This window comes from Escherichia sp. MOD1-EC6021 (genome assembly GCF_002965245.1).
GTDB classification, from domain to species: domain Bacteria; phylum Pseudomonadota; class Gammaproteobacteria; order Enterobacterales; family Enterobacteriaceae; genus Escherichia; species Escherichia coli_F.
Genome location: NZ_PTRU01000019.1, coordinates 1 through 57,671, shown reverse-complemented (window position 1 = coordinate 57,671; position 57,671 = coordinate 1). Strand labels below are relative to the sequence as shown.

Annotated in this window: 55 protein-coding genes, 5 tRNA genes and 1 pseudogene (1 of these 61 running past the window's edge); 35 read left to right on the top strand and 26 right to left on the bottom strand. The window is 50.7% G+C overall.

The features are described from left to right. The 5 genes from sucA to sdhC form a co-directional block, all read right to left on the bottom strand. Positions 1-2,344, bottom strand: the 5' portion of a protein-coding gene (gene sucA, locus BEB54_RS19740; RefSeq protein ID WP_001181473.1) for a 2-oxoglutarate dehydrogenase E1 component. Its footprint begins 458 nt before the window's first position; only the first 2,344 of its 2,802 coding nucleotides appear in the window; the start codon lies at positions 2,342-2,344; its stop codon lies off the left edge, out of view. 444 nt (positions 2,345-2,788) lie between these two features. After that, positions 2,789-3,505 carry a succinate dehydrogenase iron-sulfur subunit SdhB gene (sdhB, locus tag BEB54_RS19735; protein WP_001235259.1) on the bottom strand — a complete coding sequence of 239 codons (717 nt, stop codon included), beginning with the start codon at positions 3,503-3,505 and terminating at the stop codon, positions 2,789-2,791. A gap of 15 nt (positions 3,506-3,520) precedes the next feature. Beyond that, positions 3,521-5,287, bottom strand: a complete 1,767-nt coding sequence (sdhA, locus tag BEB54_RS19730; RefSeq protein WP_000775547.1) for a succinate dehydrogenase flavoprotein subunit — start codon at positions 5,285-5,287, stop codon at positions 3,521-3,523. Next, positions 5,287-5,634 carry a succinate dehydrogenase membrane anchor subunit gene (sdhD, locus tag BEB54_RS19725; protein ID WP_000254365.1) on the bottom strand — a complete coding sequence of 116 codons (348 nt, stop codon included), beginning with the start codon at positions 5,632-5,634 and terminating at the stop codon, positions 5,287-5,289. Before sdhD ends, sdhA begins: the two co-directional genes overlap by 1 nt. Beyond that, positions 5,628-6,032: a succinate dehydrogenase cytochrome b556 subunit gene (gene sdhC, locus BEB54_RS19720; RefSeq protein WP_000263355.1), complete on the bottom strand. Its 405-nt coding sequence runs from the start codon at positions 6,030-6,032 to the stop codon at positions 5,628-5,630. Before sdhC ends, sdhD begins: the two co-directional genes overlap by 7 nt. A gap of 380 nt (positions 6,033-6,412) precedes the next feature. Here sdhC and BEB54_RS28655 point away from each other — a divergent pair, with 380 nt between their 5' ends. The 7 genes from BEB54_RS28655 to BEB54_RS19685 all read left to right on the top strand — a co-directional run bounded on the left by BEB54_RS28655 (position 6,413) and on the right by BEB54_RS19685 (position 14,477). Next, a complete protein-coding gene (locus BEB54_RS28655; protein ID WP_123057340.1) occupies positions 6,413-6,520 on the top strand; it encodes a hypothetical protein in 108 nt (35 codons plus the stop codon). 205 nt (positions 6,521-6,725) lie between these two features. Next, on the top strand, positions 6,726-8,009 hold the full coding sequence (gene gltA, locus BEB54_RS19710; RefSeq protein WP_000785834.1) for a citrate synthase: 1,284 nt from the start codon (positions 6,726-6,728) through the stop codon (positions 8,007-8,009). Between the two features lie 391 nt (positions 8,010-8,400). After that, a complete protein-coding gene (locus tag BEB54_RS19705; RefSeq protein ID WP_000472411.1) occupies positions 8,401-8,967 on the top strand; it encodes a fimbrial protein in 567 nt (188 codons plus the stop codon). Between the two features lie 49 nt (positions 8,968-9,016). Next, on the top strand, positions 9,017-11,476 hold the full coding sequence (locus tag BEB54_RS19700) for a fimbria/pilus outer membrane usher protein (RefSeq protein WP_172953784.1): 2,460 nt from the start codon (positions 9,017-9,019) through the stop codon (positions 11,474-11,476). 14 nt (positions 11,477-11,490) lie between these two features. Continuing rightward, positions 11,491-12,222, top strand: coding sequence for a fimbrial biogenesis chaperone (locus tag BEB54_RS19695; RefSeq protein ID WP_000143540.1), 732 nt, complete (start codon positions 11,491-11,493; stop codon positions 12,220-12,222). Continuing rightward, positions 12,219-13,280 (top strand): fimbrial protein, encoded by a 1,062-nt coding sequence (locus BEB54_RS19690; RefSeq protein ID WP_105277499.1) that lies wholly within the window; start codon positions 12,219-12,221, stop codon positions 13,278-13,280. The genes BEB54_RS19695 and BEB54_RS19690 overlap by 4 nt, the downstream gene beginning before the upstream one ends. Positions 13,281-13,430: 150 nt before the next feature. Further along, positions 13,431-14,477, top strand: a complete 1,047-nt coding sequence (locus BEB54_RS19685) for an AbrB family transcriptional regulator (RefSeq protein ID WP_088541578.1) — start codon at positions 13,431-13,433, stop codon at positions 14,475-14,477. Here the strand turns inward: BEB54_RS19685 and nei are convergent. Genes nei through ybgI form a run of 5 tightly spaced genes read right to left on the bottom strand, consistent with a single transcriptional unit; the run spans position 14,474 to position 18,373 of the window. Next, positions 14,474-15,265 (bottom strand): endonuclease VIII, encoded by a 792-nt coding sequence (nei, locus tag BEB54_RS19680; RefSeq protein WP_105277498.1) that lies wholly within the window; start codon positions 15,263-15,265, stop codon positions 14,474-14,476. The genes BEB54_RS19685 and nei overlap by 4 nt on opposite strands. 35 nt (positions 15,266-15,300) lie before the next feature. Then, positions 15,301-16,035: a 5-oxoprolinase subunit PxpA gene (gene pxpA, locus BEB54_RS19675; RefSeq protein ID WP_105277497.1), complete on the bottom strand. Its 735-nt coding sequence runs from the start codon at positions 16,033-16,035 to the stop codon at positions 15,301-15,303. Further along, positions 16,025-16,957: a 5-oxoprolinase subunit PxpC gene (gene pxpC, locus BEB54_RS19670; protein ID WP_000912727.1), complete on the bottom strand. Its 933-nt coding sequence runs from the start codon at positions 16,955-16,957 to the stop codon at positions 16,025-16,027. The genes pxpA and pxpC overlap by 11 nt, the downstream gene beginning before the upstream one ends. Next, a complete protein-coding gene (gene pxpB / locus BEB54_RS19665) occupies positions 16,951-17,607 on the bottom strand; it encodes a 5-oxoprolinase subunit PxpB (RefSeq protein ID WP_001188343.1) in 657 nt (218 codons plus the stop codon). Before pxpB ends, pxpC begins: the two co-directional genes overlap by 7 nt. Positions 17,608-17,629: 22 nt before the next feature. Continuing rightward, the gene (gene ybgI, locus BEB54_RS19660; protein ID WP_024230019.1) at positions 17,630-18,373 is read right to left on the bottom strand and encodes a radiation resistance protein YbgI; all 744 of its coding nucleotides are present in this window, start codon (positions 18,371-18,373) and stop codon (positions 17,630-17,632) included. Positions 18,374-18,643: 270 nt separating this feature from the next. Between ybgI and dtpD the strand changes: the two genes are divergently transcribed. After that, complete coding sequence (gene dtpD / locus BEB54_RS19655) at positions 18,644-20,125, top strand: dipeptide permease DtpD (RefSeq protein WP_105277496.1); 1,482 nt, start codon at positions 18,644-18,646, stop codon at positions 20,123-20,125. Between the two features lie 42 nt (positions 20,126-20,167). Here the strand turns inward: dtpD and phrB are convergent, their stop codons facing one another. The 8 genes from phrB to BEB54_RS19620 all read right to left on the bottom strand — a co-directional run bounded on the left by phrB (position 20,168) and on the right by BEB54_RS19620 (position 24,604). Beyond that, positions 20,168-21,586: a deoxyribodipyrimidine photo-lyase gene (gene phrB, locus BEB54_RS19650; RefSeq protein ID WP_105277495.1), complete on the bottom strand. Its 1,419-nt coding sequence runs from the start codon at positions 21,584-21,586 to the stop codon at positions 20,168-20,170. Further along, a complete protein-coding gene (locus BEB54_RS19645; protein ID WP_105277494.1) occupies positions 21,583-22,092 on the bottom strand; it encodes a YbgA family protein in 510 nt (169 codons plus the stop codon). Before BEB54_RS19645 ends, phrB begins: the two co-directional genes overlap by 4 nt. An 84-nt stretch (positions 22,093-22,176) precedes the next feature. Next, positions 22,177-22,584 carry a contact-dependent growth inhibition system immunity protein gene (locus BEB54_RS19640; RefSeq protein ID WP_039021242.1) on the bottom strand — a complete coding sequence of 136 codons (408 nt, stop codon included), beginning with the start codon at positions 22,582-22,584 and terminating at the stop codon, positions 22,177-22,179. Between the two features lie 41 nt (positions 22,585-22,625). Next, on the bottom strand, positions 22,626-23,093 hold the full coding sequence (locus BEB54_RS19635; protein WP_001188052.1) for a hypothetical protein: 468 nt from the start codon (positions 23,091-23,093) through the stop codon (positions 22,626-22,628). 2 nt (positions 23,094-23,095) lie between these two features. After that, the gene (locus BEB54_RS28850) at positions 23,096-23,236 is read right to left on the bottom strand and encodes a hypothetical protein (protein ID WP_157943798.1); all 141 of its coding nucleotides are present in this window, start codon (positions 23,234-23,236) and stop codon (positions 23,096-23,098) included. 183 nt (positions 23,237-23,419) lie between these two features. After that, a complete protein-coding gene (locus BEB54_RS19630; protein ID WP_002431428.1) occupies positions 23,420-23,677 on the bottom strand; it encodes a hypothetical protein in 258 nt (85 codons plus the stop codon). An 82-nt stretch (positions 23,678-23,759) separates the two neighbouring features. Next, a complete protein-coding gene (locus BEB54_RS19625) occupies positions 23,760-24,113 on the bottom strand; it encodes a hypothetical protein (protein WP_001033417.1) in 354 nt (117 codons plus the stop codon). Positions 24,114-24,397: 284 nt separating this feature from the next. Next, complete coding sequence (locus tag BEB54_RS19620) at positions 24,398-24,604, bottom strand: YbfA family protein (protein ID WP_000424924.1); 207 nt, start codon at positions 24,602-24,604, stop codon at positions 24,398-24,400. A gap of 312 nt (positions 24,605-24,916) precedes the next feature. Here BEB54_RS19620 and kdpF point away from each other — a divergent pair, with 312 nt between their 5' ends. From kdpF to BEB54_RS19565, 12 genes and pseudogenes are all read left to right on the top strand, one after another. Further along, entirely contained in the window at positions 24,917-25,006 is a 90-nt protein-coding gene (kdpF, locus tag BEB54_RS19615) for a K(+)-transporting ATPase subunit F (protein ID WP_001272653.1), read from the top strand. Then, positions 25,006-26,679 carry a potassium-transporting ATPase subunit KdpA gene (kdpA, locus tag BEB54_RS19610; RefSeq protein ID WP_032183673.1) on the top strand — a complete coding sequence of 558 codons (1,674 nt, stop codon included), beginning with the start codon at positions 25,006-25,008 and terminating at the stop codon, positions 26,677-26,679. The genes kdpF and kdpA overlap by 1 nt, the downstream gene beginning before the upstream one ends. 22 nt (positions 26,680-26,701) lie before the next feature. Continuing rightward, a complete protein-coding gene (gene kdpB, locus BEB54_RS19605) occupies positions 26,702-28,750 on the top strand; it encodes a potassium-transporting ATPase subunit KdpB (RefSeq protein ID WP_105277493.1) in 2,049 nt (682 codons plus the stop codon). An 8-nt stretch (positions 28,751-28,758) separates the two neighbouring features. Further along, positions 28,759-29,331, top strand: coding sequence for a K(+)-transporting ATPase subunit C (gene kdpC, locus BEB54_RS19600; RefSeq protein ID WP_088542191.1), 573 nt, complete (start codon positions 28,759-28,761; stop codon positions 29,329-29,331). Next, complete coding sequence (kdpD, locus tag BEB54_RS19595) at positions 29,324-32,008, top strand: two-component system sensor histidine kinase KdpD (protein ID WP_105277492.1); 2,685 nt, start codon at positions 29,324-29,326, stop codon at positions 32,006-32,008. The genes kdpC and kdpD overlap by 8 nt, the downstream gene beginning before the upstream one ends. Beyond that, positions 32,005-32,682 (top strand): two-component system response regulator KdpE, encoded by a 678-nt coding sequence (gene kdpE, locus BEB54_RS19590; RefSeq protein ID WP_000186081.1) that lies wholly within the window; start codon positions 32,005-32,007, stop codon positions 32,680-32,682. Before kdpD ends, kdpE begins: the two co-directional genes overlap by 4 nt. Positions 32,683-32,846: 164 nt before the next feature. After that, a complete protein-coding gene (locus tag BEB54_RS29810) occupies positions 32,847-32,978 on the top strand; it encodes a TonB-dependent receptor (protein ID WP_103253904.1) in 132 nt (43 codons plus the stop codon). Beyond that, on the top strand, positions 32,957-33,061 hold the full coding sequence (gene speFL, locus BEB54_RS28650; protein WP_001312672.1) for a leader peptide SpeFL: 105 nt from the start codon (positions 32,957-32,959) through the stop codon (positions 33,059-33,061). The genes BEB54_RS29810 and speFL overlap by 22 nt, the downstream gene beginning before the upstream one ends. A gap of 310 nt (positions 33,062-33,371) precedes the next feature. Beyond that, complete coding sequence (gene speF, locus BEB54_RS19580; protein ID WP_032183711.1) at positions 33,372-35,570, top strand: ornithine decarboxylase SpeF; 2,199 nt, start codon at positions 33,372-33,374, stop codon at positions 35,568-35,570. Further along, positions 35,567-36,886: a putrescine-ornithine antiporter gene (gene potE, locus BEB54_RS19575; protein WP_105277491.1), complete on the top strand. Its 1,320-nt coding sequence runs from the start codon at positions 35,567-35,569 to the stop codon at positions 36,884-36,886. Before speF ends, potE begins: the two co-directional genes overlap by 4 nt. 91 nt (positions 36,887-36,977) lie before the next feature. Next, positions 36,978-37,111: pseudogene (locus BEB54_RS29395) on the top strand (winged helix-turn-helix domain-containing protein); the annotation flags it as partial. A gap of 123 nt (positions 37,112-37,234) precedes the next feature. After that, complete coding sequence (locus BEB54_RS19565) at positions 37,235-37,885, top strand: DUF2625 domain-containing protein (protein WP_105277490.1); 651 nt, start codon at positions 37,235-37,237, stop codon at positions 37,883-37,885. 40 nt (positions 37,886-37,925) lie between these two features. Here the strand turns inward: BEB54_RS19565 and BEB54_RS19560 are convergent, their stop codons facing one another. The 3 genes from BEB54_RS19560 to seqA all read right to left on the bottom strand — a co-directional run bounded on the left by BEB54_RS19560 (position 37,926) and on the right by seqA (position 40,835). Further along, positions 37,926-38,420: a hypothetical protein gene (locus BEB54_RS19560; RefSeq protein WP_000851056.1), complete on the bottom strand. Its 495-nt coding sequence runs from the start codon at positions 38,418-38,420 to the stop codon at positions 37,926-37,928. A 203-nt stretch (positions 38,421-38,623) separates the two neighbouring features. After that, positions 38,624-40,264, bottom strand: coding sequence for a phosphoglucomutase (alpha-D-glucose-1,6-bisphosphate-dependent) (gene pgm, locus BEB54_RS19555; protein ID WP_001295675.1), 1,641 nt, complete (start codon positions 40,262-40,264; stop codon positions 38,624-38,626). A 25-nt stretch (positions 40,265-40,289) separates the two neighbouring features. After that, complete coding sequence (gene seqA / locus BEB54_RS19550) at positions 40,290-40,835, bottom strand: replication initiation negative regulator SeqA (protein WP_000848387.1); 546 nt, start codon at positions 40,833-40,835, stop codon at positions 40,290-40,292. A 184-nt stretch (positions 40,836-41,019) separates the two neighbouring features. On the opposite strand from seqA, the gene ybfF reads away from it, so the two are divergent. The 5 genes from ybfF to fur all read left to right on the top strand — a co-directional run bounded on the left by ybfF (position 41,020) and on the right by fur (position 43,622). Then, positions 41,020-41,784, top strand: coding sequence for an esterase (gene ybfF / locus BEB54_RS19545; protein WP_105271851.1), 765 nt, complete (start codon positions 41,020-41,022; stop codon positions 41,782-41,784). 139 nt (positions 41,785-41,923) lie between these two features. After that, complete coding sequence (gene ybfE / locus BEB54_RS19540) at positions 41,924-42,217, top strand: LexA regulated protein (RefSeq protein ID WP_001300829.1); 294 nt, start codon at positions 41,924-41,926, stop codon at positions 42,215-42,217. Positions 42,218-42,356: 139 nt separating this feature from the next. Further along, positions 42,357-42,887, top strand: coding sequence for a flavodoxin FldA (gene fldA / locus BEB54_RS19535; protein ID WP_001018618.1), 531 nt, complete (start codon positions 42,357-42,359; stop codon positions 42,885-42,887). 209 nt (positions 42,888-43,096) lie between these two features. Continuing rightward, positions 43,097-43,183 carry a fur leader peptide gene (gene uof / locus BEB54_RS19530; protein WP_001406816.1) on the top strand — a complete coding sequence of 29 codons (87 nt, stop codon included), beginning with the start codon at positions 43,097-43,099 and terminating at the stop codon, positions 43,181-43,183. Continuing rightward, positions 43,176-43,622: a ferric iron uptake transcriptional regulator gene (gene fur, locus BEB54_RS19525; protein ID WP_000131702.1), complete on the top strand. Its 447-nt coding sequence runs from the start codon at positions 43,176-43,178 to the stop codon at positions 43,620-43,622. The genes uof and fur overlap by 8 nt, the downstream gene beginning before the upstream one ends. 83 nt (positions 43,623-43,705) lie before the next feature. On the opposite strand, the gene chiQ is transcribed toward fur, so the two are convergent. From chiQ to nagE, 4 genes are all read right to left on the bottom strand, one after another. Next, positions 43,706-44,032: a ChiQ/YbfN family lipoprotein gene (gene chiQ / locus BEB54_RS19520; protein ID WP_000733584.1), complete on the bottom strand. Its 327-nt coding sequence runs from the start codon at positions 44,030-44,032 to the stop codon at positions 43,706-43,708. Between the two features lie 49 nt (positions 44,033-44,081). Continuing rightward, positions 44,082-45,488, bottom strand: a complete 1,407-nt coding sequence (gene chiP / locus BEB54_RS19515) for a chitoporin ChiP (protein WP_001258860.1) — start codon at positions 45,486-45,488, stop codon at positions 44,082-44,084. Positions 45,489-46,067: 579 nt separating this feature from the next. After that, positions 46,068-47,732 carry a glutamine--tRNA ligase gene (gene glnS, locus BEB54_RS19505; protein WP_001287134.1) on the bottom strand — a complete coding sequence of 555 codons (1,665 nt, stop codon included), beginning with the start codon at positions 47,730-47,732 and terminating at the stop codon, positions 46,068-46,070. A gap of 267 nt (positions 47,733-47,999) precedes the next feature. Then, on the bottom strand, positions 48,000-49,946 hold the full coding sequence (gene nagE / locus BEB54_RS19500) for a PTS N-acetyl glucosamine transporter subunit IIABC (protein ID WP_105277487.1): 1,947 nt from the start codon (positions 49,944-49,946) through the stop codon (positions 48,000-48,002). 332 nt (positions 49,947-50,278) lie between these two features. On the opposite strand from nagE, the gene nagB reads away from it, so the two are divergent. From nagB to asnB, 5 genes are all read left to right on the top strand, one after another. Then, the gene (nagB, locus tag BEB54_RS19495; protein ID WP_001237072.1) at positions 50,279-51,079 is read left to right on the top strand and encodes a glucosamine-6-phosphate deaminase; all 801 of its coding nucleotides are present in this window, start codon (positions 50,279-50,281) and stop codon (positions 51,077-51,079) included. Between the two features lie 60 nt (positions 51,080-51,139). Then, positions 51,140-52,288 carry an N-acetylglucosamine-6-phosphate deacetylase gene (gene nagA, locus BEB54_RS19490; protein ID WP_105277486.1) on the top strand — a complete coding sequence of 383 codons (1,149 nt, stop codon included), beginning with the start codon at positions 51,140-51,142 and terminating at the stop codon, positions 52,286-52,288. 8 nt (positions 52,289-52,296) lie between these two features. Further along, a complete protein-coding gene (gene nagC / locus BEB54_RS19485; RefSeq protein ID WP_000187590.1) occupies positions 52,297-53,517 on the top strand; it encodes a DNA-binding transcriptional regulator NagC in 1,221 nt (406 codons plus the stop codon). 47 nt (positions 53,518-53,564) lie between these two features. Continuing rightward, positions 53,565-54,317: a ribonucleotide monophosphatase NagD gene (gene nagD / locus BEB54_RS19480; RefSeq protein WP_000153129.1), complete on the top strand. Its 753-nt coding sequence runs from the start codon at positions 53,565-53,567 to the stop codon at positions 54,315-54,317. A 396-nt stretch (positions 54,318-54,713) separates the two neighbouring features. Further along, positions 54,714-56,378, top strand: coding sequence for an asparagine synthase B (gene asnB / locus BEB54_RS19470; RefSeq protein ID WP_000337081.1), 1,665 nt, complete (start codon positions 54,714-54,716; stop codon positions 56,376-56,378). A 41-nt stretch (positions 56,379-56,419) separates the two neighbouring features. Here the strand turns inward: asnB and BEB54_RS28645 are convergent, their stop codons facing one another. Continuing rightward, entirely contained in the window at positions 56,420-56,857 is a 438-nt protein-coding gene (locus BEB54_RS28645) for a hypothetical protein (RefSeq protein ID WP_000943486.1), read from the bottom strand. A 331-nt stretch (positions 56,858-57,188) separates the two neighbouring features. Between BEB54_RS28645 and BEB54_RS19455 the strand changes: the two genes are divergently transcribed. From BEB54_RS19455 to BEB54_RS19435, 5 genes are all read left to right on the top strand, one after another. Next, positions 57,189-57,265, top strand: a tRNA-Met gene (locus BEB54_RS19455). Positions 57,266-57,273: 8 nt separating this feature from the next. Then, positions 57,274-57,358, top strand: a tRNA-Leu gene (locus tag BEB54_RS19450). 23 nt (positions 57,359-57,381) lie between these two features. Next, a tRNA-Gln gene (locus BEB54_RS19445) sits at positions 57,382-57,456 on the top strand. A gap of 15 nt (positions 57,457-57,471) precedes the next feature. Then, positions 57,472-57,548 (top strand) — tRNA-Met (locus BEB54_RS19440). A 48-nt stretch (positions 57,549-57,596) separates the two neighbouring features. After that, positions 57,597-57,671 (top strand) — tRNA-Gln (locus BEB54_RS19435).

Genomic DNA, 57,671 nt, shown 5'->3' with positions numbered 1-57,671 from the left:
GCAGGGATTTCGGCGACATCACCACCAGCGGACGACGCATCCCGCGCAGCGCCTGACGACGCAGCATATGGTAAACCTGTGCCGGGGTAGACGGTACGCACACCTGCATGTTTTGTTCAGCACAAAGTTGCAGATAACGTTCCAGACGCGCGGAGGAGTGCTCCGGCCCCTGCCCTTCATACCCGTGCGGCAGCAGCATTACCAGACCACACATCCGGCCCCATTTCTGTTCGCCAGAGGAGATGAACTGGTCGATAACCACCTGCGCACCGTTAGCGAAGTCACCAAACTGCGCTTCCCAGATGGTCAGCGTACGCGGCTCTGCGGTGGCATAACCGTATTCAAACGCCAGCACTGCTTCTTCAGACAGTACGGAGTCCCAGACGCGGAACGCGCCCTGACCATTATGGATATGTTGCAGCGGCGTGTAAGTGGAACCGTTGGACTGGTTGTGGATCACCGCATGGCGATGGAAGAAGGTACCGCGACCGGAGTCTTCACCCGACAGGCGGACCGGAATGCCTTCATCAACCAGCGTGGCGTAAGCGAGGTTTTCCGCGCCGCCCCAGTCGAACAGTTTCTCACCGGCAGCCATTGCCTGGCGATCGCCATAAATCTTGGCAACGCGAGACTGCATTTCAACCGCTTCCGGCACCGTACTGATACGTTTCGCCAGTTCCTGCAGGCGCTTCATCTCAACTTTGTTCGGGTACTCTTCGTCCCATTCGTGGTTGAGGTACGGCGACCAGGTGAAAGAGTGCATGTTCATCGGACGCCACTCTGCTACCACGCAATCGCCAGCATCCAGCGCATCGCGGTACAGGTTAACCATCTCGGTGGCATCTTCCAGCGTCGCGACTTTTTCCTGCTCCAGCTTGTCAGCGTAGATTTTGCGCGGCGTCGGATGTTTTTTGATTTTCTGATACATCAGCGGCTGAGTTGCACTCGGCTCGTCGGCTTCGTTGTGGCCGTGACGGCGGTAGCACACCAGGTCGATGAAGACATCACGTTTAAAGGTGTTACGGAAATCGAGCGCCAGACGGGTCACAAAGGCAACGGCTTCCGGATCATCCGCATTAACGTGGAAAATCGGTGCCTGTACCATCTTGCCGATATCAGTACAGTACGGCGTAGAACGGGCATCCAGCGGGTTAGAGGTAGTGAAACCGACCTGGTTGTTGATAACGATACGTACCGTACCGCCAACTTCATAACCACGCGCTTTCGACATGTTCAGGGTTTCCTGAACCACGCCCTGCCCGGTCACTGCGGCATCACCGTGGATGGTGATTGGCAGCACTTTGTTGCTGCTCGGCTCATCGAGTCTGTCCAGACGGGCGCGAACAGAACCGATAACTACCGGGCTTACAATCTCAAGGTGAGACGGGTTAAACGCCAGCGCCAGGTGAACCAGGCCGCCATCGGTCTGGAAGTCAGACGAGAAGCCCATGTGGTATTTCACGTCGCCCGTGCCGAGGTGTTCTTTATGTTTACCGGCAAATTCGTCGAACAAATCTTGCGGTTTTTTACCCAGCACGTTAACCAGCACGTTCAGACGACCACGGTGCGCCATCCCAAGAACCACTTCACGGGTGCCGCTGTTGCCAGCATGGCGGATCATCTCTTTAAGCATCGGGATTAACGCATCACCGCCTTCCAGCGAGAAGCGTTTTGCGCCAGGGAATTTTGCGCCGAGGTAACGTTCAAGGCCTTCAGCGGCGGTCAGTTCGCTTAAGAAGCGTTTTTTCTCTTCGCTATTGAAAGTCGCGCGACCAGACTCGATACGCTGTTGGATCCAGCGTTTTTCTTCGGTGCTGGTAATGTGCATGTACTCGGCACCAATCGGGCCGCAGTAGGTTTGCTTGAGGGCTTCCAGCAGCTCGCCGAGTTTCATGGTTTCTTTGCCGCTGGCAAATGAACCGACGTTGAAGGTCTCCTGGAAGTCTGCTTCGGTCAGATCGTGGAAAGACGGATCCAGATCGGCCACTTTATCTTGCTGCCACAGTCCCAGCGGATCGAGATTCGCATGCTGGTGACCGCGGAAGCGGTATGCGTTAATGAGCTGCAGGACTTTAACCTGCTTCACATTGGTGTCAGGGTCGGAGATCGTTGAAGAGTAACGTGAAGCGTCTTTCGCCAGGCGGCGGAAATATTCACGCGTTTGAGAGTGGAATTGATCCGGTTTGACTCCCGTACCAGGTAACTGCTGGAACGTCGAACGCCAGTTAGCGTCAACCGAGTCAGGATCGGTTAAGAAGTCTTCATAGAGCTGTTCTATCCAGCTCTGGTTTGCGCCAGAGAGGTAAGAAGAGTCCAACCAGGCTTTCAAAGCGCTGTTCTGCATCGTGATCCCTTAAGCATCTTTTTTATGCTTACTTCGCCGTGGATACTACCACGCACAGTGATGTGCGTGCCGGGGTTCACTTGCGAGCTCTTGTCTACGTAGTGGCTCGCGAAGGAACCTTTAAAAACTGTCTTAGTGTCAGGGGCAGTTTTTAAAGATTTCCTGCATTTCTTTTGTAGGCCGGATAACGCATTCACGCTGCATCCGGCGCTGTTTGCCTGATGCGACGCTTGCGCGTCTTATCAGGCCTACGATTCCTGCATTTCTTTTGTAGGCCGGATAACGCATTCACGCCGCATCCGGCCCTGGTTGCCTGATGCGACGCTTGCGCGTCTTATCAAGCCTACGATTTCTGCATTTCTTTTGTAGGCCGGATAAGGCGTTCACGCCGCATCCGGCACTGGTTGCCTGATGCGACGCTTGTGCGTCTTATCAGGCCTGGGTTTACGCATTACGCTGCAACAACATCGACTTGATATGGCCGATGGCGCGCGTCGGGTTCAGCCCCTTCGGACATACACTGACGCAGTTCATGATGCTGTGACAGCGGAATACGCTGAATGCATCGCTCAAACCGTCGAGGCGGCTGTCAGTCTCGGTATCACGGCTATCGATCAGGAAACGATATGCCGCTAACAAGCCTGCCGGGCCGATAAACTTATCGGGATTCCACCAGAAAGACGGACAAGAGGTTGAACAACATGCGCAGAGAATACATTCATACAGCCCGTCGATTTTTTCGCGCTGCTCTGGCATCTGTAAATGCTCACGAGCTGGCGGATTTTGTCCATTATTCAACAGGTAAGGCTTAATTTTCTCATATTGCGCATAGAATTGTCCCATGTCTACCACCAAATCGCGGATCACCGGTAAACCTGGCAGCGGGCGAATAACAATCTTCTTGCCCGGCTGGTTGAGTGCCGAAATCGGGGTAATACAGGCCAGACCATTCTTACCGTTCATGTTCAGACCGTCGGAACCGCACACACCTTCACGGCAGGAACGACGGAACGACAGGCTGGGATCTTTCTCTTTCAACTGGATAAGCGCATCCAGCAGCATCATGTCGCGACCTTCTTCCGCTTCCAGGGTGTAATCCTGCATACGCGGAGCATCATCAACATCCGGGTTATAGCGATAAATTGAAAACTCGAGTCTCATTTTCCTGTCTCCGCATTAGTAAGTACGAATCTTCGGCGGGAATGCCGGGCGCAGTTTCGGTTCCATGTTGACGCTTCGGCGCGTCATGGATTCCGACTCTGGCAGATACAGGGAGTGGCACAGCCAGTTTTCATCATCACGATCCGGGAAGTCGAAGCGGCTATGCGCGCCACGGCTTTCGGTACGGAAGTTGGCAGAAACAGCCGTTGCATACGCCGTTTCCATCAGGTTATCCAGTTCCAGGCATTCAACGCGCTGGGTGTTGAACTCGCTGGAAGTGTCATCCAGACGGGCATTTTTCAAACGCTCACGGATCACTTTCAACTGCTCAAGCCCTTTTGCCATCGCATCACCTTCACGGAAGACCGAGAAGTTATGCTGCATACATTCTTGCAGTGCTTTACGGATCGCCACCGGATCTTCACCGTTACGGTTGTTGTTCCAGCGATTCAGACGCTCCAGAGACGCTTCTACATCAGACTCGCTGGCATCGCGCAGTGCGCCCTGCTCGGCAATAGACTCTTGCAGATGCAGACCCGCTGCGCGACCAAAGACCACCAGGTCCAGCAGCGAGTTACCGCCCAGACGGTTAGCGCCGTGTACCGATACACAAGCAATTTCACCTACCGCGAACAGCCCCGGAACAACCACATCTTCGCCTTTCTCGTTCACCGTCAGCGCCTGACCGGTCACTTTGGTCGGAATACCGCCCATCATGTAGTGACAGGTTGGGATAACCGGAATCGGCTCTTTCACCGGATCGACGTGTGCGAAGGTACGGGAGAGTTCAAGGATACCCGGCAGACGGGATTCGAGAACTTCTTTACCCAGGTGGTCGAGTTTCAGTTTTGCATGTGGCCCCCACGGACCATCACAGCCGCGACCTTCACGGATTTCGATCATGATGGAACGCGCCACCACGTCACGGCCCGCCAGGTCTTTGGCGTTCGGCGCATAACGCTCCATAAAGCGTTCGCCATGTTTGTTCAGCAGATAACCGCCTTCACCACGGCAACCTTCGGTGACCAGTACGCCCGCACCTGCTATACCGGTCGGGTGGAACTGCCACATTTCCATATCCTGCACAGGTACACCTGCACGGATAGCCATACCGACGCCGTCGCCGGTGTTAATGTGGGCGTTGGTGGTGGACTGATAAATACGCCCTGCCCCGCCGGTTGCCAGCACAGTCGCACGGGCTTTGAAGTAAACCACTTCACCGGTTTCGATGCACAGTGCGGTACAACCAACTACCGCGCCATCCTGGTTCTTCACCAGATCCAGCGCATACCACTCGGAGAAAATGGTGGTGTGGTTTTTCAGGTTTTGCTGATAAAGCGTGTGCAACAGTGCGTGACCGGTACGGTCAGCTGCCGCCGCAGTACGTGCCGCTTGCTCGCCACCGAAGTTTTTCGACTGGCCGCCAAACGGACGTTGATAGATACGACCATCATCAAGACGCGAGAACGGTAGCCCCATGTGTTCCAGTTCCAGAATCGCTTCCGGCCCGGTTTTACACATATATTCAATCGCGTCCTGGTCACCGATATAGTCCGACCCTTTTACGGTGTCGTACATATGCCATTCCCAGTTATCTTCATGGGTATTACCCAGCGCAACGGTAATGCCGCCTTGCGCAGAAACGGTATGGGAACGGGTCGGGAAGACTTTGGAGAGCAGCGCACAGGTTTGGCCGCTCTGGGAAATTTGCAGCGCCGCGCGCATACCTGCGCCACCGGCACCAATCACAACTGCATCAAATTCTCTGACTGGCAATTTCATCACACACCCCACACCACAACGAATCCATAAATCACGTAAACCACCAGTGCAACGACAATCACCAGTTGCAGCATCAGGCGCAAGGCCAGTGGTTTAACGTAGTCGGTCAACACCTGCCACATGCCGATCCAGGCATGGATCAAGATAGAAAACAGCGCCAGCAGGGTGAACACTTTGGTGAACGCAGAGGCGAAGAAACCAATCCAGACTTCATATGTCAGCTCGCCACTGGTAGCGAAAAAACCGACCATATAAATGATGTAAAGCGTCAGGACGATAGCGGTAGCGCGAACGAGGATGAAATCATGTACGCCATTGCGTCCTAATGCGGAGGCGTTGCTTACCATACGAGGACTCCTGCGAGAAGTGAAAGCACGACAGTAATAACAAAGGAGATTTTGGCGGAGCGTTTACCCGCTTCGAATGTTTCTTCCAGATAGCCAAAATCCATCATCATGTGGCGAATACCTACGACGACGTGATATGCCAGAGCGGTAAGAATGCCCCACATGATAAATTTGACGAAGAAGCTGCCCATAATCGCGGAAGCTTGCTCGAAACCTTCAGGGGAAGAGAGGCTGGTACCCAGAAGCCACAGCAGGATGCCCACTGCAACAAAGGTGATCACTCCGGAAACGCGATGGAGAATGGACGCTATCGCCGTGACGGGGAACCGGATGGTCTGTAGGTCCAGATTAACAGGTCTTTGTTTTTTCACATTTCTTATCATGAATAACGCCCACATGCTGTTCTTATTATTCCCTGGGGACTACGGGCACAGAGGTTAACTTTCTGTTACCTGGAGACGTCGGGATTTCCTTCCTCCGGTCTGCTTGCGGGTCAGACAGCGTCCTTTCTATAACTGCGCGTCATGCAAAACACTGCTTCCAGATGCGAAAACGACACGTTACAACGCTGGGTGGCTCGGGATTGCAGGGTGTTCCGGAGACCTGGCGGCAGTATAGGCCGTTCACAAAATCATTACAATTAACCTACATATAGTTTGTCGGGTTTTATCCCGAACAGTGATCTGGGTCACGATAACAACATTTATTTAATTTTTAATCATTTAATTTGACAATCATTCAACAAAGTTGTTACAAACATCACTAGGAAAAGCATATAATGCGTAAAAGTTATGAAGTCAGTATTTCACCTAAGATTAACTTATGTAACAGTGTGGAAGTATTGACCAATTCATTCGGGACAGTTATTAGTGGTAGACAAGTTTAATAATTCGGATTGCTAAGTACTTGATTCGCCATTTATTCGTCATCAATGGATCCTTTACCTGCAAGCGCCCAGAGCTCTGTACCCAGGTTTTCCCCTCTTTCACAGAGCGGCGAGCCAAATAACAAACGGGTAAAGCCAGGTTGATGTGCGAAGGCAAATTTAAGTTCCGGCAGTCTTACGCAATAAGGCGCTAAGGAGACCTTAAATGGCTGATACAAAAGCAAAACTCACCCTCAACGGGGACACAGCTGTTGAACTGGATGTGCTGAAAGGCACGCTGGGTCAAGACGTTATTGATATCCGTACTCTCGGTTCAAAAGGTGTGTTCACCTTTGACCCAGGCTTCACTTCAACCGCATCCTGCGAATCTAAAATTACTTTTATTGATGGTGATGAAGGTATTTTGCTGCACCGCGGTTTCCCGATCGATCAGCTGGCGACCGATTCTAACTACCTGGAAGTTTGTTACATCCTGCTGAATGGTGAAAAACCAACTCAGGAACAGTATGACGAATTTAAAACTACGGTGACCCGTCATACCATGATCCACGAGCAGATTACCCGTCTGTTCCATGCTTTCCGTCGCGACTCGCATCCAATGGCAGTCATGTGTGGTATTACCGGCGCGCTGGCGGCGTTCTATCACGACTCGCTGGATGTTAACAATCCTCGTCATCGTGAAATTGCCGCGTTCCGCCTGCTGTCAAAAATGCCGACCATGGCCGCGATGTGTTACAAGTATTCCATTGGTCAGCCATTCGTTTACCCGCGCAACGATCTCTCCTATGCCGGTAACTTCCTGAATATGATGTTCTCCACGCCGTGCGAACCGTATGAAGTTAATCCGATTCTGGAACGTGCTATGGACCGTATTCTGATCCTGCACGCTGACCATGAACAGAACGCCTCTACCTCCACCGTGCGTACCGCTGGCTCTTCGGGGGCGAACCCGTTTGCCTGTATCGCAGCAGGTATTGCTTCACTGTGGGGACCTGCGCACGGTGGTGCTAACGAAGCAGCGCTGAAAATGCTGGAAGAAATCAGCTCCGTTAAACACATTCCGGAATTTGTTCGTCGTGCGAAAGACAAGAATGACTCTTTCCGTCTGATGGGCTTCGGTCACCGTGTGTACAAAAACTACGACCCACGCGCCACCGTCATGCGTGAAACCTGCCACGAAGTCCTGAAAGAGCTGGGCACGAAGGATGACCTGCTGGAAGTGGCTATGGAGCTGGAAAATATCGCGCTGAACGACCCGTACTTTATCGAGAAGAAACTGTACCCTAACGTCGATTTCTACTCTGGTATCATCCTGAAAGCGATGGGTATTCCGTCTTCCATGTTCACCGTCATATTCGCTATGGCACGTACAGTTGGCTGGATCGCCCACTGGAGCGAAATGCACAGTGACGGCATGAAGATTGCCCGTCCACGTCAGCTGTATACCGGCTATGAAAAACGCGATTTTAAAAGCGACATCAAACGTTAACTGCTGATTCCTAAGCAGTAAATTCTGTTAACCCGCCTTTAAAAGGCGGGTTAATTTTTATCTACCTGAACACAAAAAAATGTAAAAATAAAATTAATTAACCGGCTGACATTAATATTGCAAAATAATAGAATTGTTCATTTTATCGGCAAAATAATAAGTTTTAATTAAGGTATCTGCTTTTAGTTACATTTATAACCTCATGAAAATGAGGTATATCTCTCTCATTCCCCCGATAACATTCATTAAATTATTAATTCATCACATCAATTAGTTAACCTTGCATTTAATATAATTAATAATATTTTTAAGTAAAACTAAAAACATTCGACAATCAAATAAGATATTCTGATATCGCTATACTTTTTCTATTTCTGTAAAGGACTCAGTTATGTTTAAAGGACAAAAAACATTGGCCGCATTGGCCGTATCTCTGTTATTCACTGCACCGGTTTATGCAGCTGATGAAGGTTCTGGTGAAATTCACTTTAAAGGTGAGGTTATAGAAGCACCATGTGAAATACATCATGATGATATTGATAAAGAAATTGAGCTAGGTCAGGTGACCACCAGCCACATTAATCAGTCTCATCACAGCGATGCGGTTGCTGTCGACCTGCGTTTAATCAACTGCGACCTGGAAAACTCTAATAACGGTTCCGGTGGCAAGATTTCTAAAGTCGCGGTCACCTTCGATAGCTCAGCGAAAACCACTGGCGCAGATCCGATACTCAACAATACCAGCACTGGCGAAGCCACCGGTGTCGGCGTGCGTTTAATGAATAAGGATCAAAGCAATATCATTTTAGGTACTGCTTCTCCGGATATCGACCTCGCACCAACGTCCAGTGAACAAACCCTGAACTTCTTTGCCTGGATGGAACAAATTGATCAAGCGACACCAGTAACGGCAGGGGCTGTTACAGCGAATGCAACCTACGTACTGGATTATAAATAAGCGTTATTGGGCGGCATCACTGCCGCCTTTCTTAAAATATTTATCTGGTATGGACACCGTGAATATTTATCGACTCTCTTTTGTATCCTGCCTGGTCATGGCGATGCCTTCCGCCATGGCGGTTGAATTCAACCTGAATGTCCTCGACAAATCGATGCGTGAGCGCATTGATATTTCATTATTAAAGGAAAAAGGTGTCATTGCTCCCGGTGAATATTTTGTCAGCATTGCGGTAAATAATAACCAAATCAGTAATGGGCAAAAAATTAACTGGCAAAAAAAGGGTGACAATACCATTCCGTGCATCAATGATTTATTGGTCGATAAATTTGGCTTAAAACCTGAAGTCCGTCAGTCATTACCCCTGATTAATCATTGCGTCGATTTTAGCTCCCGACCAGAAATGCTCTTCAATTTTGATCAGGCCAGTCAGCAACTGAATATCACCATCCCACAGGCCTGGCTGGCGTGGCACTCAGATAACTGGACTCCACCCTCCACATGGAAAGAAGGTGTCCCCGGTGTCCTGATGGATTACAACTTGTTTGCCAGCAGCTACCGCCCACAGGATGGCAGCAGCAGCACTAATCTTAACGCCTACGGAACAGCCGGAATTAACGCGGGGGCATGGCGCTTACGCAGTGACTATCAGTTGAATCAAAATGATGGCGATGATAACCATGAGCAGTCAGGCGAAATATCACGTACCTATCTTTTTCGCCCGCTACCGCAATTAGGTTCAAAATTAACCCTCGGCGAAACGGATTTTAGTTCCAATATTTTCGACGGTTTTTCTTATACCGGCGCGGCACTGGCGAGTGACGACCGGATGTTACCGTGGGAACTGCGCGGCTACGCTCCACAAATTAGCGGTATTGCACAAACCAATGCCACCGTCACCGTGAGTCACTCAGGGCGAGTTATTTACCAGAAAAAAGTCCCGCCAGGCCCGTTTATCATTGATGATCTGAATCAGTCCGTCCAGGGGACACTGGATGTCAAAGTGACGGAAGAAGATGGTCGGGTGAACAATTTCCAGGTTTCGGCAGCATCGACGCCTTTCCTTACGCGCCAGGGGCAGGTTCGCTATAAACTTGCTGCCGGTCAGCCGCGAACATCTATGTCTCATCAAACTGAAAATGAAACCTTTTTTAGCAATGAAGTTTCCTGGGGGATGCTGTCAAATACCTCGCTGTACGGCGGCCTGCTGATTTCGGGTGACGACTACCATTCTGCCGCAATGGGTATCGGGCAAAATATGCTCTGGCTTGGTGCATTGTCGTTTGATGTCACCTGGGCCAGTAGTCAGTTTGATACTCAGCAGGACGAGCGGGGCTTAAGTTACCGCTTTAATTACAGCAAACAAGTGGATGCCACTAACAGCACGATTTCGCTCGCCGCTTATCGCTTCTCAGATCGTCATTTTCACAGCTACGCCAACTATCTGGATCACAAATACAACGACAACGATGCGCAGGACGAAAAACAGACGATCAGCTTATCCGTGGGGCAACCGATTACCCCACTGAACCTCAATCTGTACGCCAACCTGCTGCATCAAACCTGGTGGAATGCAGACGCCTCCACGACCGCCAACATCACGGCGGGTTTTAATGTTGATATTGGTAACTGGAGAGATATCTCGATCTCGACGTCATTCAATACAACCCATTACGAAGATAAAGATCGCGACAACCAGATTTACCTGTCGATTTCGCTTCCCTTCGGTAACGGTGGTCGGGTCGGTTATGACATGCAAAACAGTAGCCACAGCACCACACACCGCATGTCGTGGAACGATACGCTGGATGAACGAAATAGCTGGGGGATGTCTGCTGGACTACAATCCGACCGTCCGGACAATGGAGTCCAGGTGAGCGGTAACTATCAGCACCTGAGTTCAGCGGGTGAGTGGGATCTTTCTGGTACTTATGCTGCCAATGACTACAGTTCTGTTAGCAGCAGCTGGAGTGGTTCTTTCACGGCGAGGCAATATGGTGCAGCCTTCCATCGCCGCAGCTCCACCAATGAACCACGCCTGATGGTCAGCACCGATGGCGTGGCAGATATTCCGGTTCAGGGCAATCTCGACTACACCAACCATTTTGGCATTGCAGTGGTACCGCTGGTTTCCAGTTATCAACCTTCCACCGTGGCCGTGAACATGAACGACTTACCCGACGGCGTGACGGTGACAGAAAACGTCATCAAAGAAACGTGGATTGAAGGCGCAATAGGTTACAAATCACTGGCATCCCGTTCCGGTAAAGACATTAACGTCATCATTCGCAACGCCAGCGGTCAGTTCCCTCCCCTCGGTGCGGATATCCGTCAGGATGGCAGCAGCATTAGCGTGGGGATGGTTGGCGAGGAAGGACACGCCTGGTTAAGCGGAGTCGCTGAGAATCAAAAGTTTACCGTGGTCTGGGGTGATAGTCAGCGTTGCTCGATCCATCTTCCTGAACATATGGAAGACACCGCAAATCGCCTGATTTTACCTTGTCATTAATTAAGGAAATGAAAATGACATTTATGAAAGGACTTCCCCTTTTGTTGTTGGTTACCAGTCTGTGTAGCCACGCTGCACTACAACCCGACCGCACTCGCATTGTGTTTAACGCTAATGATAAAGCTACCAGTCTGCGAGTAGATAATCGTAGCGATAAACTCCCCTACCTCGCTTATTCCTGGCTCGAAAATGAAAAAGGGGAGAAAAGCGACGATCTTCTGGTCGCCCTGCCACCGATACAACGTCTGGAACCGAAAGCAACAACGCAGGTGCGGATAGTCAAGCAAGCCTCGACCGCGAAATTACCGGGCGATCGCGAAACGCTATTTTTCTACAATATGCGTGAAATTCCTCCCGCCCCGGAAAAAAACAGCGACCATGCCGTTCTGCAAGTCGCCATCCAGAGCCGTATCAAGGTGTTCTGGCGACCGTCTGCATTACGCAAGAAAGCAGGAGAAAAGGTCGAACTGCAGTTACAGGTCAGCCAGCAGGGCAATCAGCTTAGCTTAAAAAACCCTACTGGCTATTATCTGACCATCGCGTATCTTGGGCGAAATGAGCAAAGCGTTCTCCCGGGCTTCAAAACTGTGATGATTGCGCCTTTTAGTACAGTAAGCACAACCACTGGAAATTATAGTGGCAGCCAGTTTTATCTCGGTTATATGGATGATTATGGCGCATTACGCATGACAACGCTCAACTGTAACGGGCAATGCCGTTTACAGGCGGTGGAGGCGAAGAAATGAGTGCTGGCAAGGGATTGTTGCTCATCATCTGTCTGTTATTTCTACCGTTAAAATCTGCGCTTGCCCTGAACTGTTACTTTGGTTCATCCGGTGGTTCGGTAGAAAAATCGGAATCTATTCAACCATTTGCTGTACCAGGGAATGCCAAACCCGGCGATAAGATCTGGGAGTCTGACGATATTAAAATTCCCGTCTATTGTGACAACAATACCAACGGCAACTTTGAGAGCGAGCATGTCTACGCCTGGGTTAACCCGTACCCGGGAATTCAGGATCGCTATTATCAACTCGGCGTAACTTACAATGGTGTTGATTATGATGCTAACCAGGGAAAAAGCCGCATCGACACTAACCAGTGCATCGACAGCAAAAACATTAATATTTATACCCCTGAGCAGATCATCGCGATGGGATGGCAGAACAAAATTTGCTCTGGTGATCCCAATAATATTCATATGTCGCGTACGTTTCTCGCTCGCATGCGGTTATACGTCAAGATACGAGAGATACCGCCGCATGATTATCAAAGCACGCTCAGCGATTACATTGTGGTGCAATTTGATGGCGAAGGAAGCGTTAATGAGGACCCAACCGCCCAAAACCTGAAATATCATATTACCGGTCTGGAAAACATTCGGGTATTGGATTGCAACGTCAATTTTTCTATTACCCCAGCCAACCAGGTCATTGATTTTGGTAAATTTAATGTACTGGATATCCGGCGACACAACATGACAAAAACATTCGGTATTAAAACGACAAAATCACAAAACGATCAATGTACCGACGGATTCAAAGTCAGCTCCTCGTTTTATACCGAAGAAACGTTGGTTGAAGAAGATAAAGCATTGCTGATTGGTAATGGTCTGAAGCTACGTTTACTGGATGAAAACGCCTCGCCCTATACCTTCAACAAATACAGCGAATATGCCGACTTCACCAGTGACATGCTGATCTACGAAAAAACCTATACGGCTGAACTTTCGTCTATTCCCGGCACTCCCATTGAGGCTGGCTCCTTCGATACCGTGGTGCTTTTTAAGATTAACTATAACTAATTTCCCATGATGCCCTTTGCAACCGAAAGGGCATCTCTTTCAGAAAATTGCTGATTTTCCCCTTTTCCTTGATTGCTGTTATTTTTTCCTGGCCCGGCTTTCTTTATGCTGTATCGATACACCAAAGAGAAAATAATGAGGAAGCGAAGGATGCCAGTTTTGCAGTGGGGAATGTTATGTGTGCTTTCACTTCTCCTTTCTATTGGCTTCCTCGCGGTACATCTTCCGGCGGCACTATTACTTGGGCCAATGATCGCCGGAATCATCTTTAGTATGCGCGGAATTACTCTGCAACTTCCCCGATCCGCTTTTCTCGCCGCGCAGGCCATTCTTGGCTGCATGATTGCGCAAAACCTGACCGGTTCGATCCTGACCACGCTAGCGGTGAACTGGCCGATTGTGTTAGCTATTTTACTGGTGACGTTACTTTCCAGCGCCGTCGTGGGTTGGTTATTGGTGCGCTATAGCTCACTGCCTGGAAATACCGGTGCCTGGGGTTCTTCTCCTGGCGGCGCGGCGGCAATGGTCGCTATGGCGCAAGATTACGGCGCAGATATTCGCCTGGTGGCATTTATGCAATATCTGCGAGTGCTGTTCGTCGCGGGGGCCGCTGTTCTGGTCACCCGCATGATGCTGGGCGATAACGCTGAAGCGGTTAACCAGCAGATCGTCTGGTTCCCGCCAGTGAGCATTAATCTCCTGCTTACGATTTTGCTCGCGGTCGCTGCCGGTACGGCGGGATGCTTGCTACGTCTTCCTTCCGGCACGATGCTCATCCCGATGCTGGCGGGCGCGCTGCTCCAGTCTGGTGAGTACATAACCATCGAACTACCGGAATGGCTTCTGGCGATAGCCTATATGGCAATTGGCTGGCGGATTGGTCTTGGTTTCGATAAACAAATATTACTGCGAGCATTGCGTCCACTGCCACAAATCCTGCTGTCGATTTTTGCTCTGCTGGCTATTTGTGCGGGTATGGCGTGGGGGCTGACCCGGTTTATGCATATTGATTTTATGACTGCCTACCTCGCCACCAGTCCCGGCGGGCTTGATACCGTGGCGGTCATCGCCGCAGGGAGCAATGCCGATATGGCGCTTATTATGGCGATGCAAACCCTACGCCTGTTCAGTATTTTGCTGACGGGGCCAGCCATTGCGCGGTTTATTTCAACCTATGCGCCGAAGCGGTCGGCCTAGTGCTGGCAGCCTGGACACCAGTAAAACGGGCGCGAGGACAACGTGGTTTTCTCAATGATGCTGCCACAACGTTCGCACGGTTCGCCATCACGATGAAAAACCTTAAAGCGAAACAGCGCCCCATGATGTTTATTCTCATCCACCTGCCCCCGCGTAGCGTAAGAAAGTCGAGGAATCTCCAGTAACGCGTGTGCGAGTGCATCCAGTTGCGCCGCATTGAGATCTTTCGCTTTATGATTGCCGGTTAACCCCACCTGCCAGAGGATCTCCACCCGCAAATAATTGCCAAGCCCAGCCAGAAACGCCTGATCGAGTAGTAATCCAGCAAACTGACGGTTACGAAAGCGCGGCGACAATAACCGTTCTTTCACCATTTCCGGCGTCAGATTCGGGTCGAGTACATCGGGGCCAACGCGTTGTAAAAACGGATGCGTGGTCAGTTGTTCCGGAGTCAACATCTCAATATCCGAGGCGCTATAAAGTAGAATGGTTTTGTCGACAGTTTGCAGTTTTACCCGCAATACTCGCGTGGTCTGCGGCTCTTCGCCGGTATCAACCACGCGCCAGACGCCGTAAAGCTGATTATGGCTGTAGAGCGTTAACCCGTTGGAAAAATGAGTTAACAACGCCTTACCTCGCGTTTCCACATGGGTAACGTGTTGACCGATAAGTTGTGATTGATAAGGTTTTAACTGCGGGAAGGCAAACCAGACATCAGTTAGAGGTTTGCCTTTGATCGCCGCCTCCAGGTTATCCGCTGCACGGCGGATCTCCGGGCCTTCAGGCATGGTGATATCCTTTTTTCATTCTTTATTAAGCGGGGTTATGCTGCGACAACAATCCCCTTTTCGGCAAATGTAGAGCGTAGTCGGCGGGCGAACGCCAGTGCGTGTTCTCCATCGCCATGCAGGCAGACCGTTTGCGCCGTGACCGTTGCCCATTCGCCGTTGATACTTTTGACTCTGCCGTGTTGCACCATCTCCAGCGTCTGCGCCAGCGCCTGTTCTTCGTTTTCAATCAACGCGCCAGGCTGACTTCGCGGTACCAGTGAGCCGTCAGCCTGATATCCGCGATCGGCAAATACTTCCTCGCGCGTTGTCAGGCCATATTGCTTGCCTGCACGAATCAGCTCGCTTCCCGCCAGCCCAACGAGAATCAACGCCGGATCGCAAGCGTAAACTGCTCTGGCAATGGCGTCTGCCAGTTGTGCCTCTTTCGCCGCCTGGTTGTATAACATGCCGTGCGGTTTGACGTGACGCATCACGCCGCCTTGCGCGCGAGCAATAGCGGCCAGCGCACCAATTTGATACAGCGTTTGGGCGTAAACGGTTTCCGGCGGCAATTGCATGGCGCTACGGCCAAAATGTTCCCTGTCCGGAAAGCTCGGGTGAGCGCCAATGGCGACACCATTTTGTATGGCGTCACGCACACAAGCCTGCATGGTTTGTGCATCGCCTGCATGAAATCCACAGGCAATATTGGCAGAGGAAACCAGCGTTAATAGCTCTGCGTCGCTGGCACAGCCTTCGCCCAGATCGGCGTTCAGGTCAATTTTCATTGTGCAGCCGCCACGCTAATTGTTCGAAATAACGTTGCTGATCTTGCCGCGCTTTCAGTGCCTCTTCCAGTGAACACTGGACAAAATGAATCGGCTGACCGAGCGGAATTTGCGCCAGATGGTACATATCAGCCTCAATGATACAGGCAATACGCGGATAACCACCGGTGGTCTGTGCGTCGTTCATCAATACAATCGGCTGGCCGTTATGCGGCACCTGCACCACGCCCGGCAACAAACCATGAGATAACAGTTCGCGATCGGTGGTGCGTTTTAAAATTTGCCCCTGTAAGCGATAGCCCATACGGTTACTTTGCGGACTAAGCTGCCACGGCGAACGCCAGAATGCATCCTGCGAGGCGCGATCGAACTCATGATATTCCGGCCCCGGCAAGGCGCGAATGCGGTTGCCCCACAGCAGCTGTTTAACGCCCTGCGCTTCCATAAAATCACGCTTCGATTTACCCATCGGGAGTCGGTCACCATCCTTCAGTAAACGGCCTTCCAGCCCACCAATCCCCACTTTGAGATCGGTACTGCATGACCCCATTACCGGCGGAACATCAATACCACCCGCGACCGCCAGATAACTGCGCATCCCGTGCTGCGGGCGTTTAAGCGTTAAACGCTGGCCTGCTTTCATCGGCAATCGCCAGCCAGTCCAGACGGCATTATCATCCAGCCGCGCTTCGCAACCTGCCCCCGTCAGGGCAAACCAACCATCAGTTTCGAACTCTACCGTTAACTGACCGAGCGTTATCTCCAGCGCGGGGGCATTGGCGTCATTACCCACCAGCAGGTTAGCAATGCGTAACGCAGGCATATCCAGTGCGCCGCAGTGGCTGATACCCGACTGGCGAAAACCGTGACGACCGCCATCCTGCACAGTGGTATACATGCCCGCACGAATAATCTTCAGCATACTCCCTCCTTCTGCGGTACAAAGCGCACGCTGTCTCCCGGACGTAATAAGATGGGTTCGTCACGCGCCGGATCAAACAGGCTGAGTGAGGTATGACCAATCAACTGCCAGCCGCCCGGCGTTGCCAGCGGATAAACACCGGTCTGCGGCCCGCCGATCCCGACAGAACCTGCCGGAACGAGCAAGCGCGGTTCAGCGCGCCGTGGCGTGTGTAGTTGTTCCGGCAAACTCCCGAGATACGGGAAGCCCGGTTGAAAACCTAAAAACCAGACCACGTATTCCACAGAGGAGTGCAATTCAACAACCTGTTTTTCGCTCAATCCACAATGCGCCGCGACCACCGCCAAATCCGGTCCGCCTGCGCCACCGTAAACTACCGGAATTTCAATAAAACGAGACTCCGGCTCCAGCGCCTCACTCTCCTCCCACCAGCGTTGCAAACGCTCTATGGCATCCAGCGCCAGCGACTCAGGATTACGCAAAATCACCGTGATATTGTTCATGCCGGGAATGGCTTCAACCACATTCGGCATATCCACCAGACGCTGCGCCAGTCGCCAGATCCGTTTCTGGCTAGCCAGCGTCACCGGCGGTTCCAGTTCCAGCACTACCGCCGTTTCACCTATCAGATAACAACGCGCTCGTTGCACTTTCGATCCCTCTGATTATTCGTTATGCAGGATTAGGAATATCAATAAAGGTCACATCAAGATCGGTATTTTCATTCAGCCACTCACTCAATGCGCGAATACCACCGCGTTCAGTGGCATGGTGACCCGCAGCATAAAAATGCAATCCCTGCTCGCGGGCTGAATGAATGGTCTGTTCAGAAACTTCGCCAGTAATAAAAGCATCCACGCCAAAACGCGCGGCGCTATCGATAAAACTTTGCCCGCCGCCCGTGCACCAGGCAACGCGCTGAATCACCTCAGGTCCGGTATCTCCACACCATAACGGCTTACGTCCCAGACGCGCTTCAATCCAGGAGGCTAGTTCCAGTCCCGGCACAGGCATGGTCAGCTCGCCCCACGGCACCAACGGCTCAATTTCGCCCATGACCGTGATCCCCAGTAACGCCGCCAGCTGTGCGTTATTGCCCAGCTCAGGATGTGCGTCAAGCGGCAAATGCCAGCCATACAGGTTGATATCATTCGCCAGCAAGGTTTTTAAACGGTTACGCTTCATGCCGCGAATGACCGGAGATTCGCCTTTCCAGAAGTAGCCATGATGCACAATGACCGCATCCGCGCCCAGACGCACTGCCTCATCGAGCAAAGCCTGGCTGGCGGTGACACCGGTAACAATTTTTTGCACCGTCTCTTTGCCTTCCACCTGCAAACCATTCGGCGCGTAATCACTAATCGCCGCGCTGTTCAGTTTTTCGTTAATCAGTTGTTCCAGTTCGGTGTTTTTCATCTTCGCGCCTTCCGTATTCTGATAGCTACACCGTTAACATAGCGTTACCTCGCCTGTTCGTCGATAGCCAATCTTTTGACATATTAAGAAACAAACCCGACGCCAAAAGACGCAAATTGTTTATATCATCACGCTTCAGCTAATGTATATTTATGCAATCAGACAGCATATTGCACAAATAATCAGATCTGTATCAAAGTTTTAACTTTAAGGAAACACAAGCACGCCGCGCAACTATTACGTGACGTTGCAGTTAATTGTGGAATTATTATGAATAAACACGCATCACAGCCGCGCGCTATTTACTATGTCGTTGCGCTGCAAATCTGGGAATATTTTAGCTTTTACGGCATGCGTGCCCTGCTGATTCTCTATCTCACTAATCAACTAAAATACAACGATACTCACGCCTACGCGTTATTTAGCGCCTACTGTTCGCTGGTGTATGTCACGCCAATCCTCGGTGGCTTTTTGGCGGATAAAGTTCTCGGCAACCGTATGGCGGTGATGCTGGGGGCGTTATTGATGGCGATCGGACATGTGGTGCTGGGTGCCAGTGAGATCCATCCGTCATTCCTCTATCTGTCCCTGGCGATTATCGTTTGTGGCTATGGTCTGTTTAAATCCAATGTCAGTTGCCTGCTCGGCGAGCTGTATGAGCCAACCGATCCGCGTCGTGATGGCGGTTTCTCGCTGATGTATGCAGCGGGTAACGTGGGGTCTATTATCGCACCTATCGCCTGTGGCTACGCCCAGGAGGAGTACAGTTGGGCGATGGGCTTTGGTCTGGCGGCGGTTGGCATGATCGCGGGTCTGGTTATCTTCTTATGTGGCAATCGTCATTTTGCTCATACCCGCGGTGTTAACAAAGACGTACTGCGTGCGACAAACTTTCTCCTGCCCAACTGGGGATGGCTGCTGGTTCTACTGGTCGCAACGCCTGCGTTGATTACCCTACTGTTCTGGAAAGAGTGGTCGGTATACGCCTTGATTGTCGCGACTATCATTGGCCTTGGCGTTCTGGCAAAAATTTATCGCAAAGCAGAAAACCAGAAACAGCGTAAAGAGCTGGGGCTGATTGTGACGCTCACCTTCTTCAGTATGTTGTTCTGGGCCTTCGCACAACAGGGCGGTAGCTCGATTAGCCTTTATATTGATCGCTTCGTTAACCGCGATATGTTTGGTTATACCGTTCCGACCGCTATGTTCCAGTCGATTAATGCTTTCGCGGTCATGCTGTGTGGTGTGTTCCTGGCGTGGGTGGTTAAAGAGAGCGTCGCAGGTAATCGTACCGTGCGCATCTGGGGAAAATTTGCTCTTGGCCTCGGCCTGATGAGCGCCGGATTCTGCATTCTGACCTTAAGCGCCCGCTGGTCCGCTATGTATGGTCACTCTTCTCTGCCACTGATGGTGTTAGGCCTGGCGGTGATGGGATTTGCGGAACTGTTTATCGACCCGGTTGCTATGTCGCAGATTACGCGCATTGAAATCCCCGGCGTGACCGGCGTATTAACCGGTATTTATATGCTGCTTTCCGGCGCGATTGCGAACTATCTGGCGGGCGTGATTGCCGATCAGACATCGCAAGCTTCGTTTGATGCTTCCGGGGCGATCAACTACTCCATCAATGCATATATTGAAGTATTTGATCAAATTACATGGGGCGCACTGGCGTGTGTAGGACTGGTACTGATGATTTGGCTGTATCAGGCGCTTAAGTTCAGAAACCGCGCGCTGGCGCTGGAGTCTTAACAGGCCAGCACCGATGCCTGATAAGACGCTTAATGCGTTTTATCAGGCACCTTTCTTCGCTTCTTCATACGCTGCCAGCGTTCGCAGCCTTGCCTCTTTGTGGTCAACTATCGGTTGCGGATAATCCAGCTTCACACCTGCTTTCTCTGCCCACTTCCACGGTTCATGCACCGCTTTCCCTGGTACATCGCGCAACTCTGGTAGCCACCGGCGAATAAACTCGCCCTCGCGGTCAAATTTCTCGCCCTGGGTTGTCGGGTTGAAAATACGAAAATACGGCGCTGCATCAGTACCCGTAGAAGCCGCCCACTGCCAGCCACCGTTATTGGCTGCCAAATCACCATCAATCAGCTGCGACATGAAATACCGCTCGCCTTCGCGCCAGTCGATCAACAAATCTTTCACCAAAAAGCTTGCTGTAATCATCCGTAGCCGATTATGCATCCAGCCAGTGCTGTTAAGCTGACGCATGGCCGCATCAACAATCGGGTATCCCGTTTTGCCTTCCTGCCAGGCCTTTAAATGCGCGGGATTACTTTGCCACTGTACGCGATCGGTCCAGGCAATAAAGGGGCGATGCTTACACAGTGACGGGTGATACGTCATCAAATGACGGTAGAACTCGCGCCAGATCAGCTCATTAAGCCAGACGCTACCAGCCCCGCCATCCAGCGCATGCGGCTGTTCCGCCAACAGGCGATGCAGACACTGGCGAGGCGATAACCTACCCGTTGCAAGGCTTGCAGACAAACGGCTGGTGCCTTCCACTGCCGGAAAATCACGCTGCTGATCGTACTGACTCGCACCGTTCTGGCAAAACTGGCGTAATTGCGCAATCGCCGCTTTTTCTTCCACCGGGAAATGCGCGGTATCGAATGACTGACGAGGGTAATTCAGCGTAATAGATGGCGCGGGATCTAATGATCCGCTACTCCGAACTTTTGGCGCAGCGACGCACTCCGGCATCCCTTCCCGCAGCCGTTTCAGCCAGGCGTTTTTAAATGGCGTAAAGACTTTGTACATCTCATGATTGCCAGTCATCACCGCCCCCGGCGGCAGGATCACGCTGTCATCAAATCCTTCACACACCACGTTACGCAGCGTTCTCTCAACCTGCACATCCCGCGCCCGCTCATTCACCTCATACTGATAGTTATAAAACAGATGGGTAACACGGTTTTCCGCGCACACCTGTTTAACTATTTCGACGCTGGCGGCAAAGTCATCCACTTCATGAAACAGCAAAGGAATGCCTTTTTCCGCCAGCGCGATTTGTAGCCCGTTCAGTTGTGCATTGATAAATTCAGCCTGACGCGGCGACATATTATGCGCCGCCCACTGGCGTGGTGTAGCGATATACAACGCCAGCACGCGTGCAGACGAATTGCGGCAGGCGGCAGCAAGCGCGAGATTGTCGTGCAGACGTAAATCCTGGCGAAACCAGACCAGATGGGTAGTCATAAAACTCCTGCATGGCGCAAGTTAATCACCCGCGGCCAAAGTTCGAAATAACGCTGCTCTGAAAGCCAGGCGTCAGGATAAAGCGCCATATAGTGTTTGATACGCATCAGCGGCGCAAGAAGCGGTTGCTCGCCACGGCGATAACTGTCGATAAGCGCCGCCAGCTGCTGGCGTTCTGTGGAATCAATATGTGGGCGAAAATAACCCTGAACGTGCATCAAAACGTTGGTGTGATCGCGCGGGTTGGCGGGATGAGAAAGCAAAACAATTACGCGTTGGCGGTACTGGTTGTAATAGTCACCCAGATTTTGCCACTGGTGAATATCAGCCACAAACGGGCCAAGTTTGCGGTATTCCGGCTGGGAATGAGCCAGAAAGACGAGTTTATAGCGGCTGTGATAATCGAGAAGCGCCCCGCGCGTTAAGCCTCGCTCTTTAAGACGGTGTAACTCATGCAAAGCAAAAATGCGGATAAGGGTGCTGTCATCAAAAAGTTGTTGATTCATTACTACTCCTGGGCGGTTTACAGGAGTAAGTGTAGACGGCGGTACTGAAAAAACGAAACGAATAAATGATAACAGTAAAAAAATTCAATTATTCATAATAAATTTCATGGTGGCAAGAAATAGTTTCTTTTCTTCATCGCTCATGGCAGCAACGTTTAACATGTTGTCATCAAAATTATTGATGATATTTTTTAATTTCAGTAACTGCAAAGGAGAAAAATAGTCACTCCCGATGAGATTACTCAATACCAGCAATAGCTCCCCATCATATAAATAGCCCACCATAAGATTAATCTCTATCATCTCAATTGCTTTTTGTACAGCAAGCGCCGGTAAGATATTCTGACGAAGCATTTTGGCAATATCATTTTCATCCAGTTCATCGGGTGTTTTATCTAATAAAGAATTATACCAGTTTATTAAACCACTTTTGAAAGCGAACGAATCATATTGCAGGTGATAAATCTGTTTTAGGGTTTCTTTATTTTTCAATTTATAGTGCCTTTGTTTGCTATAATTTTTCTGAAATAACATCAGCGAGTTTGCTCAGGTGCAGGGATGACCGAAATTGTCATGTATTTTTTCAGTCTGGCTTCTCGTTTCACACCTTTCGGATCTGAACCAAAAGGAAGCGTCAAGCATGGTGAGTCAACGGTTTGGATTGTCCAGAGAGAATCACCAATGAATCTGAAATTGATGCTATCCGCTGTAACGGATAATCCCTCAAAACTTCCCGTCGCATACTCATTACCCAAACGTACGGTCTCTTTAACTCCATCGTTAACATCGATAAGGACAATTGTCAGTGATTCCTCAAAAATAACGTCATCCGTCAGAAAAAGGATATAACGCTGGTCATTAACCTGAATTGCCGCTTCCAGTATTTGCCCTGGTACAATAATACCTGTGTTATTGCCATTGAGCACAACGTCAGACTGAGCCTGAGATAAATCAGTCGCTTTGTGAACCTTGACCAACGATATCGAATTAACCTGTTGCATAATCAATTCCACAAGCGCCCCATTTCCCATGCGGCAAGTGCACCGCCGACAAAGCCGCCAATAAGTACGCAAACAGGTGCACCTGGACCACACACCAATCCTGCCATCGCGCCGCCTGCGACAGCTCCGGCAATAATATTCATCCGGGTACGACTGCCAGTGGTTTTAACAGATTTGCGCTCACCGTTACGTATCCTGCCACCACTCAGGTTGCAGACGCGGCAGTCACAGCCTTGACGGTGTTGAAACTAAAGTTCAGGTGATAGTCTGATGTTCATAGTTTGAGCATTATCCCCTGACAGAATCAAATCAAGCAGTGTCAATGATCACGTGTATATATCATTTAAAGCATTATCAAGCCAATCTTCCATGTTTTTAATTTTAGCCCGCGCATATAAATCATTCATAACATCCTCATAACTCTGTCCATCATTGACCATACAATTAGCTGTATGAGGCAGAACATGTATAAAATCAGACAATATAAAACAAGCCTTTGAATTTCCAGAGTTAGCTGCAATTCTGATATCAATCAATCCTCTGGCAATCAATTTAAGAATAACATCTTGCATTTTAATTTCCATATCATTCAGTTAAATTTCAGTAGTAAATCGTCTATCAAAAAAAGATGAAATTAACATTCATAAATTTATTACAATATGAAAATCAAAAATATACATCATCAGCTTCTACCGAAAACTCCATGGCTCCTAAGGCACCTAAATCAATACTAAATATAGTATCACTTTCCTTAGCACTCCCAACATAGATAAAATAGCCTAAATCTCCGTCTTGACCTATCAAAAAATAGTCAGGTTCCACTTGTTGAATATCATATGTTTCATTTCTTTCAATAAGATCAGAATAGTTATATAAATATAATGTTTCGTGCTTCTTATTAGTTATTTCATAGGTCTCACTATCTTTAATTTCTTCTATCAAAAAACGTTTATACACTGGAGGAAACTTGATTGACATGTCAAATTCAATTTTATTTATATATTCTATAATTTTATTCATGTTAAGAATACCTGAAAGATTATTTATTGATTATCTTGATGAATATATCTTCACTTTTTATTTTCATTTACTCATCGCGGAAATACACATTGCCTTGTAGACAAGCGCTAATAATACGTTATGAACCTGACTTCCGCCAGACAATCAATCAATGAATTCATTACGCCGTAGTGTTTTAGAAAGACACTTTCTGACCAGATGGTGAACCATATACTACATCGCGCATTATAAAAAAACCGCCAGCGTTTCCACTAGCGGTTTTCAATGTTTTCAAAACTCAGCAATCAGTAAAAATCACCGGTTGCCTTTTCGGCCTGATCCATCCACACCGGTTTATCGCTGGTTTTCGACCAGACGCGGTGCAGGTAGCTGTAAAAGCGGGCGCGGTCTTTCCAGAAAAGCATGAAAGGCAGCGCCAGAACGCCCGCTGCAACCGCATAAGTACGGCGTAAAAAGATAAGCCATGCAGGATATTCTCTGTAAAGTTCCATACTTTTCTCCCCCTTTTGTATCTACCCGGTGAATGGCACCGGAAAAATGAATTTGTTTATCTGATGAAAATAGTACCGCCTTTTGTGTAATTTTACTACTCATCCGACCACTTATTTTTGCTTATTGATGGTTTATTTACATTCATCCCGTAATTAAGTTACATAAAAGTTAAATTAATACTAAACATTAGTTAAATCATGGCTTTTGCCATTTTTATACTTTTTTTACACCCCGTCCGCAGATTTTTGCGAAATCTTTGCAGCCAGAATTCTACCCTTCCGGTATCACTTTTAGGCCACTGGAGGTGCACTGTGAGTGCAGGCGTGATAACCGGCGTATTGCTGGTGTTTTTATTACTGGGTTATCTGGTTTATGCCCTGATCAATGCGGAGGCGTTCTGATGGCTGCGCAAGGGTTCTTACTGATTGCCACGTTTTTACTGGTGTTAATGGTGCTGGCGCGCCCTTTGGGCAGTGGGCTGGCGCGGCTGATTAATGATATTCCTCTTCCTGGTACGACGGGCGTTGAGCGCGTACTCTTTCGTGTACTCGGCGTGTCTGACCGTGAGATGAACTGGAAGCAATATCTCTGTGCCATTCTCGGCCTGAATATGCTGGGGCTGGCAGTGCTGTTTTTTATGTTACTCGGTCAGCACTATCTGCCGCTTAATCCGCAACAACTGCCGGGGCTGTCGTGGGATCTGGCGCTGAATACTGCCGTCAGCTTTGTCACCAATACCAACTGGCAATCTTATAGCGGTGAAACCACGTTGAGCTATTTCAGCCAGATGGCGGGCTTAACGGTACAAAACTTTCTTTCTGCCGCCAGCGGGATTGCGGTGATTTTTGCCCTCATCCGCGCGTTTACCCGCCAGAGCATGAGCACACTCGGCAATGCCTGGGTCGATCTGCTACGCATCACGTTATGGGTGCTAGTCCCTGTGGCGTTGTTGATCGCACTGTTTTTTATTCAACAAGGTGCGCTGCAAAACTTTCTGCCCTATCAGGCGGTGAATACCGTTGAAGGAGCGCAACAGCTGTTACCCATGGGGCCTGTAGCTTCTCAGGAAGCGATCAAGATGCTCGGTACTAACGGCGGTGGCTTCTTTAATGCCAACTCGTCGCATCCGTTTGAAAACCCAACCGCACTGACCAACTTCGTGCAGATGCTGGCGATCTTCTTGATCCCAACAGCGCTGTGCTTTGCCTTTGGTGAAGTGGCAGGCGATCGCCGCCAGGGGCGCATGTTGCTGTGGGCGATGTCGGTGATTTTTGTCATCTGCGTAGGCGTGGTGATGTGGGCAGAAGTTCAGGGTAATCCTCATCTGCTGACGCTGGGTGCGGACAGCAGCATCAATATGGAAGGTAAAGAAAGCCGTTTCGGCGTGCTGGTCAGTAGCCTGTTTGCGGTCGTGACTACGGCGGCTTCCTGTGGCGCGGTGATTGCGATGCATGATTCGTTTACCGCTCTCGGTGGCATGGTGCCGATGTGGCTGATGCAAATTGGTGAAGTGGTATTCGGCGGTGTCGGTTCTGGTCTTTACGGCATGATGCTGTTTGTTCTGCTGGCGGTGTTTATTGCCGGGCTGATGATTGGTCGTACGCCGGAATATCTGGGTAAAAAAATCGACGTACGCGAGATGAAACTGACCGCACTGGCGATTCTGGTCACCCCAACGCTGGTACTGATGGGCGCAGCACTGGCGATGATGACCGACGCCGGACGTAGCGCCATGCTCAATCCTGGCCCGCATGGTTTTAGCGAAGTGCTGTACGCCGTGTCGTCCGCCGCTAACAACAACGGCAGCGCCTTTGCCGGATTAAGCGCCAACTCTCCGTTCTGGAACTGTTTACTGGCGTTCTGCATGTTTGTCGGTCGCTTCGGGGTGATTATCCCGGTGATGGCAATTGCCGGTTCGCTGGTGAGTAAAAAGAGCCAACCCGCCAGCTCCGGCACGCTGCCAACGCACGGCCCGCTGTTTGTAGGCCTGTTAATCGGCACCGTGTTGCTGGTTGGCGCACTGACCTTTATCCCTGCCCTGGCGCTTGGTCCGGTGGCGGAATATCTCTCCTGATGATATTGAGTGAGCACTGAATATGAGTCGTAAACAACTGGCGCTATTCGAACCAACACTTGTCGTTCAGGCGCTGAAAGAAGCGGTGAAAAAATTAAACCCGCAGGCGCAATGGCGTAATCCAGTGATGTTTATCGTCTGGATCGGCAGTCTGTTAACCACCTTTATTAGCATTGCAATGGCAAGCGGCGCGATGCCTGGCAATGCGCTGTTTGGCGCGGCAATTAGCGCATGGCTGTGGGTCACCGTACTGTTCGCTAATTTCGCCGAGGCGCTGGCAGAAGGCCGCAGTAAAGCGCAGGCTAATAGTCTGAAAGGAGTGAAAAAAACCGCCTTTGCCCGCAAACTGCGCGAACCGAAATATGGCGCTGCGACAGACAAAGCTCCTGCCGATCAGCTGCGTAAAGGCGATATCGTGCTGGTAGAAGCGGGCGATATTATCCCCTGCGATGGCGAAGTCATTGAAGGGGGCGCATCGGTCGATGAAAGCGCCATCACCGGGGAATCGGCACCGGTGATCCGTGAATCCGGCGGCGATTTTGCCTCCGTCACCGGCGGCACGCGTATTCTTTCTGACTGGCTGGTGATTGAGTGTAGCGTTAACCCCGGCGAGACATTTCTGGATCGGATGATCGCGATGGTGGAAGGCGCGCAGCGACGTAAAACGCCGAACGAGATTGCCCTGACCATTCTGCTGATTGCCCTGACTATCGTCTTTTTACTGGCAACCGCCACGCTGTGGCCGTTTTCCGCGTGGGGCGGTAATGCAGTCAGTGTAACGGTACTGGTGGCGCTGCTGGTCTGTCTGATTCCAACCACCATCGGTGGCCTGTTGTCAGCGATCGGCGTCGCCGGGATGAGTCGGATGCTGGGCGCGAATGTGATTGCCACCAGCGGGCGTGCAGTTGAAGCGGCGGGCGACGTGGACGTCCTGCTGCTGGATAAAACCGGTACCATCACCCTCGGTAACCGTCAGGCATCAGAGTTTATCCCTGCGCAGGGCGTAGAGGAAAAAACGCTGGCCGACGCAGCACAACTGGCTTCGCTGGCCGACGAAACGCCGGAAGGCCGCAGTATTGTGATCCTCGCCAAGCAGCGTTTTAACCTGCGCGAGCGCGATGTGCAGTCGCTTCACGCCACTTTTGTACCGTTTACTGCGCAAAGTCGAATGAGCGGGATCAATATCGACAACCGTATGATCCGTAAAGGTTCTGTCGATGCCATTCGCCGCCATATTGAAGCTAACGGTGGTCACTTCCCTGCCGATGTCGATCAAAAAGTCGATCAGGTTGCGCGTCAGGGGGCCACGCCTCTGGTAGTGGTGGAAGGTTCCCGCGTGCTGGGCGTTATTGCGCTGAAAGATATCGTCAAAGGCGGCATTAAAGAGCGCTTCGCCCAGCTGCGCCAAATGGGCATAAAAACGGTGATGATTACTGGCGATAACCGTCTGACTGCCGCCGCCATTGCCGCGGAAGCGGGCGTCGATGATTTTCTCGCTGAAGCGACACCGGAGGCCAAGCTGGCATTGATCCGTCAGTATCAGGCGGAAGGCCGTTTGGTGGCGATGACCGGCGACGGCACCAACGATGCTCCGGCGCTGGCGCAGGCAGATGTCGCGGTAGCGATGAACTCCGGTACTCAGGCGGCGAAAGAAGCGGGCAATATGGTGGATCTCGACTCTAACCCGACCAAGTTGATCGAGGTGGTGCATATTGGCAAACAGATGCTGATGACCCGTGGCTCGCTGACCACCTTCAGCATTGCCAACGATGTGGCGAAATACTTCGCCATTATTCCGGCGGCGTTCGCGGCAACGTATCCGCAGTTAAATGCGCTGAACATCATGCGCCTGCATTCGCCCGACTCCGCCATTCTCAGTGCGGTCATTTTCAACGCCTTGATTATCGTCTTTTTGATTCCCCTGGCGTTAAAAGGCGTGAGTTATAAACCGCTTACCGCTTCTGCCATGTTGCGCCGTAACTTATGGATTTACGGTCTGGGTGGGCTGCTGGTGCCGTTTATTGGTATCAAAGTCATTGATTTACTGCTGACCGTTTGCGGTCTGGTGTGAGGTTTACCATGCGTGGATTACGTCCGGCATTATCAACATTTCTCTTTTTGTTACTGATTACTGGCGGTGTTTACCCGCTGCTGACCACCGCGCTGGGGCAATGGTGGTTTCCCTGGCAGGCCAATGGTTCGTTGATTCGCGAAGGTGATACGGTGCGCGGCTCGGCATTAATCGGGCAGAATTTTACCGGCAACGGCTATTTTCATGGTCGCCCGTCGGCAACGACAGAAATGCCCTATAATCCACAGGCTTCTGGCGGGAGCAATCTGGCGGTCAGTAACCCTGAGCTGGATAAACAAATCGCTGCACGCGTTGCCGTATTACGGGCTGCTAACCCGGATGCCAGCACGAACGTTCCGGTTGAACTGGTGACGGCGTCGGCAAGCGGGCTGGACAATAATATTACCCCGCAAGCGGCGGTCTGGCAGATTCCTCGCGTGGCGAAAGCGCGTAATCTCAGCGTTGAACAGCTCACGCAGCTGATCGCAAAATACAGCCAACAACCGCTGGTGAAATATATCGGCCAGCCGGTCGTCAACATTGTCGAACTCAATCTGGCGCTGGATAAGCTTGATGAATAACGAACCCTTACGTCCCGACCCCGATCGTCTGCTGGAACAAACTGCCGCGCCGCATCGGGGGAAGCTGAAAGTTTTTTTCGGTGCCTGTGCAGGCGTCGGGAAGACCTGGGCGATGCTGGCAGAAGCCCAACGACTGCGGGCGCAAGGGCTGGATATTGTGGTTGGCGTGGTTGAAACTCACGGACGGAAAGATACCGCCGCAATGCTGGAAGGGCTGGCTGTTCTGCCGCTAAAACGCCAGGCGTACCGTGGGCGGCATATCAGCGAGTTTGATATCGATGCCGCCCTCGCCCGCCGTCCGGCGCTGATCTTAATGGACGAACTGGCGCACAGTAATGCGCCAGGTTCTCGTCATCCTAAACGCTGGCAGGACATCGAAGAGCTGCTGGAAGCGGGCATTGATGTTTTCACGACCGTCAACGTTCAGCATCTGGAAAGCCTGAACGATGTGGTCAGCGGCGTCACCGGAATTCAGGTGCGGGAAACCGTGCCCGATCCCTTTTTTGATGCTGCCGACGACGTAGTGCTGGTGGACTTGCCCCCGGACGATCTGCGTCAACGGCTGAAAGAAGGCAAAGTCTATATTGCCGGGCAGGCGGAGCGCGCCATTGAACATTTTTTCCGCAAAGGCAATCTGATCGCCCTGCGCGAACTGGCACTGCGCCGTACTGCCGATCGCGTAGATGAGCAAATGCGCGCCTGGCGGGGGCATCCTGGCGAAGAGAAAGTCTGGCACACGCGCGACGCGATTCTTTTATGTATTGGGCATAACACCGGCAGCGAAAAACTGGTCCGCGCGGCGGCGCGGTTGGCGTCACGGCTGGGGAGCGTCTGGCACGCGGTGTATGTTGAAACCCCTGCCCTGCACCGCTTACCGGAGAAAAAACGTCGGGCAATTCTCAGCGCCTTACGTCTGGCGCAGGAGCTGGGCGCGGAGACAGCAACACTTTCTGATCCGGCGGAAGAAAAAGCCGTAGTGCGTTATGCCCGTGAACATAATCTCGGCAAGATTATTCTCGGTCACCCGGCCTCGCGCCGCTGGTGGCGTCGGGAAACGTTTGCTGACCGACTGGCGCGCATCGCCCCCGATCTCGATCAGGTGCTGGTCGCGCTTGATGAACCACCCGCCCGCCCGCTTAATAACGCGCCGGATAGCCGCTCTTTTAAAGACAAGTGGCGGGTACAGATTCAGGGGTGCGTGGTTGCCGCCGCATTATGTGCCGTTATCACCTTAATTGCCATGCAGTGGCTGATGGCGTTTGATGCCGCCAACCTGGTGATGCTGTATCTGCTTGGCGTGGTGGTGGTGGCGCTATTTTATGGACGCTGGCCTTCGGTGCTTGCTACCGTCATTAATGTGGTGAGTTTCGATCTCTTTTTTATCGCCCCACGCGGCACGCTCGCCGTCTCTGATGTGCAGTATCTGCTGACTTTCGCGGTGATGTTAACCGTCGGGCTGGTGATCGGGAATCTTACTGCTGGCGTACGTTATCAGGCGCGGGTAGCCCGTTACCGCGAGCAACGCACACGACACTTATATGAAATGTCGAAAGCTCTGGCTGTGGGACGCAGTCCGCAGGACATCGCCGCCACCAGCGAACAATTTTTTGCTTCCACGTTTCATGCCCGCAGCCAGGTGTTGTTGCCCGATGACAACGGTAAATTGCAGCCGTTGACACATCCGCAAGGAATGACGCCGTGGGACGATGCCATCGCGCAGTGGAGTTTTGATAAAGGCCTGCCTGCGGGCGCGGGCACCGACACGTTACCCGGTGTGCCATACCAGATTTTGCCGTTAAAAAGCGGCGAGAAAACCTACGGGCTGGTGGTGGTGGAACCGGGGAATCTGCGCCAGTTGATGATCCCGGAACAGCAACGCCTGCTGGAGACGTTTACGTTGTTAGTCGCCAATGCCCTGGAACGCCTGACGCTGACCGCCAGCGAAGAACAGGCGCGGATGGCAAGCGAACGAGAACAGATCCGCAACGCCCTGCTGGCGGCGCTTTCGCATGATTTACGCACGCCGCTTACGGTGCTGTTCGGTCAGGCAGAAATCTTAACGCTCGATCTGGCAAGCGAAGGATCGCCTCACGCCCGCCAGGCCAGCGAGATTCGTCAGCATGTGCTGAACACGACCCGACTGGTGAATAATCTACTGGATATGGCGCGAATTCAGTCCGGCGGCTTTAATTTGAAGAAAGAGTGGTTAACGCTGGAAGAAGTGGTCGGCAGCGCGCTGAAAATGCTGGAACCGGGTTTATCCTCGCCCATCAATCTTTCTCTGCCAGAACCGCTGACCTTAATCCACGTTGACGGGCCACTCTTTGAACGGGTGCTGATTAATCTGCTGGAGAACGCGGTGAAATACGCGGGTGCGCAGGCCGAAATTGGTATCGATGCCCACGTTGAGGGCGAAAATCTACAACTGGATGTCTGGGATAACGGCCCCGGTCTTCCGCCAGGTCAGGAGCAGACGATATTCGATAAGTTTGCTCGTGGAAATAAAGAGTCGGCAGTGCCGGGTGTAGGGCTTGGGCTGGCAATTTGTCGGGCAATTGTGGATGTACACGGCGGCACCATTACCGCGTTCAACCGACCGGAAGGTGGTGCCTGTTTTCGTGTTACACTTCCCCAGCAAACTGCCCCTGAACTTGAAGAATTTCATGAGGATATGTGACAAACGTTCTGATTGTTGAAGATGAACAGGCTATTCGTCGCTTTCTGCGCACGGCGCTGGAGGGTGACGGTATGCGCGTTTTTGAAGCCGAAACGCTGCAACGGGGGCTGCTGGAAGCGGCGACTCGTAAGCCAGATTTGATTATTCTCGATCTCGGCCTGCCAGACGGTGATGGGATTGAGTTTATCCGCGACCTGCGCCAGTGGAGCGCGGTGCCAGTAATTGTGCTTTCCGCCCGCAGCGAAGAGAGCGACAAAATCGCCGCGCTGGATGCCGGAGCGGATGATTACCTGAGTAAGCCATTTGGCATTGGTGAATTGCAGGCCCGTCTGCGCGTCGCATTACGCCGCCACTCCGCCACCACCGCGCCCGAGCCGCTGGTGAAATTTTCCGATGTTACCGTCGATTTAGCTGCCCGCGTGATTCACCGCAGTGAGGAAGAGGTGCATCTCACCCCGATTGAATTCCGCCTGCTGGCGGTGCTACTCAACAATGCCGGAAAAGTGCTCACCCAGCGCCAGCTTCTCAACCAGGTGTGGGGACCAAACGCGGTCGAACACAGCCACTATTTGCGTATTTATATGGGGCATCTGCGACAAAAACTGGAGCAAGATCCCGCCCGCCCTCGCCATTTTATTACTGAAACCGGTATTGGGTATCGGTTTATGCCATGAATTATTATTCAATAAATACGCTTAACTAATTATTAATTTATTATTAAACCTGCCCCGAAAATTATTATTTGGCAGGTTTAATTTCTTAATGAAAATATAACCTACGAAATTGCAACATTTAAACAACAAAACAGCATCTAATATGGCGCTATTCATAATTAACGATTTATTATTTGGGGTGTGATCGTTTTTTGTTGATCTTCTTCACAGTTTATAGCCTTTTCATGGATAGAATAACTCTACCTTCAACTGACACAGCAAAAGGTAAAGGTAAATGGAAAATAATAACCGCTTAATGCCTCATATAAGGCGGACAACCCATATCATGAAGTTTGCCCATCGTAATAGTTTTGACTTTCATTTCTTTAATGCCCGTTAGTCTTCTGACTAAAGGGCACCCCAGCGTACAGGTCTCCCTGACTTTAAGCATTACAGGTTAATACCTGTATCCCTCGGTGCTCATATACTGCTAACCCTTTTAAACTCTAAATAATTCAAGTCGCAGCACTAGCAACTTGAAGTATGACGAGTATAGCCAGTTACCGGGCTGGTCTGGGTTATTGCATCTGCAAAAAGCAAACTACTGATTTATTTATCAGCGGTGGAGTTTTGCTTTTTTTCCGGCGTGATCGATTTCTCCTTTGAGAAATTGAGGACCTGCTATTACCTGAAATAAAGAGATGAACAAAATGTCAGAATTAAAAATTGCCGTTAGTCGTTCTTGCCCGGATTGTTTTTCCACTCATCGTGCATGCGTGAATATTGACGAAAGTAATTATATTGACGTTGCCGCCATTATTTTATCAGTCAATGATGTTGAACGTGGAAAACTCGATGAAATAGACGCTACTGGCTATGGCATTCCTGTTTTTATTGCAACGGAAAATGAAGAACGTGTACCAGCAGAATATCTGCCACGTATTACTGGTGTCTTCGAGCATTGCGAATCACGGAAAGAATTTTACGGACGTCAGTTAGAAACCGCCGCCAGCCATTATGAAACGCAGCTGCGCCCGCCCTTCTTCCGCGCACTGGTCGATTATGTCAATCAGGGCAATAGCGCTTTTGACTGCCCGGGTCATCAGGGGGGTGAGTTTTTCCGTCGCCATCCGGCAGGCAATCAGTTCGTGGAATATTTTGGCGAAATGCTCTTCCGCTCCGACTTGTGTAATGCCGACGTAGCAATGGGCGATCTACTGATTCATGAAGGTGCGCCATGCATTGCACAGCAACATGCGGCTAAAGTGTTTAATGCCGATAAAACGTACTTTGTTTTAAACGGCACCTCCTCTTCCAACAAAGTGGTTTTAAACGCCCTGCTAACACCGGGTGATCTGGTGCTGTTTGACCGCAATAACCATAAGTCTAACCACCACGGGGCCTTGCTACAGGCTGGTGCAACACCGGTTTATCTGGAAACAGCACGTAACCCGTATGGTTTTATCGGTGGTATTGATGCGCACTGCTTCGAAGAAAGTTATCTGCGTGAACTGATTAGAGAAGTTGCACCGCAACGGGCAAAAGAGGCGCGTCCGTTCCGCCTCGCTGTGATTCAGTTAGGCACCTACGACGGTACTATTTATAACGCCCGCCAGGTGGTGGATAAAATCGGTCATCTGTGTGACTACATCCTGTTTGACTCAGCATGGGTCGGCTATGAACAGTTTATTCCGATGATGGCGGACTGTTCGCCGCTGCTACTGGAGCTTAATGAGAACGATCCGGGTATTCTGGTTACGCAATCTGTACATAAGCAGCAGGCTGGTTTTTCTCAGACTTCACAAATTCATAAAAAAGACAGCCATATCAAAGGGCAACAGCGTTATGTACCGCACAAACGCATGAACAACGCCTTTATGATGCACGCCTCCACCAGCCCGTTCTATCCGCTGTTTGCCGCACTGGATATTAACGCCAAAATGCATGAAGGTGTCAGCGGTCGTAATATGTGGATGGATTGTGTGGTTAACGGTATTAATGCCCGCAAATTGATCCTCGATAACTGCCAGCACATTCGTCCGTTCGTTCCTGAACTGGTGGATGGTAAACCCTGGCAATCGTATGAAACAGCGCAAATTGCGGTTGATCTGCGCTTCTTTAAATTTGTACCCGGTGAGCACTGGCATTCTTTTGAAGGTTACGCAGAGAATCAATACTTTGTCGATCCGTGCAAACTGTTGCTGACAACCCCAGGTATTGATGCACGTAACGGCGAATACGAAGCGTTCGGTGTACCCGCGACGATTCTTGCTAACTTCCTGCGCGAAAATGGCGTAGTGCCGGAAAAATGCGATCTTAACTCCATACTCTTCCTGCTGACTCCGGCAGAAGATATGGCCAAACTTCAGCAACTTGTTGCCCTGCTGGTTCGCTTCGAAAAACTACTGGAAGCTGATGCGCCCCTGGCGGAAGTACTGCCTTCCATCTACAAACAGCATGAAGAGCGTTACGCCGGTTATACCCTGCGTCAGTTGTGCCAGGAAATGCATGATTTGTATGCCCGTCACAACGTGAAACAACTGCAAAAAGAGATGTTCCGTAAGGAGCACTTCCCACGCGTCAGCATGAATCCACAAGAAGCCAACTACGCCTATTTACGCGGTGAAGTGGAGCTGGTTCGTCTGCCGGATGCAGAAGGCCGTATCGCTGCCGAAGGTGCGCTTCCTTATCCTCCGGGTGTGCTGTGTGTTGTTCCGGGTGAAATCTGGGGTGGTGCTGTTCTGCGTTACTTCAGCGCTCTGGAAGAAGGGATCAACCTGCTGCCAGGTTTTGCACCGGAGCTGCAGGGTGTCTATATCGAAGAACATGATGGTCGTAAGCAAGTTTGGTGCTATGTCATCAAGCCTCGTGATGCGCAAAGCACCCTGTTGAAAGGGGAAAAATTATGAGTCAGGCTAAATCGAACAAAATGGGCGTCGTTCAGTTAACCATACTGACGATGGTCAACATGATGGGCTCCGGCATCATCATGCTGCCGACAAAGCTTGCCGAAGTTGGGACAATCTCAATAATCTCCTGGTTGGTGACAGCCGTAGGCTCAATGGCGCTGGCATGGGCATTCGCAAAATGCGGTATGTTCAGCCGTAAATCAGGCGGTATGGGCGGTTATGCCGAGTATGCTTTCGGTAAATCCGGTAACTTTATGGCGAACTATACCTACGGCGTCTCGCTGCTGATTGCTAACGTGGCGATTGCTATTTCGGCAGTTGGTTACGGCACCGAACTGCTCGGCGCGAGTTTGTCACCAGTGCAGATTGGTCTGGCAACCATCGGAGTGCTGTGGATTTGTACCGTGGCTAACTTTGGTGGTGCGCGCATTACCGGGCAAATCAGTAGCATTACCGTGTGGGGGGTCATTATTCCGGTGGTAGGCCTGTGCGTTATCGGCTGGTTCTGGTTTAGCCCGACACTTTACGTTGATTCCTGGAATCCGCATCATGCACCGTTCTTCAGTGCGGTAGGTTCTTCCATCGCCATGACGCTGTGGGCTTTTCTTGGTCTGGAGTCTGCGTGTGCGAATACTGATGTAGTGGAAAACCCGGAACGTAATGTGCCAATCGCGGTACTCGGCGGTACGTTAGGTGCGGCGGTGATTTATATCGTCTCCACCAACGTGATTGCCGGGATTGTGCCCAATATGGAGCTGGCAAATTCAACGGCACCATTTGGTCTGGCCTTCGCGCAAATGTTCACACCGGAAGTGGGTAAAGTCATTATGGCGCTGATGGTGATGTCCTGCTGCGGTTCGCTACTTGGCTGGCAGTTCACCATTGCCCAGGTGTTTAAATCTTCATCTGATGAAGGCTACTTCCCTAAAATTTTCTCCCGTGTAACCAAAGTGGATGCACCGGTTCAGGGGATGTTGACCATTGTGATTATTCAGAGTGGATTGTCACTGATGACCATTAGCCCGTCACTGAACAGCCAGTTCAACGTGCTGGTTAACCTGGCCGTGGTGACCAATATCATCCCATATATTCTGTCGATGGCGGCATTAGTCATTATTCAGAAGGTCGCCAATGTGCCACCATCAAAAGCGAAAGTAGCAAACTTTGTTGCCTTTGTTGGTGCGATGTACAGTTTCTATGCGCTGTACTCATCCGGGGAAGAAGCCATGCTGTACGGTTCCATCGTGACTTTCCTTGGTTGGACACTGTATGGTCTGGTATCACCACGCTTTGAACTGAAAAACAAACACGGTTAAAAAAAGCGAAATAAAAAAGGGCGATTGAATGATCGCCCTTTCTGTTTGTTGACAAAGAGTTCGTTATTTATGCCGCATCCGGCAGGTGTAGGGTCCAAACGCGGTCGAACACAGCAACTATTTGCGTAATTATATGAGGCATTTGCGACAAAAACTGGAACAGGATCTCGTCCGCCCCGCCATTTCATTACTGAAACCGGTATTGGGTATCGGTTTATGCTTTGAAAAAAGTGGCAATGTATGGATAAAGTCATTTTTTATTCAAATATAAGGAACTTAATATTTAAAAAATGTCCCATACAATGCCTCATCATAAATGACACCGTAGCACACAAGGAGCAAGTAGCGATGCGTGAAGTGAGTCAGTTAGTAAATACTGAAGATTCAGCCTGGACAATAATCCAGAATTGGTTAAAAGAAGCCACAAACCATGCCGAACTCTTACCGGTTAATAAAGATTTAGCCGAAACCGCACTTTATCAATTACAGGTTACAACAAAATCACCGATGGGTGCGCTTGTCTATGGCTCCGGAGGTCTGCTGATTGATAACGGTTGGTTACGCATAGCAGGCTCTGGTCACCCCCGGTTACCACGAGATCCAGCAAGTTGGACACAACGCCCTGAATTCGCAAGCGTGCGGGCTTTACCCATCGCCGATGATGTCGCAGGGGGAATTTTTGCTCTTAATGGTGGCGATCTTGGGGAAGATACTGGCTGCGTTTATTATTTTGCGCCAGATACGCTGAGTTGGGAAAGTCTGGAGGTTGGATATTCTGAGTTTCTTCAGTGGGCATTATCCGGTGATTTAGATACCTTCTATGAAAATGTACGCTGGCCGCAATGGCAAGAAGACGTAATAAAATTATCGGCAACGGAAGCCTTCACTTTCTACCCTTTCTTATGGGTACAAAGTGAAGAAGCAAGAACAAGAAAAGTTATTTCGCTTACTGAACTCTGGGAAATGCAGTATCAAATGAAAGAAACAATCACGCAATAAGACATGTTCAGGTCCGGGTTTCATTCCCGGACTCGCTATTTTAATGTGTGTTTATCGCTTTCAATTCTTGCTGGCAATTTTCTGACTGACAGCGTCGCAACTCAATAATCCCGACATGCATCATCGAGCCAAAAAATCCGCTTTCGCTGACATAATCCTCATTAACTATCGGTCGAGTGCCGGGCTTACCCTGGCAAATCCCCATAAAAAATGAGGTGTAGCATTGCCATTCAGGATTTAAACCGGTCTTTTCTTGTGCTGACATATCATGAAGATAAGTAAGTTCTTTTTCGTTCCCGCCTGACAACTGCCAGCGGCGGGTATTATCAGGTAAGTTATCGCCACGGCAATTTGTCTTACACCGGGAAGGCGCAATATTTACCGCAATGCTACCCGTTAATCCTCTGGTTTTATCTTTAGGGGTCAGTAACCAGTCACCAGCTAATGATGATTGTTCAGGTTGGGCGCATGCTGTCAGCAGTAGTGTGGCGGTAATTAATGCCACTCTGACGACCAGACTCCTTTTGGTCTTCATTCGGAATTCCCTTGAGCTATTCAGTTTGTTGGCAAAGTACTCGTTGTTCATGCCGGATGCGGCGTGAACGCCTTATCCGTCCTACAAAATAGTGCAAATTCAATATATTGCACCATCCTCGTAGGCCTGATGAACGTAGCGTATCAGGCTATCATAAGTAAAAAGGGCGATCTTCCGACCGCCCTTTTTCTTATTTAATGTGTTTACGCGTTTTTCAGAACTTCGCTAACAATCTCAACCGCTTCTTTCTCGATCTGCTTGCGATGTTCTTCACCGAGGAAGCTTTCGCAGTAGATTTTGTATGCGTCTTCCGTGCCTGACGGACGCGCGGCGAACCAGCCGTTGTCAGTCATCACTTTCAGACCGCCAATAGAAGCACCGTTGCCCGGTGCCGCCGTCAGGCGCGCGGTGATCGGGTCACCAGCCAGGGTGCTGGCGCTCACCATTTCCGGAGACAGCTTAGACAGCGCCGCTTTTTGTGCGGAAGTCGCAGCTGCCTGCAAACGGTTATAGCTCGGCGCACCAAAGCGTTTTGCCAGTTCGTTGTAGTGTTCCTGCGGGTTCTTACCAGTGACAGCGGTGATTTCCGCCGCCAGCAGACACATGATAATGCCGTCTTTATCAGTCGACCACGGCGTACCGTCGAAACGCAGGAAGGAAGCCCCCGCGCTCTCTTCGCCGCCAAAGCCAAAGCTGCCGTCGAACAGACCATCCACAAACCATTTGAAGCCTACCGGGACTTCTACCAGCTTACGGCCTAAGTCATTGACCACACGGTCGATCATCGCAGATGAAACCAGCGTTTTACCGACAGCAACATCTTTGCCCCACTGCGGACGATGCTGGAACAGGTAGTTGATCGCCACCGCCAGGTAGTGGTTAGGATTCATCAAACCTGCCGGAGTGACGATACCGTGACGGTCATAATCCGGGTCGTTAGCAAATGCCAGATCGAACTTATCACGCAGTGCCAGCAGGCCCGCCATCGCACACTCGGAGGAGCAGTCCATACGGATCGCGCCGTCTTTATCGAGGTGCATAAAGCGGAAGGTTTGATCGACCTGATCGTTAACGATGGTCAGGTTAAGGTTGTAATACTCGCCAATACGCTTCCAGTATTCGATACCGGAACCGCCCAGCGGATCAACGCCCAGCGTCAGGCCCGCTTTCTGAATCGCCGCCATATCAACGATATCGGCCAGACCTTCCACAAACGGCTGCACCAGATCCTGCTCTTTCACATGACCGGATGCCATCGCTTCGTCGAGGGAGATACGCTTCACACCTTTCAGGCCATCGGCCATCAGTGCGTTGGCCCTGTCCTCCACCACTTTGGTGACGTTAGTATCAGCCGGGCCACCATTTGGCGGATTGTACTTGATACCACCATCTTCCGGCGGGTTATGGGACGGTGTAATCACGATACCGTCTGCCAGCGGGCCACCTTTTTTATTGTGAACCAGGATGGCATTGGAAACGGCAGGCGTCGGAGTGAAGCCATTGTTTTCCTGCACAATAACATCTACGCCGTTCGCTGCCAGCACTTCCAGTACGGAAATGAACGCAGGCTCGGACAGGGCGTGAGTATCTTTACCCACATAGCAAGGGCCAGTGATGCCGTTTTTCGCACGTTCTTCAGCAATTGCCTGAGCGATCGCCAGAATATGCGGCTCGTTAAAGCTGTGGCGCGCTGCACTGCCACGGTGACCGGAAGTACCGAATTTCACCGCGTGCTCCGCATTCCCTGCTTCAGGTTTCAGTACATAATATTGCGCCGTCAGTTGGGCGACGTTAATCAAATCACTCTGTTGTGCAGGTTGGCCTGCACGATTGTGGATTGCCATTGCTTTGTCCTTTGTCTGCAACGTTTTAGATAGTTCCGCAAACCTTCTCAATCAATTCCGCCGGGAATTGCATCGACTGCATGATGTGTTCGATCATGCTGCATTTACGGCCGGTGTTGGTGTTGGTGATCACCCAATATGGCGTGCCTGGCACATGTTTCGGCTTGGTCTGATTACCATTTTTCAGCAGCGTTTGTTCATCTGCCGCAAAGTAAACGCGTGTACGACCGTGCAACGATTCCGTGGCCTCGGCAAACGCCTGGGCGTCAAGAGAATATAGTGTAGACAACAGCAGCATGAAGCGATTGACCGCTCGCTTTTGCTCTGCGTATTCGTCTGAAAGCAAAAGTTCACGCATTGCGCGAACCTTGTCTTTAATCGTTTTGACCGGCTTCGCTTCGACGATAGCAGGTGACGCAACGCGAACCTCTTTCGTCACCGGAGCAGCAGGCTGTGATGCGGCGGAAAATTTCAACATACGCCGTAAAATGTCGGATGCGCTCTCGCCGATATGCTTAGTGTGGCTGGCAATATAGCTGTAGAGTTCATCATCAACTTCAATCGTTTTCATCTTAATCCAGTGCAGTGTCTTAGCTGAATACAAGTCGCCAGGAGTATATGAATAAATCCCGGCAGCGGATAGCGTCAAGCCTGGCTTGCAGAAAAACTCGGATTAAACCTTATTTGTTGCAGCCCTGTGGCACAATGGTCAACATAATACCCTAACCCGACAACGCGAAAAAAAGAACTTTGCCATGAAATTGAATATCCGCGCGCAAACTGCACAAAACCAGCACAATAATTCTCCCATCGTTCTTGTCCATGGTCTGTTTGGCAGCCTCGACAACCTTGGCGTACTGGCTCGCGATCTGGTAAACGATCACAATATCATCCAGGTTGATATGCGTAACCACGGTCTTTCCCCGAGAGATCCGGTGATGAATTACCCGGCGATGGCGCAGGATCTTGTTGATACCCTGGATGCACTGCAGATCGATAAAGCGACATTTATTGGACACTCAATGGGCGGCAAAGCGGTGATGGCACTGACTGCACTGGCCCCCGATCGCATCGATAAACTGGTGGCGATTGATATCGCGCCGGTCGACTATCACGTACGCCGTCATGATGAGATTTTCGCGGCTATCAACGCAGTCAGTGAATCCGACGCGCAAACTCGCCAGCAAGCAGCGGCAGTAATGCGCCAGCATCTTAATGAAGAAGGGGTGATTCAGTTTCTGTTGAAATCTTTTGTTGACGGGGAGTGGCGCTTTAACGTGCCGGTATTGTGGGATCAGTATCCGCATATTGTGGGTTGGGAGAAAATCCCGGCATGGGATCACCCTGCCCTGTTTATCCCAGGCGGCAATTCTCCGTATGTTAGCGAGCAGTATCGTGATGATTTACTGACACAATTTCCACAGGCACGAGCGCATGTGATTGCTGGCGCGGGTCACTGGGTCCATGCTGAAAAACCGGATGCTGTATTACGCGCTATCCGTCGCTATCTCAATGATTAACGTAACTGATTAAAAACCCAGCGTCCGCGTCGCTTTCCGCGCGTGGGCGTTGGCGTGACTCATCGCGCTGATGTATTATGGCGCGCTATCCATCCGGGCAGGCGCCTGGCTGATTGTTTCCCCCGAAGTCACCAAGATCATGGCCAAAGAACAAACGGACCGTACGACATTAGATCTGTTCGCGCACGAGCGTCGACCGGGACGACCGAAAACTAATCCGCTTTCGCGCGATGAACAGCTGCGTATTAATAAACGCAACCAGCTAAAACGCGACAAAGTACGTGGCCTTAAGCGTGTCGAACTGAAGCTGAACGCGGAAGCTGTCGAGGCGCTGAACGAGCTGGCGGAATCGCGCAATATGAGCCGTAGCGAACTGATCGAAGAGATGTTAATGCAGCAACTGGCGGCGCTGCGTAGCCAGGGCATCGTTTAATTTTCCACTTTCATGTAGCACAGTGTGCAGTCCTGCTCGTTTGCTGATTCCGCAAGACTGCCTGTTCTGCTATGATTGCCTTTATCCGTGGGCAATTTTCCACCCCCATTTCAATAAGTTTCAAGAGGTTATTTCACTCATGGCTATCACTGGCATCTTTTTCGGCAGCGACACCGGTAATACCGAAAATATCGCAAAAATGATTCAAAAACAGCTTGGTAAAGACGTTGCCGATGTCCATGACATTGCAAAAAGCAGCAAAGAAGATCTGGAAGCATATGACATTCTGCTGCTGGGCATCCCAACCTGGTATTACGGCGAAGCGCAGTGTGACTGGGATGACTTCTTCCCGACTCTCGAAGAGATTGATTTCAATGGTAAACTGGTTGCGCTATTTGGTTGTGGTGACCAGGAAGATTACGCTGAATACTTCTGTGACGCATTGGGCACCATCCGCGACATCATTGAACCGCGCGGCGCAACTATCGTTGGTCACTGGCCAACTGCGGGCTACCACTTCGAAGCATCAAAAGGTCTGGCAGATGACGACCACTTTGTCGGACTGGCTATCGACGAAGATCGTCAGCCGGAACTGACCGCTGAACGTGTAGAAAAATGGGTTAAACAGATTTCTGAAGAGCTGCATCTCGACGAAATTCTCAATGCCTGATGTAATACGGCGTAGACTCATGTCTACGCCGTATTAATAGATAATGCCAATCAAAATAATTGCTACAAATTTGTAACTTTTGACGTGGTACCTGTACAATGTTCCGGTGTTCAAGTGGCCTTGCCGTTGTAAATGTAAGCTGAGCCACGTTTTTATTAACAATATTTGCCAGGGACTTGTGGTTTTCATTTAGGCGTGGCAATTCTATAATGATACGCATTATCTCAAGAGCAAATTCTGTCACTTCTTCTAATGAAGTGAACCGCTTAGTAACAGGACAGATTCCGCATGACTGATAACAATACCGCCCTAAAGAAAGCTGGCCTGAAAGTAACGCTTCCTCGCTTGAAAATCCTGGAAGTTCTTCAGGAGCCGGACAACCATCACGTCAGTGCGGAAGATTTATACAAACGTCTGATCGATATGGGTGAAGAAATTGGTCTGGCTACGGTTTATCGCGTACTGAACCAGTTTGACGATGCTGGTATCGTCACCCGCCACAATTTTGAAGGCGGTAAATCCGTATTTGAACTGACACAGCAACATCACCACGATCACCTGATCTGCCTCGACTGCGGTAAGGTTATCGAATTTAGTGATGATTCCATCGAAGCGCGTCAGCGTGAAATCGCCGCAAAACATGGCATTCGCCTGACTAACCATAGTCTCTATCTTTACGGTCACTGTGCCGAAGGCGATTGCCGCGAAGATGAGCACGCGCACGAAGGCAAATAAGCCAGTCTGAACGAGAAAAGCCAACCTGCGGGTTGGCTTTTTTATACAAGGGACATAAGAAAAGCGAGAGTTACAGCTCTCACTTATTTGTTATTGCTGCGAATTTCCTGCCAGACCTTATCACAATCGGTTTTCACCGCCTGGTCATTACCGGTTTGCGTTGCCTGAATGCACTGCTGATAATCCAGCACACGGACACTTTCCTGCTCGGCAAATTGCTGATGTTGTTTCTCTTTCTTCAGCACGTTTAACACGCTCTGACAGGCTTCAATTTTTTCCGGCGAACCTTGCGCGGTGTTGATACAGGCGCTGTAAGCTTCTTTCAGATGGCTGTCTTCCTGTGGCGCGGTGGATTGTGCACAAGCCACCAGCCCCGATGCCATCATGGCGATGAGAATCAGTTTTTTCATTGCAAATTCCTCAAACGTGCGGCAAGCACAAAACCTGCCGCGTCGGGCATCAGAAGATGGTGAATGGTGCGATTACCATAAATTTCACGTCACGCTCATCCTGGAAGATGTTGCCGTAACCACCGCCCCAGCTTGGGATGTCGGAGTGGTTGTCGTATTCGGTAAAGTGCAGTTTGAACATCGTGCCTTTGGCGCGACCGTCCTGAATGGTGTAGACCGCATCCAGGCTGTATGCAGACTCTTCAATAGTCCGGTTCTTGTCGTAGTACGCATCCGGATTGCTCTGCCAGGTAGCGGGTTTAGCATCCCATGCGTAAACGTAGGAAGCGCCGATGGCGAAGCCTGGAAGATTCCAGTTTTTCAGGTCATACATCGCACCGAAGAAGACCGCTTTTTCGCCGTTGGCGTTGAAGTCAGAACGGTTATCCCACCAGATATCCAGGCGACCGTTCGAGGAAGCATAGGTTGGAGTCATACGTTGCAGGAAGTATCCCTGCTGACCGTCGGCTTTAACCCAGGTGCCTTCCAGACGCAAATCCACTACGTCAGCCGCCCGGTAACCAAAGGTCAACGCTTGCAGCCAGGCAGTGCCGTCGTAAAGGTCGTTGACGCTGCGATCGTCAACTTTATCGCGCGTACCGTAGAACTGGTAGCTGGTGGTTAACGGGCTACCGGCGATATCAAATTTATAGCTGGCTTTGGCAAAATACTGATCAATATACCCTTCCGCCTGACCAAACGCCGCTTCCAGTACGAAGTTATTTTTGAAGTCGTACTTCGCCCCAAGGGAGTGTAGATAATCAACTTTAGTGGTTTTATCGTTCTGATAAAACTCATCCATTTCCAGATGCCACGGCGCTTTATATTCGTTGGTCCACATGTAGGAGAAACTCAACGCACCAGCATCGCCGTAATCAAAATTCGCCCCCGCTTCCGCCCCCTGATAAGTACCCGGCATAAAGCTCCAGTGCGGCGCTAACAGCGTCTGACCGGTTGGCTGAATATAACCTGCCCGCGCCCACACCGGACCGTATTTAAATTTGGCCGCTGCTTTATACAGGCTTATACCGCTTTTATCGCCGGACCAGTCTTCGTCATAGGCTTTATTACTTTTTGAAAACGCGATTTCGTTCGGGTGAGAGCTGTCGCCGTTTTCCGCCATTTCAATCGCCGTAAACGCGGCAATATCAAGGCCGAACATATCAGCAGCATAACCAGACTGAAAATCGAGGTTGGCGTTCCAGGTGGAATGAGAAAGGTTGGTTTTGTATTTGTCGCCGTCGGTAACGTCTTTACGGTCGCGTTCACGCTGCCAGTAATAGATACCGCCGGTTAAGGTTGAATCGTCGATGAATCCTTCGGCGCGAGCCTCCGGCATTGCCATAAAGCCCGACATTGCTGTAACACTGGCGATAGCCAGCGCCAGCGTACTACGTTTGCCACTAAACGTACGCATGGGTTAATCCTCTTTGACGTATAAATTGCTGCACCAAAGGTGAACAGCGAAAAAAATAAAAATTAAAAAAGTAGCGTTGAGAAAAGTCTCGCTGACTACAGGAACAGACTATTTTTCGCGACGCGAATTATCAATCTCTTTCTGTAACCAGAATGTAAGAACATGAGCAACCGCACATATTTTGATGATTTTTGTTACAAGGCTTAAGTTTGTAGTTGAAAGGTTTACAAAAGAATAAAAGCCTGAGTTTCCAGCAAGATGAAAGCGGTTACATTTTATTTAATTATGCTTTGTGATTTTAAATTTGTTTTATGGATAAATTGTGAAACGGAATTAATTCGCGAAGAAAAGCAGAAAAAAAACGCCGCGGAGCGCGGCGTTTGGGTTTGTTTGCTATTTCTTGCCGGATGCGGCGTGAACGCCTTATCCGGCCTACAAAAGCACGCAAATTCAATATATGGCAGAGATCATGTAGGCCTGATAAGCGTAGCGCATCAGGCAATTTAGCGTTTGAAACTGTTTCTATGTTTCTTGCCGGATGTGGCGTAAATGCCTCACCCGGCCTGGTAGAACTTAAAACTACTCGCCTACTTTCGCCCAGGTATCACGCAGCCCAACGGTGCGGTTAAATACCGGTTTTTCCGCCGTAGAATGGCGGCTGTCGAGGCAGAAATAACCTTCACGCTCAAACTGGAATGCTTTGCCCGCTACCGCGTCTTTCAGCGACGGTTCAGCAAAGCCCTGTTTGATCACCAGCGATTCCGGGTTAATCACCGACAGGAAATCATCCGCAGCACCTGGGTTCGGCACGCTGAACAGACGATCGTACAGGCGGATTTCAACCGGCAGCGCATGTGCCGCGCTCACCCAGTGAATAACGCCTTTCACTTTACGACCATCTGCCGGATCTTTGCTTAAGGTGTCGGCGTCATAAGTACAGAAGATGGTGGTGATGTTGCCTTCGGCATCTTTCTCCACGCGTTCAGCCTTAATGACGTAAGCATTACGCAGACGCACTTCTTTACCCAGCACCAGACGTTTGTACTGCTTGTTAGCTTCTTCGCGGAAATCGGCGCGGTCGATCCAAATCTCACCGCTAAACGGCACCTGACGGCTGCCCATTTCCGGTTTGTTCGGATGGTTCGGCATGGTGACCATTTCGCCTTCGCCCTGATAGTTTTCGATAACCAGTTTCACCGGATCGATAACTGCCATTGCGCGCGGGGCGTTTTCGTTGAGATCTTCACGAATGCAGGATTCCAGCGACGCCATCTCAATGGTGTTGTCCTGCTTGGTCACGCCAATGCGTTTGCAGAACTCACGAATAGAAGCCGCAGTGTAACCACGACGACGCAGACCGGAAATGGTCGGCATACGAGGATCATCCCAGCCTTCAACGTGCTTGTCGGTCACCAGCAGGTTCAGCTTACGCTTGGACATCACGGTGTATTCCAGATTCAGGCGCGAGAATTCGTACTGGCGCGGGTGAACAGGAATGGTGATGTTATCCAGCACCCAGTCATACAGGCGACGGTTGTCCTGGAATTCCAGCGTACACAGAGAGTGCGTAATACCTTCCAGCGCATCGCTGATGCAGTGGGTGAAGTCGTACATCGGGTAGATGCACCACTTGTTACCGGTCTGGTGGTGTTCAGCAAACTTAATGCGGTACAGCACCGGATCGCGCATCACGATAAACGGCGAAGCCATGTCGATTTTCGCGCGCAGGCAGGCTTTACCTTCTTCAAAACCACCGGTACGCATTTTTTCGAACAGCGCCAGGTTCTCTTCAACGCTGCGGTCGCGGTACGGGCTGTTTTTACCCGGCTGAGTCAGGGTGCCACGATATTCGCGGATCTGTTCCGGTGTCAGTTCATCAACATACGCCAGGCCTTTATTGATCAGTTCGATCGCATAGGCGTGGAGCTGATCAAAATAATCGGAGGAGTAACGGACGTTACCAGACCAGTGAAAACCTAACCACTCTACGTCGTTTTTGATCGAATCGACATACTCGATATCTTCTTTTACCGGGTTAGTGTCGTCGAAACGCAGGTTGCACTGGCCTTTATAGTCCTGGGCGATCCCGAAGTTCAGGCAGATAGATTTCGCATGGCCAATATGCAGATAGCCATTCGGCTCCGGCGGGAAACGGGTGTGTACTGTGGTGTGCTTACCACTGGCCAGATCTTCATCGATGATCTGACGGATAAAGTTAGTCGGGCGGGCTTCTGCCTCACTCATCGTGGATTCCTCAAAGCGTAAACAACGTATAACGGCGTATGATCTTATAAGCGGGACAGGCTGACAACTGTTAGTTAGTGAAAATCGAAAATCTCACTGAGATTATGGGGATGATTGATGAAAAAAAAAGCGGCAGAGAAGATCTCCACCGCTTTTGCCAGTCCTGCGTCATTGTTGGATGCGACGCTTAAGCGTCTTATCCAACCTGGACTGAGCTTTTGTAGGCCTGATAAGACGCGTCATGCGTCGCATCAGGCATGAAGCAGATTACTTTTTGATTTCATACAGCGGCGTTTGACCCGCCACAACATGACCCTGAGCTTTAATGATAAGGCCGCTGAAATCGTCGATATTGCTGCAAACCACCGGGCTAATCATCGAACGGGCGTTAGCGTTCAGGTAATCCAGATCCATTTCCAGAATCGGTTGCCCTGCGCTTACTTGCGCCCCCTCTTCCACCAAACGTTTAAAGCCTTTGCCTTCCAGCGCTACGGTGTCGATACCCATATGGACGACAATCTCAGCGCCTTTTTCGGTTTCCAGGCAGAACGCGTGATTGGTGTTGAAGATTTTTACGATTGTCCCTGCGGCTGGCGATACGACGATTTTATCCGTCGGTTTCACCGCCACACCGTCACCCACCGCTTTGCTGGCAAATGCTTCGTCAGGAACCTGATCCAGCGCCACAACATCACCGGTAATCGGCGATACCAGCTCCGCGACAGACACCGCGTTTGGTACGGCCTGCGGTTTTGCTACAGGCACGGTAGTTGCAGGCGCAGTTTCAGCAGAGGCGGCTGCTACCGGACCACGGGCAACGACTTTCTTCATTGCATCGCCAATGGATTCCGCTTTCGCGCCAACAATCACCTGAATAGTCTGTTTGTTCAGTTTCACTACCCCAGAAGCACCCAGACGTTTACACATCGTATCGTTAACGCGGGCAGAGTCAGCCACGGTCAGACGCAGACGGGTGATACAGGCGTCAATCGCTTTCAGGTTGTCAGTACCGCCAACCGCAGCAATATAGTTGGTCGCCAGTTGAGTCAGGCCTTCCTCGGTATTGCTGTTGGCTTCTTCAGTAACGATCTCGTCTTCTTTATCTTCGCGACCCGGCGTTTTCAGATTGAACATGCGGATAACCACACTGAACACCACGAAGTAGATAGCGAAGAACACAACCCCCATCACCAGCAGCATCCAGACGTTCTGGCTGGCGGCCGGCAGGTTATACATCAACGCGTAGTCGATAGCCCCCGCAGAGAAGGAGAAGCCAGCATGGATACCCAGCAGCGTTGCCACAAACAGGCTGATACCCGTCAGCAGTGCGTGCAGGAGGTACAGCAGCGGTGCAAGGAACATGAACAGGAATTCCAGCGGCTCAGTCACACCGGTCAGGAACGCAGTAACAGCAACAGAAAGCAGCATACCGCCAACCATCGGACGACGCTCTTTCGGTGCTGCGAAGTACATCGCCAGCGCCGCGCCCGGCAGACCGAACATCATAATCGGGAAGAAGCCGGACATGAACATCCCCGCGGTGCCGTCACCGGCATAGAAGCGGTTAATGTCGCCGTGGAAAACCGTACCCGCCGCGTTGGTGAATTCACCAATCTGGAACCAGGCGATGGTGTTCAGCACCTGATGCAGACCGGTTGGGATCAGCAGACGGTTGATGAAACCAAAGATACCGGAACCCAGCGCGCCCGCAGAAACGATCCATTCGCCGCCTGCATGGATAGCGTGCTGTACCGGTGGCCAGACGTAACCAAAAATGGCCGCCAGCACCAGGCAGAAGAAGCCGGTGGCGATCGGCACAAAACGTTTGCCGCCGAAGAAGCTCAGGAAGTCCGGCAGTTTAATATCGGACCAACGGTTATAGGCAGCACCACCGACCAGACCGGTAATGATACCCGCCAGTACACCCATGTTAATTTCTGGGTTGATGGTCACCATCGCTTTGGTTAACACAAAGTAACCGACCGCACCCGCCAGCGCCGCCGCACCTGCGCTGTCTTTCGACCAGCTGGATGCCACACCGATGGCGAAGATTAATGCGAGGTTATCAAAAATCGCACCGCCCGCCTGGGCAATAAACGCAACGTTAAGTAAATCTGGCTGACCGAATCGCAGCAACAGTGCCGCCACCGGCAGCACCGCGATAGGGAGCTGTAACGCCCTACCGAGTCGCTGGAAAAAACCTAAAATATTCATCTTATTCCCCCTACGAGAACCCTATTTGGCTCGTTTAAAGCCGTATTTTTATTTTGCTGCAAATTGTACTGCCGATGTTCTGTAATCAGATTGTTAGATCATCTGCTACAGAGTGTGTGAAAATTTAATTCGTATCGCAAATTAAACGCGTGTCTTTTGTGAGTTTTGTCACCAAATATCGTTATCATCACTCCCTTTTACTGGCTAAACCAGAAAACTTATTTTATCATTCAAAAAATCAGGTCGGATTGACGCCTGTCTGCGCAAATCCAGGTTACGCTTAAAGATGCCTAATCCGCCAACGGCTTACTTTTTACTTACTGAGGTGAATAATGAGACTGATCCCCCTGACTACCGCTGAACAGGTCGGCAAATGGGCTGCTCGCCATATCGTCAATCGTATCAATGCGTTCAAACCGACAGCCGATCGTCCGTTTGTTCTGGGTCTGCCGACTGGCGGCACGCCGATGACCACCTACAAAGCGTTAGTTGAAATGCATAAAGCAGGCCAGGTCAGCTTTAAGCACGTTGTCACCTTCAACATGGACGAATATGTCGGTCTGCCGAAAGAGCATCCGGAAAGCTACTACAGCTTTATGCACCGTAATTTCTTCGATCACGTTGATATTCCAGCAGAAAACATCAACCTTCTCAACGGCAACGCCCCGGATATCGACGCCGAGTGCCGCCAGTATGAAGAAAAAATCCGTTCTTACGGAAAAATTCATCTGTTTATGGGCGGTGTAGGTAACGACGGTCATATTGCATTTAACGAACCAGCGTCTTCTCTGGCTTCTCGTACTCGTATCAAAACCCTGACTCATGACACTCGCGTCGCGAACTCTCGTTTCTTTGATAACGATGTCAATCAGGTGCCAAAATATGCCCTGACTGTCGGTGTTGGTACATTGTTGGATGCCGAAGAAGTAATGATTCTGGTGCTGGGCAGCCAGAAAGCACTGGCGCTGCAAGCCGCCGTTGAAGGTTGCGTGAACCACATGTGGACCATCAGCTGTCTGCAACTGCATCCGAAAGCCATCATGGTGTGCGATGAACCTTCTACCATGGAGCTGAAAGTTAAGACTTTAAGATATTTCAATGAATTAGAAGCAGAAAATATCAAAGGTCTGTAATTGTTATCCCTGCCCTGACGCATTGCTCAGGGCAATATTTTTTTTAAATCGGGGGTCAGAATGTATGCATTAACCCAGGGCCGAATCTTTACCGGCCACGAATTTCTTGATGACCACGCGGTTGTTATCGCTGATGGCCTGATTAAAAGCGTCTGTCCGGTAGCGGAACTGCCGCCAGAGATTGAACAACGTTCACTGAACGGGGCCATTCTCTCCCCCGGTTTTATCGATGTGCAGTTAAACGGCTGCGGCGGCGTGCAGTTTAACGATACTGCTGAAGCGGTCAGCGTAGAAACGCTGGAAATCATGCAGAAAGCCAATGAGAAATCGGGCTGCACCAACTATCTGCCGACGCTTATCACCACCAGCGACGAGCTGATGAAACAGGGCGTGCGCGTTATGCGCGAGTACCTGGCAAAACATCCGAATCAGGCGTTAGGTCTGCATCTGGAAGGTCCGTGGCTGAATCTGGTAAAAAAAGGCACCCATAATCCGAACTTTGTGCGTAAGCCTGATGCCGCGCTGGTCGATTTCCTGTGTGGGAACGCCGACGTCATTACCAAAGTGACGCTGGCACCGGAAATGGTTCCTGCGGAAGTGATCAGTAAACTGGCAAATGCAGGGATTGTAGTGTCTGCTGGTCACTCAAATGCGACGTTAAAAGAAGCGAAAGCCGGTTTCCGCGCGGGGATTACCTTTGCCACTCATCTGTACAACGCGATGCCGTATATTACCGGTCGTGAACCGGGCCTGGCGGGCGCGATTCTCGACGAAGCTGACATTTATTGCGGTATTATCGCTGATGGCCTGCATGTTGATTACGCCAATATTCGTAACGCTAAACGTCTGAAAGGCGACAAACTGTGTCTGGTTACCGATGCCACCGCACCAGCAGGTGCCAACATTGAACAGTTCATTTTTGCGGGTAAAACAATATACTACCGTAACGGACTTTGTGTGGATGAGAACGGTACGTTAAGCGGTTCATCCTTAACCATGATTGAAGGCGTGCGTAATCTGGTCGAACATTGTGGTATCGCACTGGATGAAGTGCTGCGTATGGCGACGCTCTATCCGGCGCGTGCGATTGGCGTTGAGAAACGTCTCGGCACGCTCGCCGCAGGTAAAGTAGCCAACCTGACTGCATTCACACCTGATTTTAAAATCACCAAGACCATCGTTAACGGTAACGAGGTCGTAACTCAATAAGAGAAAGTATGACACCAGGCGGACAAGCTCAGATAGGTAATGTTGATCTCGTAAAACAGCTTAACAGCGCGGCGGTTTATCGCCTGATTGACCAGTACGGGCCAATCTCGCGGATTCAGATTGCCGAGCAAAGCCAGCTTGCCCCCGCCAGCGTAACAAAAATTACGCGTCAGCTTATCGAACGCGGGCTGATTAAAGAAGTTGATCAGCAGGCCTCCACCGGGGGCCGCCGCGCTATCTCTATCGTCACCGAAACCCGCAATTTCCACGCAATCGGCGTACGGCTTGGTCGTCACGACGCCACCATCACCCTGTTTGATCTCAGCAGCAAAGTGCTGGCAGAAGAACATTACCCGCTGCCAGAACGTACCCAGCAGACGCTGGAACATGCCCTGCTGAATGCCATTGCTCAGTTTATTGATAGCTACCAGCGCAAACTGCGCGAGCTGATCGCCATTTCCGTGATCCTGCCAGGGCTTGTTGACCCGGACAGCGGCAAAATTCATTACATGCCGCATATTCAGGTGGAAAACTGGGGACTGGTAGAAGCACTGGAAGAGCGTTTTAAAGTGACCTGTTTCGTCGGTCACGATATCCGTAGTCTGGCACTGGCAGAGCACTACTTCGGTGCAAGTCAGGATTGCGAAGATTCCATTCTGGTGCGTGTCCATCGCGGGACCGGGGCCGGGATTATCTCTAATGGGCGCATTTTTATTGGCCGCAACGGCAACGTCGGTGAAATTGGCCATATTCAGGTCGAACCGCTGGGTGAACGCTGCCACTGCGGCAACTTTGGCTGCCTGGAAACTATCGCCGCCAACGCTGCCATTGAACAACGGGTGTTGAATCTGTTAAAGCAGGGCTACCAGAGCCGTGTGCCACTGGACGACTGCACCATCAAAACTATCTGCAAAGCCGCGAACAAAGGCGACGGTCTGGCGTCGGAAGTGATTGAGTATGTCGGTCGTCATCTGGGTAAAACCATCGCCATTGCTATCAACTTATTTAATCCGCAAAAAATTGTTATCGCAGGTGAGATCACCGAAGCCGATAAAGTGCTGCTCCCTGCTATTGAAAGCTGCATTAATACCCAAGCATTGAAGGCATTTCGCACCAATCTGCCCGTGGTACGTTCTGAGCTGGATCACCGCTCGGCAATCGGCGCTTTTGCGCTGGTAAAACGCGCCATGCTCAACGGTATTTTGCTCCAGCATTTGCTGGAAAATTAATGTGCTTTTATAGTGGCGCTTATTGTTGTCAATATTCTGGGTAGTCCATGACCATTAAAAATGTAATTTGCGATATCGACGGCGTGCTGATGCACGATAACGTCGCCGTACCGGGTGCAGCGGAATTTTTGCACGGGATTATGGATAAAGGCCTGCCGCTGGTGTTGCTGACCAACTATCCTTCGCAGACCGGGCAAGATCTGGCGAACCGCTTTGCCACTGCGGGTGTCGATGTGCCGGACAGCGTGTTTTATACCTCCGCGATGGCGACCGCCGATTTCCTGCGTCGCCAGGAAGGTAAGAAAGCGTATGTGGTGGGCGAAGGCGCACTGATTCATGAACTGTACAAAGCCGGTTTCACTATTACCGATGTGAACCCTGATTTTGTGATTGTTGGCGAAACGCGTTCCTACAACTGGGACATGATGCATAAAGCAGCCTATTTCGTCGCTAACGGTGCACGCTTTATCGCCACCAACCCGGACACCCACGGGCGCGGTTTTTATCCGGCCTGTGGCGCGCTATGCGCGGGGATCGAAAAAATCTCCGGACGTAAACCGTTCTATGTTGGTAAGCCGAGTCCGTGGATCATCCGCGCAGCATTAAACAAAATGCAGGCGCATTCGGAAGAAACGGTGATTGTCGGCGATAACTTGCGCACCGACATTCTGGCGGGCTTCCAGGCCGGTCTGGAGACGATTCTGGTGCTTTCTGGTGTTTCATCGCTCGACGATATCGACAGTATGCCGTTCCGCCCAAGCTGGATTTACCCGTCAGTCGCTGAAATCGACGTTATCTGAATACCACCCACGTCTGCGGACGTGGTTGGCTCTGATGACAAACGCCAAACTGCCTGATGCGCTACGCTTATCAGGCCTACGCAGCTCCTGCAATATATTGAATTTTCATGCTTTTGTAGGCAGGATAAGGCGTTCACGCCGCATCCGGCATGAACAAATCGCACTTTGTCAGCAATTTGGCCCCCGTAAAATATAACCATTTAATAAAACCCGCTAAAAATTATCGATTCATCAATAAATACATCCTCACACCAGACCTTTTTTCACCAATCGACAATCACCATTACGTTTTTTATTCCCCCCCTGCCAAATCGCTTGCGCACAGTGCTGCTTTGCGGCATTTTTTTAAACAAGCAAACACAACAAGCAACAAATACCAGGTTAACGGAGAAGGTTATGTGTTCAATTTTTGGCGTATTCGATATCAAAACAGACGCAGTTGAGCTGCGTAAGAAAGCACTCGAGCTGTCACGCCTGATGCGTCATCGTGGCCCGGACTGGTCCGGTATTTATGCCAGCGATAACGCCATTCTCGCCCACGAACGTCTGTCCATTGTTGACGTTAACGCGGGGGCGCAACCTCTCTACAACCAACAAAAAACTCATGTGCTGGCAGTAAACGGTGAAATCTACAACCACCAGGCATTGCGCGCTGAATATGGCGATCGTTACCAGTTCCAGACCGGGTCTGACTGTGAAGTGATCCTCGCGCTGTATCAGGAAAAAGGGCCGGAATTTCTCGACGATTTGCAGGGCATGTTCGCTTTTGCCCTGTACGACAGCGAAAAAGATGCGTATCTGATTGGTCGCGACCATCTGGGGATCATCCCACTGTATATGGGCTATGACGAACATGGTCAGCTGTATGTGGCCTCAGAAATGAAAGCCCTGGTGCCGGTATGCCGCACGATTAAAGAGTTCCCGGCGGGGAGCTATTTATGGAGTCAGGACGGCGAAATCCGTTCTTATTATCACCGCGACTGGTTCGACTACGATGCGGTGAAAGATAACGTGACCGACAAAAACGAGCTGCGTCAGGCACTGGAAGATTCCGTTAAAAGCCATCTGATGTCTGATGTGCCTTACGGTGTGCTGCTTTCTGGTGGTCTGGATTCCTCAATTATTTCCGCGATCACCAAGAAATACGCCGCCCGTCGCGTGGAAGATCAGGAACGCTCTGAAGCCTGGTGGCCGCAGCTGCACTCCTTTGCTGTAGGTCTGCCGGGTTCACCGGATCTGAAGGCAGCCCAGGAAGTGGCAAACCATCTGGGCACTGTGCATCATGAAATTCACTTCACTGTACAGGAAGGTCTGGACGCCATCCGCGACGTGATTTACCACATCGAAACCTATGATGTGACCACTATTCGCGCTTCAACACCGATGTATTTAATGTCGCGTAAGATCAAAGCGATGGGCATTAAAATGGTACTGTCCGGTGAAGGTTCTGATGAAGTGTTTGGCGGTTATCTCTACTTCCACAAAGCGCCGAACGCTAAAGAACTGCATGAAGAGACGGTGCGTAAACTGCTGGCCCTGCATATGTATGACTGCGCGCGTGCCAACAAAGCGATGTCAGCCTGGGGCGTGGAAGCACGCGTTCCGTTCCTCGACAAAAAATTCCTCGACGTGGCGATGCGTATTAACCCGCAGGATAAAATGTGCGGTAACGGCAAAATGGAAAAACACATCCTGCGTGAATGTTTTGAGTCGTACTTGCCCGCAAGTGTGGCCTGGCGGCAGAAAGAGCAGTTCTCTGATGGCGTCGGTTACAGTTGGATCGACACCCTGAAAGAAGTGGCGGCACAGCAGGTTTCTGATCAACAGCTGGAAACTGCCCGCTTCCGCTTCCCGTACAACACGCCGACCTCAAAAGAAGCGTATCTGTATCGGGAAATCTTTGAAGAATTGTTCCCGCTTCCGAGCGCCGCAGAGTGCGTGCCGGGCGGCCCGTCCGTCGCTTGTTCTTCCGCTAAAGCGATTGAATGGGATGAGGCGTTCAAGAAAATGGACGATCCGTCTGGTCGTGCGGTTGGCGTTCACCAGTCGGCCTATAAGTAAGAAATGCGGTACTGCCCCGGAGAAATCCGGGGCTGTTTCAGTTATTGAGCTGCTTGTTGATTCTGATATGCAGTAAGGAAATGTTCCGGGTTTGCCACATCACTGTTTGACAACTCATCACTGTAGGCCACCGACCAGGTCGCCTGCTCATCCGGAATATGCAGGCTGCCATTCCCCTCTTTCAGGCGTAATAACTCAAAAGATTTGCCCTTAATTACGGCGGTATAGGATTTTTCACCTTCCTGTAATGCTTTCACTTTACAGCGAAAAATCTGGCCATCGATGTCATTATCAACATGCGATACCTGAATGAGGGCTTCATTAGAGGCTTTCGGCCCTATCCGCATCATCCACACCACAGCGCCTTCCTGCCCACGATAGCCAAAAACATATTTACCGATTTCCGGTTTGACCGTATCGGCAAACGCAGATTGCATAAGTAATAACGCACCCATCAGCGCCGTCATAAAACGCAGCATAGTATTCCCTCAATAAATCGCCTGAAGTGGTAGCAGAGATGCAGGCGTAGCGATCCCTGCCCTGTCCTGTTGCAACGGGCCAGTATTTCATAGATTAATTTCCTACCACTATTGTTGAATTCCGAATTTCATCCTGTATGACAAAAGAATGGCTGTAGGGTGGGGAAAAAACACAAAGTAAACAATAATTGACGAATATAGCGCCACGCTGTTCGCAACCTAACCAAACAGTCACTTTCGAGCAATTTTCCTTGAAAAAGAGGTTGACGCTGCAAGGCTCTATACGCATAATGCGCCCCGCAACGCCGATAAGGTATCGCGAAAAAAAGATGGCTACGTAGCTCAGTTGGTTAGAGCACATCACTCATAATGATGGGGTCACAGGTTCGAATCCCGTCGTAGCCACCATCTTTTTTGCGGGAGTGGCGAAATTGGTAGACGCACCAGATTTAGGTTCTGGCGCCGCAAGGTGTGCGAGTTCAAGTCTCGCCTCCCGCACCATTCACCAGAAAGCGTTGTACGGATGGGGTATCGCCAAGCGGTAAGGCACCGGTTTTTGATACCGGCATTCCCTGGTTCGAATCCAGGTACCCCAGCCATCGAAGAAACAATCTGGCTACGTAGCTCAGTTGGTTAGAGCACATCACTCATAATGATGGGGTCACAGGTTCGAATCCCGTCGTAGCCACCAAATTCTGAATGTGTCGAATGCGTTCGGCAAATTCACAAACCAATTTGTTGGGGTATCGCCAAGCGGTAAGGCACCGGATTCTGATTCCGGCATTCCGAGGTTCGAATCCTCGTACCCCAGCCA

Bases quoted from the DNA above. Each gene is read 5' to 3' on its own strand.
- pgm (WP_001295675.1), bottom strand. From the start codon at position 40,264: ATGGCAATCCACAATCGTGCAGGCCAACCTGCACAACAGAGTGATTTG.
- seqA (WP_000848387.1), bottom strand. From the start codon at position 40,835: ATGAAAACGATTGAAGTTGATGATGAACTCTACAGCTATATTGCCAGC.
- BEB54_RS19645 (WP_105277494.1), bottom strand. From the start codon at position 22,092: ATGAATCAACAACTTTTTGATGACAGCACCCTTATCCGCATTTTTGCT.
- nagD (WP_000153129.1), top strand. From the start codon at position 53,565: ATGACCATTAAAAATGTAATTTGCGATATCGACGGCGTGCTGATGCAC.
- speFL (WP_001312672.1), top strand. From the start codon at position 32,957: ATGGAAAATAATAACCGCTTAATGCCTCATATAAGGCGGACAACCCAT.
- BEB54_RS19695 (WP_000143540.1), top strand. From the start codon at position 11,491: ATGACATTTATGAAAGGACTTCCCCTTTTGTTGTTGGTTACCAGTCTG.
- kdpB (WP_105277493.1), top strand. From the start codon at position 26,702: ATGAGTCGTAAACAACTGGCGCTATTCGAACCAACACTTGTCGTTCAG.
- BEB54_RS19630 (WP_002431428.1), bottom strand. From the start codon at position 23,677: ATGGAAATTAAAATGCAAGATGTTATTCTTAAATTGATTGCCAGAGGA.
- asnB (WP_000337081.1), top strand. From the start codon at position 54,714: ATGTGTTCAATTTTTGGCGTATTCGATATCAAAACAGACGCAGTTGAG.
- fur (WP_000131702.1), top strand. From the start codon at position 43,176: ATGACTGATAACAATACCGCCCTAAAGAAAGCTGGCCTGAAAGTAACG.
- BEB54_RS19625 (WP_001033417.1), bottom strand. From the start codon at position 24,113: ATGAATAAAATTATAGAATATATAAATAAAATTGAATTTGACATGTCA.
- sdhA (WP_000775547.1), bottom strand. From the start codon at position 5,287: ATGAAATTGCCAGTCAGAGAATTTGATGCAGTTGTGATTGGTGCCGGT.
- BEB54_RS19690 (WP_105277499.1), top strand. From the start codon at position 12,219: ATGAGTGCTGGCAAGGGATTGTTGCTCATCATCTGTCTGTTATTTCTA.
- BEB54_RS19560 (WP_000851056.1), bottom strand. From the start codon at position 38,420: ATGAAGACCAAAAGGAGTCTGGTCGTCAGAGTGGCATTAATTACCGCC.
- BEB54_RS19635 (WP_001188052.1), bottom strand. From the start codon at position 23,093: ATGCAACAGGTTAATTCGATATCGTTGGTCAAGGTTCACAAAGCGACT.
- sdhD (WP_000254365.1), bottom strand. From the start codon at position 5,634: ATGGTAAGCAACGCCTCCGCATTAGGACGCAATGGCGTACATGATTTC.
- nagE (WP_105277487.1), bottom strand. From the start codon at position 49,946: ATGAATATTTTAGGTTTTTTCCAGCGACTCGGTAGGGCGTTACAGCTC.
- BEB54_RS19700 (WP_172953784.1), top strand. From the start codon at position 9,017: ATGGACACCGTGAATATTTATCGACTCTCTTTTGTATCCTGCCTGGTC.
- kdpD (WP_105277492.1), top strand. From the start codon at position 29,324: ATGAATAACGAACCCTTACGTCCCGACCCCGATCGTCTGCTGGAACAA.
- BEB54_RS19620 (WP_000424924.1), bottom strand. From the start codon at position 24,604: ATGGAACTTTACAGAGAATATCCTGCATGGCTTATCTTTTTACGCCGT.
- BEB54_RS19705 (WP_000472411.1), top strand. From the start codon at position 8,401: ATGTTTAAAGGACAAAAAACATTGGCCGCATTGGCCGTATCTCTGTTA.
- chiP (WP_001258860.1), bottom strand. From the start codon at position 45,488: ATGCGTACGTTTAGTGGCAAACGTAGTACGCTGGCGCTGGCTATCGCC.
- chiQ (WP_000733584.1), bottom strand. From the start codon at position 44,032: ATGAAAAAACTGATTCTCATCGCCATGATGGCATCGGGGCTGGTGGCT.
- gltA (WP_000785834.1), top strand. From the start codon at position 6,726: ATGGCTGATACAAAAGCAAAACTCACCCTCAACGGGGACACAGCTGTT.
- dtpD (WP_105277496.1), top strand. From the start codon at position 18,644: ATGAATAAACACGCATCACAGCCGCGCGCTATTTACTATGTCGTTGCG.
- ybfE (WP_001300829.1), top strand. From the start codon at position 41,924: ATGGCCAAAGAACAAACGGACCGTACGACATTAGATCTGTTCGCGCAC.
- nagB (WP_001237072.1), top strand. From the start codon at position 50,279: ATGAGACTGATCCCCCTGACTACCGCTGAACAGGTCGGCAAATGGGCT.
- BEB54_RS28655 (WP_123057340.1), top strand. From the start codon at position 6,413: ATGCGTAAAAGTTATGAAGTCAGTATTTCACCTAAGATTAACTTATGT.
- BEB54_RS28850 (WP_157943798.1), bottom strand. From the start codon at position 23,236: ATGAATATTATTGCCGGAGCTGTCGCAGGCGGCGCGATGGCAGGATTG.
- fldA (WP_001018618.1), top strand. From the start codon at position 42,357: ATGGCTATCACTGGCATCTTTTTCGGCAGCGACACCGGTAATACCGAA.
- nagC (WP_000187590.1), top strand. From the start codon at position 52,297: ATGACACCAGGCGGACAAGCTCAGATAGGTAATGTTGATCTCGTAAAA.
- nei (WP_105277498.1), bottom strand. From the start codon at position 15,265: ATGCCTGAAGGCCCGGAGATCCGCCGTGCAGCGGATAACCTGGAGGCG.
- glnS (WP_001287134.1), bottom strand. From the start codon at position 47,732: ATGAGTGAGGCAGAAGCCCGCCCGACTAACTTTATCCGTCAGATCATC.
- sdhB (WP_001235259.1), bottom strand. From the start codon at position 3,505: ATGAGACTCGAGTTTTCAATTTATCGCTATAACCCGGATGTTGATGAT.
- nagA (WP_105277486.1), top strand. From the start codon at position 51,140: ATGTATGCATTAACCCAGGGCCGAATCTTTACCGGCCACGAATTTCTT.
- speF (WP_032183711.1), top strand. From the start codon at position 33,372: ATGTCAGAATTAAAAATTGCCGTTAGTCGTTCTTGCCCGGATTGTTTT.
- pxpC (WP_000912727.1), bottom strand. From the start codon at position 16,957: ATGCTGAAGATTATTCGTGCGGGCATGTATACCACTGTGCAGGATGGC.
- ybfF (WP_105271851.1), top strand. From the start codon at position 41,020: ATGAAATTGAATATCCGCGCGCAAACTGCACAAAACCAGCACAATAAT.
- BEB54_RS19565 (WP_105277490.1), top strand. From the start codon at position 37,235: ATGCGTGAAGTGAGTCAGTTAGTAAATACTGAAGATTCAGCCTGGACA.
- uof (WP_001406816.1), top strand. From the start codon at position 43,097: ATGATACGCATTATCTCAAGAGCAAATTCTGTCACTTCTTCTAATGAA.
- sdhC (WP_000263355.1), bottom strand. From the start codon at position 6,032: ATGTGGGCGTTATTCATGATAAGAAATGTGAAAAAACAAAGACCTGTT.
- pxpA (WP_105277497.1), bottom strand. From the start codon at position 16,035: ATGAAAATTGACCTGAACGCCGATCTGGGCGAAGGCTGTGCCAGCGAC.
- potE (WP_105277491.1), top strand. From the start codon at position 35,567: ATGAGTCAGGCTAAATCGAACAAAATGGGCGTCGTTCAGTTAACCATA.
- kdpA (WP_032183673.1), top strand. From the start codon at position 25,006: ATGGCTGCGCAAGGGTTCTTACTGATTGCCACGTTTTTACTGGTGTTA.
- kdpC (WP_088542191.1), top strand. From the start codon at position 28,759: ATGCGTGGATTACGTCCGGCATTATCAACATTTCTCTTTTTGTTACTG.
- phrB (WP_105277495.1), bottom strand. From the start codon at position 21,586: ATGACTACCCATCTGGTCTGGTTTCGCCAGGATTTACGTCTGCACGAC.
- BEB54_RS19685 (WP_088541578.1), top strand. From the start codon at position 13,431: ATGCCAGTTTTGCAGTGGGGAATGTTATGTGTGCTTTCACTTCTCCTT.
- BEB54_RS28645 (WP_000943486.1), bottom strand. From the start codon at position 56,857: ATGCTGCGTTTTATGACGGCGCTGATGGGTGCGTTATTACTTATGCAA.
- ybgI (WP_024230019.1), bottom strand. From the start codon at position 18,373: ATGAAAAACACCGAACTGGAACAACTGATTAACGAAAAACTGAACAGC.